At 46.5% G+C, this 56,672-nt stretch carries 42 protein-coding genes, 1 other RNA gene and 1 pseudogene; 31 read left to right on the forward strand and 13 right to left on the reverse strand.

Translation table 11 applies throughout. The features are described from left to right. The first annotated feature begins 280 nt into the window (after positions 1–280). The 5 genes from ACP7H9_RS13575 to tilS all read left to right on the forward strand — a co-directional run bounded on the left by ACP7H9_RS13575 (position 281) and on the right by tilS (position 9,746). Positions 281–2,470 carry a M3 family metallopeptidase gene (locus tag ACP7H9_RS13575; protein ID WP_272990543.1) on the forward strand — a complete coding sequence of 730 codons (2,190 nt, stop codon included), beginning with the start codon at positions 281–283 and terminating at the stop codon, positions 2,468–2,470. Between the two features lie 100 nt (positions 2,471–2,570). Beyond that, the gene (locus tag ACP7H9_RS13580) at positions 2,571–3,866 is read left to right on the forward strand and encodes an NAD(P)/FAD-dependent oxidoreductase (protein WP_110013818.1); all 1,296 of its coding nucleotides are present in this window, start codon (positions 2,571–2,573) and stop codon (positions 3,864–3,866) included. A gap of 78 nt (positions 3,867–3,944) precedes the next feature. Then, positions 3,945–7,421 (forward strand): DNA polymerase III subunit alpha, encoded by a 3,477-nt coding sequence (dnaE, locus tag ACP7H9_RS13585; RefSeq protein WP_110013817.1) that lies wholly within the window; start codon positions 3,945–3,947, stop codon positions 7,419–7,421. Between the two features lie 15 nt (positions 7,422–7,436). Continuing rightward, complete coding sequence (gene accA / locus ACP7H9_RS13590; RefSeq protein WP_110013816.1) at positions 7,437–8,393, forward strand: acetyl-CoA carboxylase carboxyl transferase subunit alpha; 957 nt, start codon at positions 7,437–7,439, stop codon at positions 8,391–8,393. Between the two features lie 6 nt (positions 8,394–8,399). Then, positions 8,400–9,746 (forward strand): tRNA lysidine(34) synthetase TilS, encoded by a 1,347-nt coding sequence (gene tilS, locus ACP7H9_RS13595; protein ID WP_439222899.1) that lies wholly within the window; start codon positions 8,400–8,402, stop codon positions 9,744–9,746. On the opposite strand, the gene ACP7H9_RS13600 is transcribed toward tilS, so the two are convergent. Next, on the reverse strand, positions 9,712–10,617 hold the full coding sequence (locus ACP7H9_RS13600) for a GGDEF domain-containing protein (RefSeq protein ID WP_011234922.1): 906 nt from the start codon (positions 10,615–10,617) through the stop codon (positions 9,712–9,714). The two genes, tilS and ACP7H9_RS13600, sit on opposite strands and share 35 nt — an antisense overlap. A 167-nt stretch (positions 10,618–10,784) precedes the next feature. On the opposite strand from ACP7H9_RS13600, the gene ACP7H9_RS13605 reads away from it, so the two are divergent. From ACP7H9_RS13605 to ACP7H9_RS13645, 9 genes are all read left to right on the forward strand, one after another. Continuing rightward, a complete protein-coding gene (locus tag ACP7H9_RS13605; RefSeq protein WP_439222900.1) occupies positions 10,785–12,752 on the forward strand; it encodes a cation:proton antiporter domain-containing protein in 1,968 nt (655 codons plus the stop codon). Positions 12,753–12,872: 120 nt separating this feature from the next. Next, positions 12,873–14,102, forward strand: a complete 1,230-nt coding sequence (locus tag ACP7H9_RS13610; RefSeq protein WP_011234920.1) for an efflux RND transporter periplasmic adaptor subunit — start codon at positions 12,873–12,875, stop codon at positions 14,100–14,102. A 5-nt stretch (positions 14,103–14,107) separates the two neighbouring features. After that, on the forward strand, positions 14,108–17,284 hold the full coding sequence (locus ACP7H9_RS13615) for an efflux RND transporter permease subunit (RefSeq protein ID WP_439222901.1): 3,177 nt from the start codon (positions 14,108–14,110) through the stop codon (positions 17,282–17,284). A 131-nt stretch (positions 17,285–17,415) separates the two neighbouring features. Beyond that, on the forward strand, positions 17,416–18,126 hold the full coding sequence (locus ACP7H9_RS13620; protein ID WP_110013812.1) for a DUF599 domain-containing protein: 711 nt from the start codon (positions 17,416–17,418) through the stop codon (positions 18,124–18,126). Positions 18,127–18,135: 9 nt separating this feature from the next. Next, a complete protein-coding gene (gene astE / locus ACP7H9_RS13625) occupies positions 18,136–19,167 on the forward strand; it encodes a succinylglutamate desuccinylase (protein ID WP_255801618.1) in 1,032 nt (343 codons plus the stop codon). A 157-nt stretch (positions 19,168–19,324) separates the two neighbouring features. Then, positions 19,325–20,512 (forward strand): thiamine pyrophosphate-dependent dehydrogenase E1 component subunit alpha, encoded by a 1,188-nt coding sequence (locus ACP7H9_RS13630; protein WP_153850020.1) that lies wholly within the window; start codon positions 19,325–19,327, stop codon positions 20,510–20,512. Continuing rightward, on the forward strand, positions 20,512–21,489 hold the full coding sequence (locus tag ACP7H9_RS13635) for an alpha-ketoacid dehydrogenase subunit beta (protein ID WP_153850021.1): 978 nt from the start codon (positions 20,512–20,514) through the stop codon (positions 21,487–21,489). Before ACP7H9_RS13630 ends, ACP7H9_RS13635 begins: the two co-directional genes overlap by 1 nt. A gap of 12 nt (positions 21,490–21,501) precedes the next feature. Next, entirely contained in the window at positions 21,502–23,076 is a 1,575-nt protein-coding gene (locus ACP7H9_RS13640; RefSeq protein ID WP_439222902.1) for a dihydrolipoyllysine-residue acetyltransferase, read from the forward strand. Between the two features lie 258 nt (positions 23,077–23,334). Continuing rightward, positions 23,335–24,390, forward strand: a complete 1,056-nt coding sequence (locus ACP7H9_RS13645) for an endonuclease/exonuclease/phosphatase family protein (protein WP_342488116.1) — start codon at positions 23,335–23,337, stop codon at positions 24,388–24,390. Here ACP7H9_RS13645 and ACP7H9_RS13650 read toward each other — a convergent pair. Both ACP7H9_RS13650 and ACP7H9_RS13655 read right to left on the reverse strand, forming a co-directional pair. Further along, a complete protein-coding gene (locus ACP7H9_RS13650; protein ID WP_309109150.1) occupies positions 24,380–25,354 on the reverse strand; it encodes a DMT family transporter in 975 nt (324 codons plus the stop codon). The genes ACP7H9_RS13645 and ACP7H9_RS13650 overlap by 11 nt on opposite strands. Next, a complete protein-coding gene (locus ACP7H9_RS13655; protein ID WP_110013806.1) occupies positions 25,302–25,715 on the reverse strand; it encodes a DUF3293 domain-containing protein in 414 nt (137 codons plus the stop codon). Before ACP7H9_RS13655 ends, ACP7H9_RS13650 begins: the two co-directional genes overlap by 53 nt. Positions 25,716–25,778: 63 nt before the next feature. Between ACP7H9_RS13655 and ACP7H9_RS13660 the strand changes: the two genes are divergently transcribed. Together ACP7H9_RS13660 and ACP7H9_RS13665 are read left to right on the forward strand one after the other, a co-directional pair. Then, complete coding sequence (locus tag ACP7H9_RS13660) at positions 25,779–26,192, forward strand: VOC family protein (protein WP_110013805.1); 414 nt, start codon at positions 25,779–25,781, stop codon at positions 26,190–26,192. Between the two features lie 139 nt (positions 26,193–26,331). Beyond that, entirely contained in the window at positions 26,332–27,627 is a 1,296-nt protein-coding gene (locus ACP7H9_RS13665; RefSeq protein ID WP_110013804.1) for a methyl-accepting chemotaxis protein, read from the forward strand. 41 nt (positions 27,628–27,668) lie between these two features. Here the strand turns inward: ACP7H9_RS13665 and ACP7H9_RS13670 are convergent, their stop codons facing one another. Next, positions 27,669–29,240, reverse strand: a complete 1,572-nt coding sequence (locus tag ACP7H9_RS13670; protein ID WP_439222903.1) for an AbgT family transporter — start codon at positions 29,238–29,240, stop codon at positions 27,669–27,671. A 39-nt stretch (positions 29,241–29,279) separates the two neighbouring features. Between ACP7H9_RS13670 and rnhB the strand changes: the two genes are divergently transcribed. The 4 genes from rnhB (at position 29,280) to ACP7H9_RS13690 (ending at position 33,928) form a co-directional block, all read left to right on the forward strand. Next, complete coding sequence (gene rnhB, locus ACP7H9_RS13675) at positions 29,280–29,906, forward strand: ribonuclease HII (protein ID WP_110013802.1); 627 nt, start codon at positions 29,280–29,282, stop codon at positions 29,904–29,906. A gap of 66 nt (positions 29,907–29,972) precedes the next feature. Continuing rightward, on the forward strand, positions 29,973–30,908 hold the full coding sequence (locus ACP7H9_RS13680; RefSeq protein WP_011234905.1) for an isopenicillin N synthase family dioxygenase: 936 nt from the start codon (positions 29,973–29,975) through the stop codon (positions 30,906–30,908). Between the two features lie 12 nt (positions 30,909–30,920). Further along, on the forward strand, positions 30,921–32,726 hold the full coding sequence (locus ACP7H9_RS13685) for a bifunctional metallophosphatase/5'-nucleotidase (RefSeq protein ID WP_439222904.1): 1,806 nt from the start codon (positions 30,921–30,923) through the stop codon (positions 32,724–32,726). Continuing rightward, positions 32,726–33,928, forward strand: coding sequence for a multidrug effflux MFS transporter (locus tag ACP7H9_RS13690; protein WP_011234903.1), 1,203 nt, complete (start codon positions 32,726–32,728; stop codon positions 33,926–33,928). Before ACP7H9_RS13685 ends, ACP7H9_RS13690 begins: the two co-directional genes overlap by 1 nt. A gap of 5 nt (positions 33,929–33,933) precedes the next feature. Here the strand turns inward: ACP7H9_RS13690 and ACP7H9_RS13695 are convergent. Both ACP7H9_RS13695 and fadE read right to left on the reverse strand, forming a co-directional pair. Further along, positions 33,934–34,980, reverse strand: a pseudogene (locus tag ACP7H9_RS13695) (AbgT family transporter); the annotation flags it as partial. Between the two features lie 143 nt (positions 34,981–35,123). Continuing rightward, on the reverse strand, positions 35,124–37,577 hold the full coding sequence (fadE, locus tag ACP7H9_RS13700) for an acyl-CoA dehydrogenase FadE (protein ID WP_414018994.1): 2,454 nt from the start codon (positions 37,575–37,577) through the stop codon (positions 35,124–35,126). A 147-nt stretch (positions 37,578–37,724) separates the two neighbouring features. Here fadE and ACP7H9_RS13705 point away from each other — a divergent pair, with 147 nt between their 5' ends. Further along, a complete protein-coding gene (locus tag ACP7H9_RS13705; RefSeq protein WP_414018995.1) occupies positions 37,725–38,474 on the forward strand; it encodes a DUF3108 domain-containing protein in 750 nt (249 codons plus the stop codon). A gap of 1 nt (position 38,475) precedes the next feature. Here the strand turns inward: ACP7H9_RS13705 and purN are convergent, their stop codons facing one another. From purN to ACP7H9_RS13730, 5 genes are all read right to left on the reverse strand, one after another. Next, complete coding sequence (purN, locus tag ACP7H9_RS13710) at positions 38,476–39,114, reverse strand: phosphoribosylglycinamide formyltransferase (protein ID WP_414018996.1); 639 nt, start codon at positions 39,112–39,114, stop codon at positions 38,476–38,478. Beyond that, positions 39,114–40,169 carry a phosphoribosylformylglycinamidine cyclo-ligase gene (gene purM / locus ACP7H9_RS13715; RefSeq protein ID WP_255801622.1) on the reverse strand — a complete coding sequence of 352 codons (1,056 nt, stop codon included), beginning with the start codon at positions 40,167–40,169 and terminating at the stop codon, positions 39,114–39,116. Before purM ends, purN begins: the two co-directional genes overlap by 1 nt. 84 nt (positions 40,170–40,253) lie before the next feature. Further along, positions 40,254–40,967 carry a response regulator gene (locus ACP7H9_RS13720; protein ID WP_011234897.1) on the reverse strand — a complete coding sequence of 238 codons (714 nt, stop codon included), beginning with the start codon at positions 40,965–40,967 and terminating at the stop codon, positions 40,254–40,256. Then, complete coding sequence (locus ACP7H9_RS13725) at positions 40,964–41,995, reverse strand: sensor histidine kinase (protein WP_439222905.1); 1,032 nt, start codon at positions 41,993–41,995, stop codon at positions 40,964–40,966. The genes ACP7H9_RS13720 and ACP7H9_RS13725 overlap by 4 nt, the downstream gene beginning before the upstream one ends. A gap of 16 nt (positions 41,996–42,011) precedes the next feature. Continuing rightward, positions 42,012–43,463: a TrkH family potassium uptake protein gene (locus ACP7H9_RS13730; protein WP_439222906.1), complete on the reverse strand. Its 1,452-nt coding sequence runs from the start codon at positions 43,461–43,463 to the stop codon at positions 42,012–42,014. A gap of 122 nt (positions 43,464–43,585) precedes the next feature. On the opposite strand from ACP7H9_RS13730, the gene ACP7H9_RS13735 reads away from it, so the two are divergent. From ACP7H9_RS13735 to ACP7H9_RS13755, 5 genes are all read left to right on the forward strand, one after another. Next, a complete protein-coding gene (locus ACP7H9_RS13735) occupies positions 43,586–44,728 on the forward strand; it encodes a peptidase C39 family protein (protein WP_342488136.1) in 1,143 nt (380 codons plus the stop codon). A 72-nt stretch (positions 44,729–44,800) separates the two neighbouring features. Continuing rightward, positions 44,801–45,919, forward strand: a complete 1,119-nt coding sequence (locus ACP7H9_RS13740) for an NADH:flavin oxidoreductase (protein WP_439222907.1) — start codon at positions 44,801–44,803, stop codon at positions 45,917–45,919. A gap of 35 nt (positions 45,920–45,954) precedes the next feature. Next, complete coding sequence (gene elbB / locus ACP7H9_RS13745) at positions 45,955–46,608, forward strand: isoprenoid biosynthesis glyoxalase ElbB (protein ID WP_439222908.1); 654 nt, start codon at positions 45,955–45,957, stop codon at positions 46,606–46,608. A gap of 101 nt (positions 46,609–46,709) precedes the next feature. Next, positions 46,710–47,068, forward strand: a transfer-messenger RNA (tmRNA) gene (gene ssrA / locus ACP7H9_RS13750). Positions 47,069–47,260: 192 nt separating this feature from the next. Then, on the forward strand, positions 47,261–48,478 hold the full coding sequence (locus ACP7H9_RS13755; protein WP_011234891.1) for an integrase domain-containing protein: 1,218 nt from the start codon (positions 47,261–47,263) through the stop codon (positions 48,476–48,478). A gap of 539 nt (positions 48,479–49,017) precedes the next feature. Here the strand turns inward: ACP7H9_RS13755 and ACP7H9_RS13760 are convergent. Together ACP7H9_RS13760 and ACP7H9_RS13765 are read right to left on the reverse strand one after the other, a co-directional pair. Further along, positions 49,018–49,290: a type II toxin-antitoxin system RelE/ParE family toxin gene (locus tag ACP7H9_RS13760; protein WP_110013792.1), complete on the reverse strand. Its 273-nt coding sequence runs from the start codon at positions 49,288–49,290 to the stop codon at positions 49,018–49,020. A gap of 15 nt (positions 49,291–49,305) precedes the next feature. Beyond that, a complete protein-coding gene (locus ACP7H9_RS13765) occupies positions 49,306–51,279 on the reverse strand; it encodes an LTA synthase family protein (RefSeq protein ID WP_011234889.1) in 1,974 nt (657 codons plus the stop codon). A 116-nt stretch (positions 51,280–51,395) separates the two neighbouring features. Between ACP7H9_RS13765 and ACP7H9_RS13770 the strand changes: the two genes are divergently transcribed. The 5 genes from ACP7H9_RS13770 to ACP7H9_RS13790 are packed head-to-tail and all read left to right on the forward strand — an operon-like array spanning position 51,396 to position 56,056. After that, positions 51,396–51,758 carry a diacylglycerol kinase gene (locus ACP7H9_RS13770; RefSeq protein ID WP_011234888.1) on the forward strand — a complete coding sequence of 121 codons (363 nt, stop codon included), beginning with the start codon at positions 51,396–51,398 and terminating at the stop codon, positions 51,756–51,758. Then, positions 51,746–52,441: a phosphatase PAP2 family protein gene (locus ACP7H9_RS13775; protein WP_011234887.1), complete on the forward strand. Its 696-nt coding sequence runs from the start codon at positions 51,746–51,748 to the stop codon at positions 52,439–52,441. Before ACP7H9_RS13770 ends, ACP7H9_RS13775 begins: the two co-directional genes overlap by 13 nt. Then, positions 52,422–53,984, forward strand: a complete 1,563-nt coding sequence (locus ACP7H9_RS13780; protein WP_286822841.1) for a phosphoethanolamine transferase — start codon at positions 52,422–52,424, stop codon at positions 53,982–53,984. The genes ACP7H9_RS13775 and ACP7H9_RS13780 overlap by 20 nt, the downstream gene beginning before the upstream one ends. Further along, on the forward strand, positions 53,985–54,650 hold the full coding sequence (locus tag ACP7H9_RS13785; protein ID WP_011234885.1) for a response regulator: 666 nt from the start codon (positions 53,985–53,987) through the stop codon (positions 54,648–54,650). Further along, positions 54,647–56,056 carry an ATP-binding protein gene (locus ACP7H9_RS13790; RefSeq protein ID WP_011234884.1) on the forward strand — a complete coding sequence of 470 codons (1,410 nt, stop codon included), beginning with the start codon at positions 54,647–54,649 and terminating at the stop codon, positions 56,054–56,056. The genes ACP7H9_RS13785 and ACP7H9_RS13790 overlap by 4 nt, the downstream gene beginning before the upstream one ends. Positions 56,057–56,672 lie beyond the last annotated feature (616 nt).

Here is a 56,672-nt window from a genome sequence, read left to right on the forward strand (position 1 = left end):
AGTGGTAGTTCAGTTGGTTAGAATGCCGGCCTGTCACGCCGGAGGTCGCGGGTTCGAGTCCCGTCCACTCCGCCATTATTCTCTCTCTTAGTAATCCCCCCTGTAAAATCTAAATTAATTATCTTTTTTATTTTCTTTCGTTTGTTGTATTTTTTATCCATCTTAAGTTTTACCCCGAAGATCATGCTTTTTGCCGTTTAGCTCTTGAGCCTGAGCCTCCACAGGGCTAGAGTATTGTCACCAAAATCACAATGATAAACATAGACAACGGGAGATACCCATGCGGAAAACTTTACTGGCTGTAGCTGTGAGTGCGGCAGTATCGTTGGGAGCTTGCAGTGATGCAAATGACTCATCGACAACTGAGAACAAAACTGCTTCAACTGAAGCTTCTAAAGACAGCAGTCAACAAGCAAAAGAAACCAACCCATTCTACAAACCCAGCCCTCTGCTGTATCAGGCACCTGACTTCGATGCCATTGAGTTCAAACATTTTGAGCCTGCGTTTGAAAAGGGTATGGAAGAGCACATGGCTGAAATTGAAGCCATTGCAAATAACTCAGCAGAGCCAACATTTGAGAATACCATTGTAGCGATGGAAAAATCGGGTGCGATCCTTGGCCGTGTTTCATCAGTTTTCTACAACCTGTCATCGTCCAATAGTAATGAACAAATTCGCGAGCTGCAGGGTAAGTTAGCTCCGAAGTTAGCGGCTCATAGCGATAATATTCGTCTGAACGCTAAATTGTTTGCCCGAATTAAGTCACTTCATGACAAACGTGACGAATTAGAGCTGGATACTGCGTCAGAACGTTTATTAGAAGACACCTACAAAGGTTTTGTCCGTGCTGGTGCTGAACTAAATGAAGATGAGCAGCAACAGATTCGCGATGTTAATTCGCAACTTTCCAGCCTGACCACAGAATTTCGCAACAGCTTAATGAAGTTGACCAAGGAAAATGTGATTGTCGTTGATTCTAAAGAAGAATTAGCCGGCTTAAGTGATAGTCAAATCAGTAGCTTGGCGAGTGCGGCTGAAAGCCGTGATATGCCGGGTAAATACGCCATTACTTTAACTAACACAACACGTCAGTCTATTTTGACTGATCTTGAAAACCGCGAATTGCGTCAGCGCATTTGGGAAGCGTCCTCAAACCGTGGCACAGGAAATACCGAAACCGATACTCGCCCAATGGTTGCAAAGCTAACTCAGTTGCGTGCAGAAAAGGCGAATCTATTAGGTTATGACACCTGGGGTGATTACGTTCTTGAAGAAAACATGGCCGGTAATCCAGAAGCCGCTCAAAAAATGTTGCGTGATCTGGTTCCTGCAGTTGTAAGCAACGTTGAAAGCGAAGCCGAAGAGATTCGTGCGATGATTGAGGCTGAAGGCGAACAGCATGAACTGAAACCGTGGGACTGGTTCTACTACGCAGAGAAAGTTCGCGAAGAAAAATACGCGATTGACTCTGACGAAGTGAAAAAATACTTCGAATTTAATCGTGTTCTGGAAGACGGCGTGTTCTATGCAATGAACCAACTGTTTGGCATCACTTTTGAAGAGCGTAACGATATCCCTGTTTATCAGGATGATGTTGTTGTTTATGAAGTGAAAGACGTAGACGGCTCAAGTTTAGGTTTGTTCTATGCGGACTATTATGCTCGCGACAGCAAACGCGGTGGAGCCTGGATGAGCTCGTTCCGTACTCAGTCTGAATTGATGAACCAGAAGCCGGTTATTTTGAATAACATGAACATCACTAAAGCGCCTGAGGGTGAACCAACCTTGTTAAGCTTTGATGAAGTTTCAACCATGTTCCATGAAATGGGCCATGCGTTGCACGGCATGTTCTCTGACGTGAAATATCCATCTCAGGCAGGTACGTCTGTGCCGCGTGACTACGTTGAGTTCCCTTCAACTTTCCAGGAAGACTGGACGCTGAACCCGAAAGTTATTGCAAATTATGCAAAGCATTACGAAACGGGTGAACAGATTCCTGACGAGTTACTGCAAAAAGTACTGGATGCACGTAACTTTAACCAGGGCTTTGATACTTTAGAGTATATTTCCGCTGCGTTACTGGATCTTGAGTATCATACAGTGGAGCCGGGTACAGAAATTAGCGACATTGAGAAGTTTGAGCAGGACGCGCTGGAGAAAAACGGTGTAGCGATTGAAGCTGTACCACCACGCTACCGTTCAACTTACTTTGCTCACGTATTTGCGGGCGGCTACTCAGCAGGTTACTACGCTTACATGTGGAGTGAAGTGCTGGCAGCCGATGCGTTTAAACACATGGGCAATAATGGTGGTTTGAGCCTTGAAAATGGCCAGGCTTTCCGTAAAGAAATTCTGTCCAAAGGCAGCAGTAAAGATCCTATGCAACAGTACATCGACTGGCGTGGTCAGGAGCCAACTGTTGAAGCCTTACTTGAGCGTCGCGGACTAACGAATCCTAGTATTGACTAAGTCATACTGAAATAATTTCGACTGAACAGTCGTTATCTAAAGCCACTGGCGTTATCATCGTCAGTGGCTTTTTTATTATCTGCAGATAGGCGAGGCACAAATGCAAGAACGGATTGTAATAGTTGGTGGCGGTGCAGGCGGATTAGAATTGGCTACTATGCTGGGAAGAAAGCTGGGTCGCAAGAAGAAAGCAAAGATAATGCTAATTGACAGAAACAGTACCCACTTGTGGAAGCCGTTGTTGCACGAAGTTGCCTCAGGTGCTCTGGACTCGCGGCTGGCTGAACTGGATTATCGCGGACAAAGTGCCCGCGAGGGTTTTCAGTTTCTGGTTGGCACTTTAGAGGCTGTGAATAAAAACGAAAAGTCGATTCAATTAGCGGCAATAAAAGATGAGCAGGGTAATGAAGTGTTGGCGCCGCGCAGTATTCAATACGATAGATTAATTCTTTCCATTGGCAGTGTTACCGCAGATTTTGGAACCCCCGGAGTTAGCGATCATTGCTATTTCCTGGACTCATTACGCCAGGCGGATGAATTCCATGAACATTTATTAAATGAATTTTTACGAGTAAACCAGTCGATTGAGGACGGCGAAAATACGAAATTGTCACTGGCTATTGTGGGCGGCGGGGCGACCGGAGTTGAGCTGGCTGCTGAACTCATTCACTCAGTGTCATTGTTGTCTATTTATGGTCTTTCTTTCCTTGATCAAAAGCATTTTGAAGTTCGTTTGGTCGAAGCCGGTAAACGATTGCTGCCTGCGTTACCTGAGCGTTTGTCAGCATCAGTAGAGAAGAAACTGAAATCGTTAGGTGTCGAAGTCATATTGGGTAACCCGGTTACTGAAGTAAAAGAAAACACTCTGGTGTTGTCTGAAGGAGAGAATATCAACGCCAATTTAATGGTCTGGGCGGCTGGTGTCCGGGCTCCTGACTTCGTCAGTGAATGGGGTCTGAAAGTGCGCAAAAACAATCAAATTGAGGTAAATGAGTATCTCCAGTCAGTATCTGACGAAAGCATTTATGCTATTGGTGACTGTGCTGGTTGCCGCATAGATGACGAACGTTGGGTACCACCAAGGGCCCAGTCCGCACATCAGATGGCTGAATGTTTGTATCAGAATATTGTACGTGAGTACCGCAACAAACCGGCAAAAGCCTTCAAATATAAAGACCGGGGTTCACTCGTCTCACTGAGTCGTTTTTCGGCGGTGGGTAATTTAATGCAAAGTAAAAGTCTGTCAATGTCGCTTGAAGGCACTTTAGCGCGTTGGGCTTACGCCAGTTTATACCGGATGCACCAAAGAGCCTTACACGGCTGGTGGAAGATGTTTTTGTTGTTAATGGTGGACAAACTTAACCATGTTGTAAAACCGCGACTGAAGTTACACTGACGATATACTTCAGAGGCTGCTTAAGGCACAATAACGACCCTAAAATGATAATGAAAAAAGCCAGACTGTATCCGTAAAATGACTGCACCAAATTTTGTTCACTTAAGAGTTCATAGCGACTTTTCCATGATAGATGGACTGGCGAAAGTTGGTCCAATTTGTGAGGCTGTTGCTGAAGCGGGTATGCCTGCTTTAGCCATTACCGACCAAATGAACTTTTGTGGTTTGGTTCGCTACTATGGAAAAGCGCATCAACTGGGCTTAAAGCCTTTAATAGGGTGCGATTTCTGGGTGCAGGCTGACTATCCTGAATCTGAAATTTTCCGCCTGACTGCATTGGCAATGGATAATGAAGGTTATCAGCAGATAACTCAGCTTATTTCAAAAGCTTATTTGCGCGGTAATATTAAAGGCAAGCCGGTTATCGATAAAGACTGGCTGAAGGAGCATAACGAGGGCATTATTTTGTTGTCCGGAAGCCGTCAGGGTGATGTAGGACATGCTCTAATTAAAGGCCACGACAGCCAGCTGGATGCTGCCCTCGATTTCTACCAGCAATATTTTCCTGACCGCTATTACCTGGAACTGGTGCGCACCGGTCGGCCTCAGGAAGAAACCTATTTACATAAAGCGGTGGCTTTAGCCGGAGAAACTGGCCTACCCGTTGTCGCTACTAATGAAGTGGTTTTCCTGAAAGAAGAAGACTTTGATGCTCACGAAATTCGTGTGGCTATTCACGACGGGTACCAGTTGGAAGACAAACGTCGGCCGAAAAAATATTCACCACAACAATATTTGCGCTCCAGCGAAGAAATGACAGAGTTGTTTTCTGACATTCCTGAAGCAATAGAAAATACTGTTGAAATAGCCAAGCGCTGTAATGTCACTGTGCGTTTGGGCGAATACTTCCTGCCTAAGTTTCCAACTGGCGACCTGACCACGGAAGAGTTCTTAGTTAAGGTTTCGGAAGAAGGGCTGGAAGAACGTTTAGAGTTTTTGTTTCCTGACGCGGAAGAGCGACAGCAAAAGCGTCCAGAGTACGATGAACGACTCAAGCGTGAGCTTGGCGTTATTAACGATATGGGCTTCCCCGGGTATTTCCTTATCGTTATGGAGTTCATTCAGTGGAGTAAAGATAACGGCATACCCGTAGGCCCGGGGCGCGGTTCAGGTGCTGGCTCTCTGGTGGCTTATGCACTTAAAATAACGGATTTGGATCCGCTTGAATTTGACTTACTTTTTGAGCGATTCCTTAACCCTGAACGGGTTTCTATGCCAGATTTCGATGTCGACTTCTGCATGGATCGTCGGGATGAAGTTATCGATCACGTTGCTGACCTGTATGGTCGTGAAGCGGTTTCGCAAATTATTACCTTCGGTACTATGGCGGCTAAGGCTGCTATACGAGATGTCGGACGGGTACTGGCTCATCCCTATGGTTTTGTCGACCGAATTTCCAAATTAATACCGGGCGATCCGGGCATGACGCTGGCCAAAGCCTTTGAAATTGAGCCCCAGCTTGGCGCCGCGTACGACCAGGATGAAGAAGTTAAGGCCATTATTGATATGGCGCGTATTCTTGAAGGTGTGACTCGTAATGCTGGTAAACACGCTGGTGGCGTGGTTATTTCTCCAACCAAAATAACCGACTTCTCGCCACTGTATTGCGATGATGAAGGTAACAACCCGGTCACTCAGTTTGATAAAGATGATGTTGAGTCGGCAGGTCTGGTTAAGTTCGACTTTTTGGGTTTGAGAACGCTGACCATTATTCAGTGGGCGGTTGATATGGTGAACCGCCGGCATGCTAAGAGCGGTAAAGATCCTATTGATATTACGTCGATTGATTTAACTGATCCGGCGTGTTTTAAACTGTTGAAAAAAGCCGAAACAACGGCGGTGTTTCAGTTAGAGTCGCGTGGCATGAAAGAGCTTATTAAAAAGCTTTTGCCAGACTCTTTCGAAGACATTATCGCCCTGGTGGCGCTATTCCGGCCGGGGCCACTGCAGTCCGGCATGGTTGATAACTTTATTGACCGGAAGCACGGCAGGGAAGAAATTTCGTACCCCGATGCTGAGTATCAGCATGAGAGTTTGCAACCCATACTAGAGCCGACTTACGGTGTCATTCTCTACCAGGAACAGGTCATGCAAATTGCCCAGGTTCTGGCTGGCTACACTTTGGGTGGCGCAGATTTGTTACGCCGTGCAATGGGTAAGAAAAAGCCCGAGGAAATGGCTAAGCAACGAGAAATTTTTGCTAAGGGTGCGGCGCAAAATAATATCGACCCTGAACTGGCGACGAAAATCTTCGACTTGGTAGAGAAATTTGCCGGTTATGGCTTTAACAAGTCGCACTCGGCTGCCTACGCTTTAGTTTCATACCAGACTTTATGGATGAAAACCCACTTCCCGGCAGAATTTATGGCCGCGGTGATGTCCGCCGATATGGATAATACCGACAAAATTGTCACTCTGGCGGACGAATGTGAACGCATGGGACTGGACTTGTTGCCTCCGGACGTAAACAAAGGCGAATATAAGTTTACCGTCGATGAACAGCAACGAGTGGTGTACGGTATAGGCGCAATAAAAGGTGTGGGTGAAGCGCCAATTGAGTCTATTATTAAAGCCCGGGAAGAAGGCGGGCCGTTCCGGGATTTATTCGACTTCTGTTGCCGGGTTGATCTGAAGCGAATGAATAAGCGCATTCTGCAGCGCTTAATTCGTGCTGGCGCAATGGACAACTTAGGACCTCACCGTGCTTCATTAATGGCGACGCTGGAAAAAGCCATTCGTCAGGCCGAACAGCATTTGAATGCGGAAAAAATTGGTCAGTCGGATATGTTTGGGGTGCTTACCACCGAACCTGAAGCGGTTGAACAGGAGTTTGTCAGCGTACGTAAATGGTCGGAAGCGGTCTGGTTGGAAGGAGAGCGCGATACCCTCGGTCTTTATTTGACTGGTCACCCCATTAACCGTTTTCGTGCAGAGCTCAAACATTACATTAATAGTACATTGTCCAATGTTACTCCTACCCGTAAAGATGAGAGTATTGCTATTGCCGGGCTGGTGATTGATGTGAGAGTACTGACCAATAAAAGAGGTCAGCGTTTTGCTATAGTGACTTTAGATGACAAAACAGCGCGCATGGATGTACGCTTATTTAGTAACGAATACGAAAGTTATCAGGAATTGCTCGAAAAAGACCGAATTTTGTGGATAAAAGGTGAGGTCAGATTTGATAACTTCAGTAATAGCAATACAATGACTGCCAGAGAAGTGATGGCAATTGAGCAGGCTCGGGAAACTTATCTCCGGCATTTAGCAATTACAGTGACGGATGAGCAGCTTGCTAAAGGTCTTGCCGGAAAACTGGAAAAGCTATTACAGCCCTTTGCTGAAGGGACTTGTCCGATAAAAATGCGGTATCAGTCGGAACGCGTTGAAGCCACGTTAAATGTTGGCGCACAATGGTATGTGAATCCGTCTGATGAATTAATATACGAATTACAGAATTTGCTGGGAACTCAGCAAGTTTCACTTGAATTTTAAAGGAAATGACAGCGAATGAGCCTTAATTTTCTGGATTTTGAACAACCTATTGCGGAACTTGAAGCGCAAATCGAGGAACTGAAGTCTGTTGGCAACCGCGGGCAACTGGATCTTAACTTAGAAGAGGAAGTGCAGCGACTGACCACCAAGAGTCAGGAACTGACAGAGAAAATCTTTTCTGATTTAGGTGCGTGGCAGGTTGCACAGCTGGCGCGTCATCCGTTGCGTCCTTACACGCTTGACTATATTCGCATGATATTCACCGAGTTTGACGAAATGGCGGGTGATCGCTCTTTTGCTAATGACGAGGCGATTGTTGGCGGTATTGCGCGTTTAGACGGCACTCCGGTTATGGTTATCGGCCAGCAAAAAGGCCGTGAAACCAAAGAGAAGATCCGTCGTAACTTTGGTATGCCCAAGCCGGAAGGTTATCGTAAGGCGCTACGCCTGATGCAAACCGCCGAGCGTTTTAAAATGCCAATTGTTACCTTCATTGATACACCTGGAGCTTACCCGGGAATTGGTGCGGAAGAGCGCGGTCAGAGTGAAGCCATTGCACGTAACCTGAAAGTTATGGCTCGTTTAACCGTTCCTATTGTTTGTACTGTTATTGGAGAAGGTGGTTCTGGTGGTGCTCTGGCTATTGGCGTCGGTGACCGCGTTAATATGCTGCAATACAGTACCTACTCGGTTATTTCTCCGGAAGGTTGTGCTTCTATTTTGTGGAAAAGTGCCAGCAAAGCGCCATTAGCGGCAGAAGCTATGGGCGTAACCGCAGCGCGGAGTAAAGAGCTGGGTCTGGTTGATTCTGTGATACCTGAACCTTTAGGTGGCGCACACCGCCATCAGGAAGAAATGGCGGTACGCCTTAAGCGTCAGCTGATTGCTGATTTAGGAAGCTTACAGGGCTTAAGCCATGAGGAATTGCTGGACCAGCGTTATCGTAAACTCATGTCTTTTGGTTACTGCTAATTACCAATGATGAAAGATGGTCTTTACGACCTGTTTTGTGAAAGCTTAGAGTCTCTTGCATTAAAGCCGGGGCAGCAATTAGTTGCTGCCCTTGGTGGCGGGGCTGACTCGCAAACTATCCTCGATTTACTGATGCGCTTTCGTCAGCAGAACCCTCAGTATCAGTATTTAGCCATTCATTTAGATCATAGTTTTCACCCCAGTTCAGCTGACTGGTCGTCGACTATTGAGCATGCTGCTAAGGCCTATGGTGTAAAAACGGTTTTTGAACCGCTTAATGTCCCAATAGAAAACCGCCAAAGCAAAGAGGCCGCAGGGCGTGAAAGCCGTTACCGGAGAATGGCCGAGCTGACTGAGGATGATGCGGTATTGCTGTTAGGGCAACACCGCAATGATCAGATCGAGACCTTTTTTTTGCAATTAAAACGCGGCAGCGGGCCAAAAGGCTTATCCTCAATGGCTGCTATTCAGCCTTGGGTTGGCCGCCGTCGTCTCTGCCGGCCTTTGCTTAGAGTGAGTAAAGAAGACATTTTAAGCTACGCGCAGCAACGGAAATTAACCTGGATTGAAGACGATACGAACTATGATACCCGTATTGAGCGGAATTTTTTGCGGCATAAAGTGGTGCCGTTATTAGAGCAGCGTTGGCCTCAGTTTGGGAATAGCGTGCTGAGGTCAGCAAAACTTTGTGCCGAGCAACAGCAGGTGATGGATGAACTCTTGCAGGAAAAGCTGTATAAGGCGCAGAAGCACAAAAGTCACTTTCCCCTCAGTTTACTGAGTGAGCATTCTGCGGCTATGCAGCGAGCGTTACTGCGAGTCTGGCTACAAGAACAAAAATATTCGTTGCCCAGTTACGAGCAACTGGAGCAAATTCGCTTACAAGCTCAAAGCGCAACAGACGACAGCCAAATGCAGGTTCAGTGTGATGGCTACAGTGTGCGCTACTTTCAATACGCACTATGGTGTGACAACAATACCGGGCAATTACCGGCAGATTGTTGGTTAGCTGAGGCCAATGTTGACCTGGGGGAATGGGGCAAGTTAAACGTGCCTGGCGCACTGCTGATGAATAATAATAAGTTGAGATTAACCTTTTCGTTAACCTCAGAAAAGCTGGCAAAGCCTGGGCGTCAGGGGCGCAAAAAACTGAAAGACTGGCTGAAGCAGGCGGGAATTCCGCCGTGGTTAAGAGCCCGACGGCCGATACTTGAGCTGAACGGTAAGTACGTGTGGGTAGCCGGACTTGGCTGGTTCAGCTACCAGGTTATTGAGAAAACAGAATTCGACAGCCTTAAGTTACCTGAGCCAAACTGGGTTAGCTCAGGTGCTGATTCTTACCGGCAACTTTAGCGGCGTAAAGGCGTCTGTCGGCTTCATCAATAATATCCTGGGGGCTATGAAAACTTTCCATAACCAGGCTACCGGCGCTAACGCCAATATTGAAAGTGGCAAGACTAATATCGTTATCGAGCGCATCCCGAATACGCCGAAAAACGTCCTCCGCTTGTGCTGGTCGCGTGTTTTCCAGTATTAATACGAATTCATCGCCACCATAGCGAAATACCCGATCCGTATCGCGCAATTGCTGTTGCAATAAATTGCCAAACAGCTTCAGTACTTCATCGCCTTGTTGGTGCCCATGACGGTCGTTGACGTTTTTAAATCCATCCATATCCAATAACATGACAATATGAGACTGTTTGTTATCGCGCTTTAAACGGGCACTGATGTGCTCAAGCGTTTCGTCCAGTAAGGCTCTGTTGCCAAGGCCGGTTAAATGGTCTCGTATTGCAACTTTTCTTAAACGTGAGAAATGCATAGCGTTACGCAAAGGGAAAGTCAGCTGTCGGTGCATTTGTTCCAGGCGCACTTTATTCACATAGGACGGTTGGCGTTTGAATTGATAAACCATTTGTCCTAAGTATTCTTTATCGGCATAAAGCATTACAGAGTATTCGCTCTCAAGGCTTTCGTAGTCGCCAATTAAATTAATAATTTGGTCATCAGAGATAAATTGCAGGGCACTTACCGGTAGACGCTGAACCATGTAATCAGCGTATATAGACAATACCTGATGCAAATCGAGAGATGTCTGCAACCGTTCAGTTAACGGGGTTGATTTGCTTTGCAAGTCAGCCGATGAGGTTAATTGACTGATAATTGCCTGAGTTTTGTTCTCAGTTGCCTTACTCTCAGTTTTTGCTACAGCTCTGTTTAGCATGACAAACCTTTTTGCCTGAATTTGATAATTGAAAATTTATTTGCAAATATTAGGCCAAGAATAGAAAAGCTATATTTTACAAAACGTTATAAGAGATAGTTTTTCTGAAACAAAAGAGTGTTACTATTTTGACACTCATAAAAACACAGAAATCCAGGAGTTTATGAATGAACGGTACATTTTCCAGCCTTCTGCTTTTATTAGCGGTTGCCGTTATTCTTGTCTGGCTCTTCAGAAGGGTGAAATTGCCAGCAATTTTAGCCTACCTGGTTGCCGGTATTATTGCCGGGCCGGATGTTATGGGCTGGATAGCTGACCCGGATGATTATCATCTGGTGGCTGAGCTGGGTATTGTTTTGCTCCTGTTTTCGCTGGGGCTTGAGTTCTCTTTACCTAAGATGATCGCCATGCGGCGATGGGTATTCGGGTTAGGCGCGGCTCAGGTTCTTGGCTCCTTGTTAATCTTTTTGCTTATCGGCTTTATCTGGCTGGATGAATGGGCTGCATCTCTGGCTATTGCCGGAGCGCTGGCCTTGTCCTCTACTGCGGTTGTTATCAAGCAATTAAAAGAAAGTGCACAAACGTCAACCCGTCGCGGGCAGATGAGTGTCGCCATTTTGCTGTTTCAGGATATAGCGGTGGTGCCACTGCTTATTATTATTCCTTTGCTGGCCTCCGATAACGGTAATATCGGCTACACCTTATTACTGGCTCTGGCTAAAGGTGCCGCCGTTATTGCTGTACTAATGACAATAGGTAAATGGGTCTTACCTTATTTGTTCAAAGAAATAGCCAAGCAAAGAACCGATGAACTGTTTGTTCTGGCGACGCTTCTGGTCGCACTGGTTGCCGGTGGTATGACTCATGTTTTTGGTCTTTCTATGGCGTTAGGTGCTTTTTTAGCCGGAATGATGCTGGGGGAAAGCCAGTATAAACATCAGCTGGAAGCCGATATTCGCCCGTTTCGCGATATTTTAATGGGCTTGTTCTTTACGACCATAGGCATGCAGCTTCAGCTTTATGGGTTTGTCCAGAATTTTCATTGGATACTCCTCGCTTTAATTGTAATGGCCGTGATTAAAATTGCGTTAATTAGCTCAGTAGCACGTTTTATGGGCGAGCGGGATGAGGATGCCTGGGGCAGTGGTATTTCACTATTTCAAATGGGGGAGTTTGGCTTTGTTATCGTCGCGTTAGCAAGCACTCACGGCTTACTGAGTAAAGAAATAGTCACCAGTATGATAGGTATTGGTGTATTGAGTATGGCGATAACACCTATTGTTATTCACCGTTTGAAACCTTTAGTGAATCTGGTTGTTCGCCACCCTGATCCTCTGGTCGATATTGAACAGCAACGAACAACCGGTAGTGAAGGGCTGGAGAACCAGGTACTGATTTGCGGCTTTGGACGGGTTGGGCAAACCATGAGTCGATTTTTAGACGCAGAGGGAATTACTCATATAGCTGTAGATAATGACCCCATGCGAGTTCAGGAAGCCGTTGCCGGTGGTGCCCGGGTCTACTTCGGTGACAGTGCCAGAAAAGATATTTTACGTGCGGTAGGAGCCGAGAGTGTCGATCTGATTATTATCAGTTTCGCCGATGACCTGCGCGCTCTCGAAGTACTAAAAGAGCTTCGCCAGTTAAACCCCGATGCCTACATTATTGTACGGAGTCGTGACGATACAAGATTGACTCAGTTACAGGAAGCCGGAGCGTCTCAGGTGGTTCCAGACACACTGGAAGCGAGCTTAATGCTGATTTCTCATGTGCTTAGCCGCAGTGGTATTCCAATACGCCGTATTCTTGCGCGGCTGGATAAAGAAAGACGCAACCATTACGGTGAAATGCATGGCTTCTTTCAAGGGGATGAAACTGAGATTACGCCAGAACTTGCTGACAAACTTGAGTTTTTACGTGCTTTAACCTTACCTGAAGGTGCCTGGGCGACGGGCAAACGCATTGATGAATTAGACTGGGAAAAACATCAGGTACAGTTAAAAGCTTTAAGGCGTGACGACGAGGAAATTCAGGAGCCCGATGGTGATACCGAGTTACAACCGCAGGACGTGGTCTTGCTGGTGGGTAAACCGCGTTATGTTGAGGCCGCGGAACGTTGGTTACTGGAAGGCTGAAACAGTCAGTTACAACTTAGTGCCGGAATCACACAACTGGCAACAGTTAACGCCTAACATTTTACATTATTAACAGTAATAATAATGCTGTGAGTTAACCAATTATGAGAACAATAAAAAATGAAATTTAAAAAACGAGCCTTTATTCCGCCGTTAATTATTGTTGGAGCTATCGTTTTATCGATACTTGCAAGCATGTCTGCGGAGCCGCCAAAACAAAAAGAGCGAAGTAAACCTGCTGCGATGGTTGAAGTTCTGGAAGTCAGCCCTCGTGACATGACGTTTATTGTTGATTCTCAGGGCACGGTAAAACCAAAGCATTCCACTACTCTGGTTGCAGAAGTGACCGGGCAAATTGTTGATGTCGCTGCGAATTACCATGCCGGTGGTTTCTTCAAGAAAGGCGATATGCTGGTTCAGGTCGATCCGTCTGACTATGAAGTTGCGGTCCAACAGGCCCGGGCTAACTTGTTGCAGGCCCAGTCTGAGTTAGAACAAGAGAAAGCACGTGCCCGCGTTGCTGAAGAAGAATGGTCGGCCTTCAAAGAAGGGAAAGCACCTGAACTGGGCTTGCGCAAACCGCAGCTTGCCAGTGCCATTGCCGCGGTAGAGTCAGCCGAAGCGAACCTGGCTAAAGCCGAGCGTGATTTAGAGCGAACCACCATAAAAGCGCCTTACGATAGCGTACTTCGTAGTAAAGAAGCCAATTTGGGGCAGTTTGTTTCAACGGGTAGCCAGATAGCCTTGGTATTTGATACCCGTACGGCAGAAGTTCGGTTGCCATTAAGTGACCTTGATATGACTTATATTCTAGATCCGGCTCTTGCTGAAGAAGCGCCCCGAGTGCAGTTAGAATCTATGGTTTCCGGTGAGTCGGCAACCTGGCAGGGACGTCTGGTTCGGACAGAAGGCGTTTTAGATGAAAACAGCCGGGTTATCTATGGTGTTGTAGAAGTTTCTGACCCTTACAATCTGGGTGAAGAGACACATCCTATTCCTTTGCGCTATGGGCGTTTCGTGCAGGCTAAAGTTGAGGGCACTGTGGCTCAGGGAGTTATGGAAATTCCTACCTATGCACTGAATCCTGATGGGTCTGTCTGGATTGTTCCTGAGAGTCGCGAGCTGGAAAAACGTGATGTTGAGGTTGTGCGAACTCAGGGCAATACAAGCCTTATAAGCTCCGGACTGGAAAGTGGAGATAAAGTGGTGCTGACGCAGCTGAAGAATGCGTTACCGGGTATGAAGGTACGTTTGCCCGGCGACCCACTGCCAGAGCAAATGGAAACAACGGCTAAAACAGATGAAAACGGTGAGAAAAAAGCCGAAGACTCTGAAAATGTAGGCGGGTAAACATCATGACGACTGAAAAACAAACCGGTCTGATTGCGTGGTTTGCACGCAACTCGGTAGCCGCAAATTTATTGATGATCATTATTCTGGTTGCAGGCGCACTATCGGTATTTAGTGTGCGCAAGCAAATGTTTCCTGAAATTGAACTGAATATTATCAGTATCCAGGTACCTTTCCCCGGTGCTGCACCACAGGAAGTGGAGCAGGGCGTTATTATGCTGATAGAAGATGCCATTGAGGATGTTGATGGTATCGAAGAGATGACCTCTCAGTCGCGCGAAGGCGGCGGTAGTGTCACTTTGGAAGTTGAACCTGACTATGACGTGCAAGTTGTCATGGACGAGGTGAAAATGCTGGTAGATGCCATTCCTAACTTCCCTCAGCAAATCGAGAAGCCGAATATCTATCGGGTAAGACCACAGCGACAAGTTATCTGGATGTCGGTTTATGGCGACCTGGATGAGCGCTCCCGTAAAGAGCTGGCGAAGGAAGTCAGAGATGAGCTCAAGACTGTCGGCGGCATAACCAAAGTTGAGGTGGTTGGTGACCGTGATTATGAAATTTCGGTTGAGATTTCTCAGCAGGATCTTGAACGCTACGGACTGACCTTCTCACAAATTGTTGACGCGGTTCGCGGAACCTCAATTGATGTTGCTGGTGGTTCAATAAAGACCCCTAACGGTGACATTTTACTGCGTGCCAATAACCAGGCCTATGTTGGCGGTGAGTTTGAGAAAATTGTTTTATTAAGCCGTGCTGACGGTACGCGTTTAACTCTGGGTGATATAGCCAAAGTAGAAGACGGTTTTATTGAAGAAGAGTCGTATACCCGCTTTGACGGTAAACCGGCAACTTTTGTCCGGGTGCAGTCAGTGGGCGATCAGAACGACCTTAAGATAGCAGAGTATGTCCGTGGTTATACGGAAAGAAAAAATGAAGAGCTGCCCGACGGCGTTCAGGTAGCACAATGGGGAGATTCGTCTTATTACCTGCAAGGCCGTTTAGACTTGATGCTGAACAATATGTGGATGGGTGGACTGTTGGTATTCCTCATGTTGTCGCTGTTCTTACAGCTGCGCTTAGCGTTCTGGGTCATGATAGGCATTCCGGTGTGTTTCCTGGGTACTATCGCGTTAATGCCGCTGCCGATGTTTGATATCTCTATTAATATGATATCGCTGTTCGGCTTTATACTCGTGTTAGGGATAGTGGTGGATGATGCAATAGTCATAGGGGAGAGCGCCTATACCGAAATAGAGGAAAACGGTAAAAGTATCGATAACGTTATTGCCGGAGCCAAACGAGTCGCTATGCCGGCTACCTTCGGTGTATTAACAACCATGGTTGCTTTTATACCGATGTTGACGGTTGAAGGCGGCATGGGGGCCATTTGGGAGTCTATTGCCTGGGTCGTTATTCTTTGTCTGGCGTTTTCTTTGGTGGAGTCAAAACTCATATTGCCGGCACACATCGCCAATATGAAGTACTCCAAAGAAAAAGGTGAAAAAGCCAATGCGTTTCAACGCTTCCGTAATAAATTTGCAGGTGCAATTAAGTCATTTGTAGAGAACTACTATCGACCATTTCTTAAGAAGTGTCTGCATTATCGCTATACGACTTTAGCCAGTTTCGTTGCATTACTGATACTAATGGCTGGGTTGATGAGTGGCGGTATTGTGCGCTGGGTATTCTTTCCCGATATTCCCAGTGACTTTGTGCAGGCTAACGTTGAGATGCAGCCCGGAACGTCAGAAACTCGTACCATTGAAGTTCTGAACAGTGTTGAAAAATCACTCAACGCAGTAAACAGTAGAATAAAAGAAGAGGATGGCGAAGCTGTTGTCCGCCATACCAATATCTGGATGGACGGTAATACTGCTGGTACTGTTTTTGTTGAATTGAAAAAAGGTGAAGATCGCCAGATAGACGGGTTTGAAATTGTGAACCAGTGGCGTGAAGCTGTTCCTGAACTGGCCGGAGTGCGAGCTCTTAATTTTCAGGGAAGCATGAGCGGCGGTAGTGGCTTTGATATTGAATTTCAGTTAGTGGGTGAAGACCTGGACGAACTGAAAGCCGCAGCTGATGAGTTGAAATTGGAACTGGCTGACTACGACGGTGTGTTCGATATTGAAGATACCTTTGGTGACGGTAAAGAAGAGATTTTGCTGCAGACTAAGCCTTTAGCGACAGCTATGGGGATTAATCTGGCTGAATTGGCAACGCAGGTACGCTACGCATTTTACGGTGCCGAGGCACAGCGTATACAACGAGGCGACGAGGAAATTAAAGTGATGGTTCGCTATCCTCGTGACCAGCGTGAGTCGGTTGGCAATTTACAGGATATGAAGCTGCGCGCAGCGGATGGTTCTGAAATTCCGTTTACTGAGTTGGCAGATATTGAATTTGCCGAAGGCTACAGCACGATTACTCGTATCGATCGCCAGCGCTCTGTGAATGTACGCGCCAGGGCCGACAAAGACAAAGTAGAACCTTTCCGCGTTGTAAATGAAGTTCGTGAACAAAAAATCCAACCAATTCTGGATAAGTACCCTAGTGTTAACTTCCAACTCCAGGGGGCGACTCAGGATGAAGCTGAAGCAACAGGCTCTCTTGCTCTTGGCGGTTTTTTGGCAATGTTTGCGGTCTACGCACTAATGGCCATTCCGCTGAAGTCCTATAGTCAGCCGCTGATCATTATGTCGGTGATACCCTTTGGTATTATCGGTGCAATTATTGGACACTGGGTTATTGGTATGCCGGTTAGTATTTTGAGCTTGTTTGGTATTATTGCGTTAGCCGGGGTTGTGGTGAACGACAGTCTGGTCATGGTTGATTACGTTAACCGGGCCCGGGAGATGGGAACGGATTTACGTAAGGCGGTGCTGGATGCCGGTTGTCGTCGCTTTCGCGCAATAACCTTAACCTCGTTAACGACTTTCTTCGGTTTGCTTCCGATAGTGCTGGAGAAGAGTCTGCAGGCTAAAATAGTGATACCAATGGCAATATCACTGGCCTTCGGTATTATTTTCGCAACGGTTATTACCTTGTTGTTAATACCTTGTTTGTACTTGATTTTGGCTGATACTAAGCGAGGGATGCGTACCATGCTGTCCTGGTATGGGCTGGCAACGCCGCCTGAACCTAAAGATATGAGTACCAAAGAGGCACTGGAGCACTACTAAGTGTCTGAGGAAATGAAAGAAAGCCGGAGCTAAGTCTCCGGCTTTATCGTATGGCTAGTCATAAACTGGTAAACTAATTACTCTAAACTGTTAAATTATTAATAACCGAACACTCCAGAGGAAACCCTGACATGTTGCTGTCGCTTCTTGATCTTGCCGCATTGCTATTTTTCTTTTTCTGCTGGATAGGCTATTCATTGTTTGCCCGCAAACGAGCCCGAACCACGCATTGTTTGTCGAGTATTCTGTGCTCGTTAAGAATTGACTGGTTTACCACTGTCATGCACAAAGAAAATCAAGTTGCTGACGCGTCACTTATTGGCAATGTCGAGAGAACTGTCACCTTTTTCGCCTCCTCTACCATTTTAGTTTTGGCCGGTGTTATTACGGTCTTAGCACATGCCGATGAAGTTGTGTTGGTGCTAAATGAAATTCCGATGAGTCCCGCTACCAGTTCTATTTTGGTGCAGTTTAAGCTGTCGGTGTTAGCCATTATCTTTATCTACGCCTTTTTTAAGTTTACCTGGTCTATTCGTCAGTTCGGTTTTGTGTCCGTCCTGCTGGGAGCCTCGGTCGAGTATCACCAGGGCAATAAACCGGAAGAAGAGCGTCAGCGTTTTGCTATGCACGCAGCAAAAGTACTGGATCAGTCCGGGCATGAGTACAATAAGGGTCTGCGCACATATTATTTTGCTTTGGCCTATTTATCCTGGTTTCTGCATCCTGTCATCTTAATTGCTTCAAGTGCTGTGGTGGTCGCAGTGCTTTATCGTCGTGAATATCGCTCACGAGTATTACGTGAATTGTTGGCAACGAAAGGCTATGTGCCGGGAAAAAAATAGGAGAAGGTTGTGAATAAGGTATTTTCTGATTTTCTGGCCTGGACTCGTGAACATGAGTGGGGTTGTAGCGAGAGCCATGACTTAACACTGGGTAATGGCACGAAACTGTCGGTCTGGGATAGCGGGGTGCTAGAAGTTTCGCCGGCTAATCCGGGACACAAGGATATTGTGTTATCCTGTGCTGTGCATGGCAATGAAACGGCTCCTATCGAAATATGCCGGGATATCATTAATGACATTATTAATGAAAAACAGACAGTAACACACCGCACGCTGTTTTTAATTGCAAACCCCGCCTCAATAAACAAAGGTGAGCGGTTTGTTGAAGAAAATATGAACCGGCTGTTTAGTGGTGAGCACAGTAAAGGCAGTACGCAAAATAAAGAACGCGAGCGCGCAGCAAAGATAGAAAGCTATGTGGAGCGTTTTTATCAATTGGCTCCGGAAGGAACCCGCGAACGTTTTCATTATGACTTACATACTGCTATTCGCGACTCAAAACGTGAGAAATTTGCGGTTTATCCGTTCACTCACGGCGCACCTTACAGCCGCCAACAGCTTCAGTTTTTGCTATCTTGTGGTGTTGATACGGTATTATTAAATCAGGCACCGACAACGACATTTTCATATTTTAGCGCGCGTCAGTTTAACGCCCATGCGTTTACCGTTGAGCTGGGTAAAGTCCGTCCATTTGGCGAAAATGACAGGACTAAGTTTGCCGCAGCGGAAAGCACATTACGCAACTTAATTTCGCAAACTGAGCTGGATTTCGGCCCTTTTGAACCAGAACAACATTATGTGTTCAGAGAAGCGCAAACCATTAACCGCACACAACCTGACTTTGAGCTAAACTTTGCGGATGATGTGGCTAACTTCACCTCTTTTAATAAAGGGGAGCTACTGGCCTGGGATGGTGACAAGGCATGTTACGCGCAGCATGACGGTGAACATATTATTTTCCCTAATGCCAAAGTGGCGCTGGGGCACCGGGCGTTATTAACTGTGGTTAGAGTACCCACAGAGTCGCTCGATTTAGTCTGAAATTATTGAGCCTAAGTTGCCGAACTTTGTTAAGACTGTTCGTTTCTATTTACACTTAGCGCACTCAGTTTTCATTAGGGTGTGGTTTGCATGTCACTTTACGTAAAGGTAAAGTAGCGGCAATTTCCAACCCAGCTTAAAACCGAAAGAGAAGGTTATGGTCAAGGATAAAAAACACGACACAGAAATTGTGACGAAACCGAAATGGTTTGATAAAGACTCAGTCACAATTCCAATGCTGCAAATCTTAAAAGAAGATGGCAGTTTTCATAAAGATGCGGACATGCCGGAGTACGATAAAGAGCTGATCGTGAAAATTCACGACACCATGCAATTTATCCGTATTCTCGATGAACGCATGATTGCCGCACAGCGCCAGGGCCGTATCAGTTTTTACCTGGCCTCACGAGGTGAGGAAGCCGAGAGTGTGGCGTCTGCCGCCGCGCTGGATGCTGGTGATATGATCATGGGTCAATACCGTGAGCAGGGCGCATTAGCTTACCGTGGCTTTACCGTTGAACAGTTTATGAATCAGCTGTTTTCGAACGAAAAAGACTTAGGTAAAGGCCGCCAGATGCCGGTTCACTACGGTTGCGCTGACTTAAACTTTATGACCATTTCTTCGCCGTTGGGAACACAGATTCCACAGGCAACAGGTTATGCGTTTGGTCAGAAAATGGATAAAACCGAGAAGTGCACTATCTGTTACTTCGGTGAAGGTGCTGCCTCTGAAGGTGACTTCCACGCCGCCTTGAACATGGCATCGGTTTATAAAGTGCCGGTCATCTTCTTCTGCCGTAATAATGGCTACGCTATTTCTACACCGGCGCAAGGCGAACAGTATGCCGGTGACGGTATTGCCCCGCGTGGTATCGGCTATGGTATGAAAACCATACGTATTGACGGTAACGACGTGTTCGCTGTACTAAAAGCGACACAGGAAGCTCGTCGTCTGGCTGTAGAAGAAAACGAACCTGTTTTAATTGAAGCCATGTCTTATCGCATGTCTGGTCACTCGACTTCGGATGACCCTACTGGTTACCGTACGCGTGATGAAGAAGCTGGTTGGCAGGCGAAAGATCCGCTTGAGCGTTTACAAAAGTGGATGACAAACGAAGGCTGGTTGGATAAAGACCACGTTGAAGAGCATCACGCTGAAGTGAAGGCCAAAGTTCTGGCGGCGTTAAAAGAGTCAGAAAAAGTGCCGGTCCCGCACATTGATGAGCTGATCAATGATGTTTACGACGAACCGACTGACATGCTGAAAGAGCAGTTAGACGAGTTGAAAGAGCACATCCGTAAATACCCGGATGCCTATAGTAAAACGTCGGGGAGACTGGACTAATGGCTAAAATGAATTTATTACAGGCCATCAACAGCGCGCTAGACCTGGCGATGGCTAAGCATGACAACGTATACAGCTTTGGTGAAGATACCGGTGGTTTTGGTGGTGTATTCCGCGCCACTTCCGGCTTGACTGAAAAATACGGCAAGCATCGTAACTTTAATACCCCACTGGTTGAGCAGGGTATTATTGGTTTTGCTAATGGCCTGGCGTCACAAGGCAGTTATGCCATTGCCGAAATTCAGTTCGGGGACTACATTTTCCCGGCGTTTGACCAAATAGTGAACGAGACGGCCAAGTTCCGTTATCGTTCAGGTAATGAGTTCAATGTGGGTGGTTTAACCATTCGTACCCCGTACGGTGGTGGTATCGCAGGTGGTCATTATCACTCACAGTCTCCGGAAGCCTACTTTGCGCATACGCCGGGAATCAAAATTGTGACCCCGCGTAACCCGTATGAAGCCAAAGGGTTACTGCTAAGCGCTATTTTTGACAAAAACCCGGTCTTGTTTATGGAGCCTAAGCGGTTGTACCGCGCTTCAACAGGCGATGTTCCAGAAGAAGAATACACCATTCCATTAGGCAAAGCTGACGTGGTCAAAGAAGGTAAAGATATTACCGTTCTTGGCTGGGGCGCGCAGATGGAAATGATTGAAAAAGCGGTGGAAAAATCTGAAGAAGACGGCGTTTCGTGCGAAGTCATTGATTTGCGTACTATTTCTCCATGGGATGTTGAAACCGTTACACAATCGGTTTTAAAAACCGGTCGTTTGGTGATCACTCAGGAAGCACCTATTACCGGTGGCTTCGCCAGCGAAATTGCAGCGACAGTTCAGGACAAATGCTTCCTGTATCTGGAATCGCCAATTGGTCGAGTGTGCGGTATCGACGTACCGTATCCGCTGTGTCACGAAAAAGAGTACATGGCTGATCACTTGAAGATTTATGAAGCGATCAAACGCTCAATGAACTACTAAGGACCCATCGACATGAGTAAAGACTTTATTCTGCCCGATATCGGCGAAGGGATCGTAGAGTGCGAAATCGTTGAGTGGCTGGTTGCCGAAGGTGACGAAGTTAAAGAAGACCAACCCGTAGTTGAGGTTATGACCGACAAAGCTATGGTTGAGATCCCGGCCAAAGACGACGGCATTGTGGAAAAACTGTATTACCAGAAAGGTGATATTGCCAAGGTTCACGAACCGTTATTTGCGATAAAGCCAGCTGACGGCTCTTCTGATGAGGCGCCTGCTAAAGAAAGCGAGCCGACTAAAAAAGAAGAACCGAAAACAGAGGAAAAACAAACCTCAAGCAGCGGTGATACAACTGACTTTATTTTGCCTGATATTGGCGAAGGTATTGTTGAGTGCGAAATCGTTGAATGGCTGGTGTCTGAAGGCGACGAAGTTAAAGAAGATCAGCCGGTTGTTGAAGTCATGACGGACAAAGCTACGGTTGAAATTCCGGCTAAAGACGACGGTACTGTGGTTAAGTTGTATCACAAAAAAGGTGATATTGCGGAAGTACATAAGCCGTTGTTTGCGTTGAAGCCTGCGGGCGGTGTTCAAGAATCGGGTTCAAATGCACCGCAGAGTCATGTTGACCCCGATTCTAAGACTTCGCCATCTGCTTCCAAAGCAGAAGCGGAGCCACCAGCGAAAGCGCGTCAGGGCAAAGCAGTTGCCAGCCCGGCAGTGCGTCGTTTGGCACGTGAGAGCGATATTAACATTGCTGAAGTACCAGGTTCAGGTAAAAAAGGCCGGGTTCTGAAGCAAGATATTGAAGCCTTTAAATCGGGTGAGCAGAAGTCAGCGGTATCAAGCGATAGTCAGCAACCGCAAAAAGCTGCTGCTAGCGGTGGTACTCGTACCGAAGCTATCCGCGGTGTGAAAGCAGCCATGGCTAAGCAAATGATGAGCTCGGTCAGTACGATTCCGCATTTTACTTACGCCGATGAGTTTGATGTTACTGACTTAATCGCATTGCGTGAAAAGCTAAAAGAGCAATACAAAGAGAAGGGCATTCGTTTAACTGTCATGCCATTCTTTATCAAAGCTCTGTCGCTGGCACTGAAAGAATTCCCTGTGATGAATGCGCAGGTAAATGAAGATTGTACTGAGATCACTTATTTTGATGATCACAACATTGGTATGGCCGTTGACACCAAAATTGGCCTGTTAGTACCTAACGTAAAACAGGTACAAAACAAAAGCATCATCGATGTAGCCAATGAAGTGACTCGTCTGACTCAGGCATCGCGCGAAGGTAAGTTGCCGCAGGCCGATATGAAAGGCGGTACCATCAGCATTTCAAATATTGGCGTTATTGGCGGTACGGTGGCAACACCTATCATTAATAAGCCGGAAGCAGCTATTGTTGCCTTAGGTAAAGTGCAGGAATTACCGCGTTTTGACGAAAGCGGCAACGTGGTAGCTCGTAAGATAATGACGGTAAGCTGGTCAGGCGACCATCGTATTATCGACGGCGGCACCATTGCTCGCTTCAACAAGCTCTGGCAGGAATACCTCGAAGACCCAACCAGCATGCTGGTTAACATGGTCTGAGATAACGGCAAGGCTCCGCGGACATAGTGCTCCGCTTGGAGCTAAGGCCCGCTGATACAGGAGACGCAACGAGCTCATCCATGAGGGCTTGACGAAGGCCATCCATGGCCTTCGACACTCCTGTATCAGCGGGCCTTAACTCTTAGCGCTACACACAATGCCCGCGGAGCCTCGTTTACTAAGACTTTAACCTTCCTTTCCCCTTATTTTCTACAGCTGTGCTATGGTTTTCTTATCTGAGAAGCATAGAGAGCCAAGATGTTTGAAATTATTTACCTTTCTTTAGCGATATTACTGGCGGTACTGACGTTAGCGCCGTTGTCGTGGTCGCAGGTTTGGTGGATTCGCGGGTTAGATTTTCCCAGGTTACAGCTTTCGGTGGTGCTAAGTGTGCTGTTGATAGTTGGCTTTGTGGTTATACGTGACTGGACGTCGGTCACTGCGGTGGCTATGGGGCTGATTATTGGTTGTCTTGTTTGTCAGCTGTGGTGGGTGGTGCCTTATACGGCTTTATTCCCGAAAGAAGTGAAAGCGGTTGATGTAGGCGAGGCAGGGGCTCGGCTTAGAATTATGACGGCGAATGTACTGACGCCTAACCGTAACAGTGATGGCCTTATTAAGTTGGTTCGGGACTATACGCCGGATGTTCTGGTAACGCTTGAGTCTGATGGATGGTGGGGGGAGCAGTTAGAGGCTATTGAAGAGAACTACCCTCATACGGTTAAAGTACCTTTGGATAATCTCTATGGTATGCATCTCTATTCTCGGCTGCCGTTATCTGACATTAGCATTGAATACCTAATTGAAGACGATAAGCCATCGATACATTGTTTTATTGAGTTACCGACAGGGCAGAAAGTGAAAGCGCACTTTGTGCATCCGGCGCCGCCGAGTCCAACGGAAAATGAGGAGTCGGAGGAGCGTGATGGTGAACTCCTGTTAGTTGCGAAACACGTAGAGCCCGAGAAGCATCCGACTATAGTCACTGGCGACTTGAACGATGTGGCCTGGTCGAGAACGACACTGCTTTTTCGAAAGCTAAGTGGTTTATTAGACCCGCGCGTGGGACGGGGTATGTTTAACACTTTCCACGCGGACTATTGGTTTGCTCGCTGGCCGCTCGATCATATTTTTCATAGCCACCATTTTGCACTGGTTTCAATGACTCGTTTACCGGGTTTTGGGTCAGATCATTTTCCATTACTGACAGAGCTTGCTTTAGCTCCGGGAGAAAATGGTGCCGGTGATGGTCCGTCGCCGGATAAAGATGACAAAGAAGCTGCTGATGAGATTGTGGATAAGGCTATGGCTTAAGCTTACGTCGAATGTGAATACGTTGAACTAACAGTCCGAAAATAATAAGCATAAGCCCAACTAGCGTACTTGGGTAAATGGTTTCGCCAATCACGACCGAGAGCAGCAACAGCGAGATAAAGGGCGAAATAAAAATTAAGTTGCTGATAAGTGCGGTGTTGGTGGCTGTTTTCATGGCCTTTAGCCAAAACAGAAAGGTAATACCCATTTCAAATAATCCGACATAACTGACAGCTGCCCAGCCTTGCCAGGGTATGTTCGACCAGTCGCTCCAGACAAAGCTGGCAATAATTAGAATTGGCAATGCTAGGCCAAAGGACAAGACCAGGCTAACGACTGAATCTGCATTACGTCGGGTGTTGAGTATCCAGTATCCTGCCCACAGGAAGGTTGATATTAAGGCTAGTAAAACACCCCAGGGGTTGCTAAAGCTTAGCCCTAATAAGTCACCGCGGGTCGCTATAACTAGCACTCCAAAATAACCCAGTGCGCAGGCGACCCAGTCGCGGCGACGAATATGCTGCTTTAGAAACAGGGCGGCCATAATACTGAGTGCTATTGCCCATGTGTAATTCAGGGGCTGAGCTTCGGAGGCAGGTAGCAGTTTATAAGCTTGAAAAAGCACTAAATAGTAAATAAGAGGGTTAATAAGCCCCATTAGTACGTAGTACAAGGGCATTTTCCGCAGCTCAAGCAGCAACAAGTGAGACTTTCTCTGAATCACACAGACTAGGCTTAGAATAGCAAAGGAAACGACACTGGCGGCTGTTACCATTTGTAATGGCGTCATGTACTCTAGTGTGATTTTAAACGCCGTAGCGACCGTCGACCATAATAAAACGGCAATAAGGGCGTAGATAAACGCGAGTTTATCAGCGGCTATGGTGTGATGGCATGGTGCCCCCCTTAACTCATACGTCGATGAGCACTGCAGCTTGTTGGTGTTCAATCCAGAGAAAGGCATTCTGCTGATATCGGCGGGCAAGGTCAATGACTGTTTGTTGACTCAACCCTAAAACCATAAAGCTTTTTTCGGCTGGCCATTGGAAACTGCGGTCTTGACCTACTCCGTAAAAGTATCGAATGCCTTTAAAACCCACTAATTCAGCTTCTAACTGTTGGTTCCTTTCGCAATTCTCGTCAAAGGTTAACTGCCGACTTTGAGGGTTAAAAGCGGTAATAAAGGCCCCTGTTTTGCAGTTTAAGTCATGACAGAGTGTATTAAAGTCGCTATTGGTGCTACCTACCGATAAAGTCATTTTTTGGCCATTCACAACAAACCAGTAGTCGGTATTTTTATAATGTTCCAGCAATGTTGCGTCCATACTTTGACCATCACTTAAGCGTTAATTAAAGTAAGAGTTTAACTTTTGAGGCAGTAAGATTCTATGAACCCAAGTATCAGTGTTATTACGCTGGGAGTCGATGACTTAAAGCGCGCACTTGCTTTTTATCAGGACGGTTTAGGCTGGGAAACGAAGGGCATTGTCGGTGAGGACATTGAAAACGGTGCCGTTGCTTTCTTTAAACTGCCTAGTGGTTTGAGGTTGGCTTTGTGGCCGCGTAAAAGCATTGCTGCTGAAATGGGTGTTGATGTCGCTAAAAATGCTAATGAGGTGCTGCTGAGCCATAATGTCAGTTCCCACTCTGAAGTTGATGCAGTTATGAATGAGGCTAAATTGGCAGGAGCAACCATTCTTCATGAGGCTAAAGACTTATTTTGGGGTGGCTACGGCGGTTTCTTCAAAGATCCGGACGGTCATATTTGGGAAGTTACCTGGAACCCGGCATGGAGTTCTTAATGCCGGCTTTAGCGAATTTGATACAGATCAAGTATTGGTAAGTATTTACTCTAAAATAGATCTTTTTTTGATCTGATTAGACCAGCAAAGCGTAAACTATCGCATTCAAAAGTTCTTTGTTTGTTGTAGGAATACCTTAATGCTTTGCGCTAAAACGAAACACCAGCTCGCTAAAACCACTGAAGAGCTGTCGCAATATAAACAGTTAATGAATGCCATTGACAGTAATGTTGCGCGTATTGACTTTACCCCTCAGGGCTATGTTTTAAATGCCAATAACCAGTTTCTGGAAACCATGGGATATGGTCTCGATGATGTTATCTCTAAACATCACAAAATGTTTTGTGAACCGAGTTATTCATCTTCTCAGGCGTATCGAAATTTTTGGCAGCAGCTGGCAGAGGGTAAGTCGCAGCATGAGCGATTTAAGCGCATTCGCAGTAATGGCGACATTATTTGGTTAGAAGCGACGTACTTTCCTGTTAAAAACGAGAAAAGCGAGGTTGTTTTCATTACGAAAATTGCCAGTGATGTCACTGACGAAGTCACCGCCTTAGAGCAGCAAACCGCCATTAATACGGCAATTAATAAGTCAATGGCGACTATCGAGTTTTCACCTGACGGAGTCATTACCTGGGCAAATGATAACTTTCTGAACACTTTGGGTTACTCGCTCAGCGATATTACCGGCAAGCACCATAAGCTGTTTTGTGAGCAAAGCTTTTACGATGAAAATCCGGGTTTTTGGCGAGAACTTGGTAAAGGTGAGTTTAAAACCGGACGTTTTAAGCGTGTCAGCAAGCACGGGCAACCGATTTGGCTGGAAGCCAGTTACAACCCAATTTTTGATAGTAATGGTCGAGTTGTAAAAATCATTAAGTTTGCCAGCGACGTGACGGAGCAAGTGTTAAAAGCCCAGCAAACCACAGAAGCTGCAGAAATTGCGTATTCGACGTCTCAGCAAACGGCGATGATAGTGAAAGACGGTAAAGCCTCTATTGATGTCTCTGTGGAAACCTCTAATGAAATTCTGACTAAAAGCCAGAAAACCGACGATATTATTGAGCAGTTACAAGAGCAAGCCGTTAGTATTGAAGACATTGTCAAAACCATTAACGCACTAGCTGAACAAACAAATCTTCTGGCATTAAATGCGGCGATTGAAGCGGCTAGAGCGGGTGAGCATGGGCGTGGGTTTGCTGTGGTTGCTGACGAAGTAAGAAATTTGGCAACCAGAACGACGCAGGCAACAAGCGAGATATCGGGCGTTATGCAGCGCAGTTCAGAAGTTTCAGAAGCTATCTCGTTGTCTATTGACGATATTCAGGAAATGGCAAAGCGCGGAAAAGAGCAAATTGAAAAAGTGAAAAGCTTGATAGAAGAGATAGATGAAGGTGCGACGAATGTCGTAAATGCGGTGAGCCACCTTTCTTAAGGTGACTCACTGGTTTTTCATACGAGTTTAAATTCGGATATTTAGCCCGCAGGGTAAACGTAATTTGCCTGGATACCCAGAGGAAAGCCAAGAGTCCAGTAGAGGATAAGGAAGGCTGACCATAGTATTAAGAGCGCTACAGTATAGGGCAGCATCATTGCTACTAAAGTACCTATGCCTGTGCCTTTAACATAGCGTTGGCAATAAAGAACGACCAGCGGGAAGTAAGGCAGTAGTGGCGTAATAATATTACTGGATGAATCACCGACACGATACGCCGCCTGGGTTAAGTCGGGTGAATAGCCTAACTGCATTAGCATAGGCACAAAAATAGGGGATATCAGGGCCCATTTAGCCGATGCTGAACCTACGAATAAGTTAATAAAGGCTACTAAGAAAACGATGCCGACCATAGTAACCCCACCAGACAGCTCTAAGCTGGCCAGGAAGTTAGCGCCTTTAACGGATATTAAAGTGCCGAGCTGTGAATCTCCGAACGCTTTTATGAATAAGGCACAGAAGAACGCCATAACCATATAGTAGGCCATGCCTTCCATTGACTTAGTCATTGCGCCGATAACATCCTGCGAGTTGGTAAAGTTACCGGAAACATAGCCGTGAACAATACCCGGAATAATAAACAGTAAGAAAATGAGCGGTACAATCATACCCATAAGAGGTGCTGAGTAAGATGCCAATTCACCGGTTGCCGGGTCAGCCAAAGGAGTATTTTCAGCCGTTGCTGAGAAATACAACAGAGCCAAACCTACGGCCATGGTGATTACGCCAGCATAAAACGCTTTGCGATCACGTGGGGAGACGTCGTCTAGCGCAGGCATATCTTCGGCGTCACCATCAATTTCGGCACCGCGTAAACGGGGCTCAACCACTTTGTCCGTCAGGAACCAACCAATGGCAACAACGACAATTGACGAAGCGGCTGTAAAGTAATAGTTATTCAGTGGATTTAACTGCATGTCGGCGTCAATAATTTGTGCGGCGCTTTCAGTAAAGCCCTGCAACAACGGATCGATAGCCGAAGGTACGAAGTTGGCACTGAAACCGCCGGAAACACCAGCAAAGGCTGCAGCAATACCCGCCAGCGGATGTCTGCCGGCCGCGTAGAAAATTACACCACCTAAAGGAATAACCAGAACGTAGCCGGCATCAACTGCCGTATGGCTGACTATAGCAACCAGAATCAAAACCGGCGTCAGCAACATTTTCGGCGTAACGTTCAACATGAGTTTTATGGCAACATTAATAAAGCCCGAGCGTTCGGCTACACCCACACCCAGCATAGCTACCAGCACAACACCCAGGGGTGCAAAACCCATAAAGGTATCAACCATATTGGCAAGAAAAGCCGCAAATTCGGTGCCGCTTAATAAGTTGATTACGCCAATAGAGTCACCCGTAAGCGGGTGCTTCTCATCAAAACTCACGCCGGACAACAGCCACGACATTACCCAGACAATGATTAATAAGCCAAAGAACATGACGGCCGGATCGGGCAGTTTATTACCGACCTTTTCAACGCCGTCTAAAAGGCGATTTAACAGACTGTCCGGTTTTTCTTTTTGCGAACGGTCTGGTTGTGGAGATTGAGCCATGGTGAAACCCCTGGTTGTTATTTTATTGGTCTAATTATTATGCGCAGGTATCATAACCATTATTGTAAGGTGGAACAAAGCGAACAAGGTGAAAAAGTGTCAATGATTTGTGGTACAGATGAAGCGGGTCGCGGACCTATTGCCGGGCCGGTTGTGGCAGCGGCTGTCATTTTAGACCCGGATAACCCAATTGAAGGGCTTAACGACTCAAAAAAACTGAGCGAGAAGAAGCGTGAAAAATTGAGTCTGGAAATAAAAGAAAAGGCACTTTACTGGGCTATTGCTCAGTCTGACCCCGACGAAATAGAAGCCATTAATATTCTCTGGGCGTCGATGAAAGCCATGCAGCGAGCTGTGGAAGCACTGCCGGTCAAACCCGATATGGTGCTGGTGGACGGCAACCGGGTTCCGGAGTTGAATGTACCGGCAAAAGCCATTGTTGGCGGCGATGCCAGCGAACAATGCATTGCTGCTGCTTCAATTTTAGCGAAAGTGGAGCGGGACAGACAGATGCTCAAGTGGCATGAATTGTACCCACAATATGAATTCGATAAACATAAGGCTTATGGTACTCCCAAACACCTGGAGTTATTGGAAAAACACGGGCCTTGTCCTATACACCGTAAAGGTTTTAACCCGGTTAAGCGGCTCCTTGCTAACTTGTGATTTAACCCGAAAATTCATACAATAACGGCCTGTTCATTAAGCTCTTTCAGGAAGTTGGAATTCACCATGCAGTCTATCCCGCACGTTGATATGCGCCGTTATCAGAATGATTTTGATGCTTTTACTCAAGATGTCGGTAATGGTTACGAAAAATACGGTTTTATTGCCTTAACTCAGCACGGCGTCGATACTGCGCTTATTGAACGGGCACTGGATACCTGTCGTGAATTGTTTGCATTACCTGAAGATGTAAAAAAACAATATCACCGCCCGGGTCAGGGTGGCGCCAGAGGCTACACGCCCTTTGGTACTGAAGTGGCTAAAGACGCCAAACATGTCGACTTAAAAGAGTTCTGGCATGTGGGTCGTGAAGTTGAAGGGGAGCCCGCATACCCACAACTATTGCCAAACGTCTGGCCACAAGAGTTGCCTAAATTTAAAGACGATATGCTAGCTATTTATGCGGCTTTGGATAACCTTGGTAATCAGGTGCTGGAAGCTCTGTCAGTTTATTTGGGTCAGCCGAAAGACTTTTTCCGCAATAAAGTGAATAACGGCAATTCAATTTTGCGGCCTTTACACTATCCACCTATTATTGATGAAGATACGCCATCGGTTCGTGCCGGTGCGCATGAAGACATCAACGTTCTGACACTATTGGTGGGGTCGCGTGAACCGGGGTTAGAAGTGCTGGCGAAAGACGGCACCTGGGTGCCGGTAACCATTATTGAAGGTGCTATTATTTGTAACGTGGGTGACATGCTGCAGCGCTTAACGAATCATGTGCTGCCATCGACAACGCATCGGGTGGTTAACCCACCTGCACCATTTAATGAAAAGTCGCGTTACTCAATACCCTTCTTTTTACATTTTAATCCGGATGTGATGATCACACCGCTGGAAAGCTGCATTTCGGATGAAAATCCGCAGCGAGATGAACCTATTACAGCGGATGACTATCTAATGCAGCGCTTACGTGAAATTGGTTTGATAAAAGACTAAAAGGAACAGCTGGTGAAAACAGGCGAGTTTAATCTAAAACGCATAGTTCGGGGTGTGGCTGCTGTCACTGTTTCTGCATTATTAATCAGTTGCGCATCAGCTCCGCAGGAGCCTGAAAGCAATGAGTTTCGATTGACGTTGCTGCACATTGATGACCACCATTCTAATTTGGATGCTAAGCGGCAAACCTTAGTGTGGGGTGAACAGGAGTGGCAAGTTGAAGCCGGCGGTTTCCCTCGTGTTGGCGCGCAAATCAAAAAGCTACGCGCGGCTAACGAAAATGTACTGACATTGCATGCTGGTGACGCTCTGACAGGCAGCTTGTATTTCACCTTGTTTGGTAGTGAAGCCGACGCCCGCATGATGAACAACATTTGTTTCGATGCCTTCACTATTGGTAACCATGAGTTTGACACCGGCGATGCCGGACTGGCCGAGTTCCTGCAGGAATTGGGAACTGAAAGTTGCCCTACCGTGAAGCTCGGAGCCAATATTAAGCCGAAAGTCGGGCAGTCTCCACTGACCCCTGACCGCGAGTGGCAAATGTTTCAGCCGTACACAATAGTCGAGCGTGGCGGTGAAAAAATAGCCATTATAGGTCTGGACATTGCCAGTAAAACCAAAAAGTCATCGCAGCCGGATGAAACTACTGAGTTTTTAGATGAGCTGGAAACGGCGCGCAAGTATATCGCGGAAGTTCAACAGCAGGGTATCGAGAAAATAGTGTTGCTGACGCACATTCAATACGAGCGGGACAAAGAGCTGGTGCAGCAGTTGCCAGGCGTGGATATTGTTATTGGTGGTGATTCGCATACGCTGTTAGGCGATTTCAGTGATTTTGGTATGGAGTCTGACGGGCCTTATCCAACCGAACTGAGCAATGCCGACGGCGACAAAGTTTGTATTGGCCATGCTTATCAATATTCATTGGTAGTTGGCGAGATGCAGGCGGTATTTGAAGGTGACAAAATTGCAGAGTGCGGCGGGCGTCCGCATTATCTTCTGAGTAACGACATTCAGGTCAGCGACGGCATTGTGACAACTTACGAGCCGATTAAAACCGCACTGGAAGAAAGTGACGTATTCAGCTTTGTTGAACCTGACGCTGAGCTGCAAAGCATGTTGCAGGAGTATCAAGGCAAAGTTGAAGAGTTTTCTGCCGAAGTGCTGGCGCAGGTGCCACAGCAAATTTGTAGTCAGGAAATTGATTTGCCGAGACGCGATGGTTGTGCTGACATCCTGAGTTCTGGTGCTCACCGTCTGGTTGCTGAAGCCTTTTTGAGCTCAGTGCCGGAAGCTGACTTTGCTATTCAAAATGGTGGTGGTGTCCGCTCTGGCATTAGCCAGGGGGACTTTACCGTGGGCGACGCTTTCAATGTACTGCCTTTTGCGAATACTCTGGTTAAGCTGGAACTGAGCGGCTCTGAGTTCAAACAGGCAATGGAAGAAGCACTGGCCTATTCCATTTCTGATGGCGGCTCAACCCGAGCTTATCCCTATGGTGCCGGTATTCGTTATTCGGTGGACTTAACCAAAGAAAAAGGCAGTCGTGTGTCTAACCTGCAAGTGTGGGATAAAGGCAGCAGCAGTTGGCAGCCAATGACCGCCAGAGCAACCTACGTGATGGTGACAAACAGCTTTATTGCAGGCGGTCAGGACGGTTATGACACCTTTTATCGTGTCAGTGAGCGCGGACGAGCCCGTAATACCGGAATAGACTATGCTCAGTCGCTGGTGGATTATGCCAGAGAGCAGGAGGTTTTGAAGCGTCCGCAAGAATTTGCGACGCAGTCATATGTTCCTGTGGGAGATAAATAATGGCTCGTGCATTCGAGCCAGCCCCGGTTTCCGATAACGCCAGATTCGATTTTATTGTTGTTATTCTGGCGTTATTGACGGCTTTTGCGCCACTTTCCATTGATATGTACCTGCCGGCTTTCAGCGCTATTGCGTCGGACTATGCGACCGATACGCACCACGTTGAACTGTCGCTGACGGCATTTTTCTTCGGCCTTTTTATTGGACAGCTGCTCTACGGTACAGCGACCGATAAATTTGGGCGTAAAAACCCGCTTTATATCGGTTTAGCTATTTACGTGGTGACATCCATTGGTTGTGCTTTTGCGCCGGATATTCAGTGGCTTATTGCTTTACGCTTCCTGCAGGCTATAGGGGCCTGTGCCGGTATTGTTATTGCACGGGCTGTGGTGCGTGACTTATATACACCACAAGCGTCGGCCCGTGTGTTTTCATTCCTCATATTGGTAATGGGAGTTGCGCCTATTCTGGCGCCTCTGTTTGGTGCCTATGTAACCGAATGGATGGGATGGCGTGCTCTGTTCTTAATTGTCGCCGGTTTAGGTGTGGCCTCCGCCGTGACTATCCACTTTGTTCTGCCGGAAACCCGCGGGCGCCGTTATGACGTGCGTATGCGAAATACTGGCAGCACTTACTGGGCGGTTTTGCGAGATCCTTCATTCCTGCGTTATTCGTTAACAGGTGCTATTGCTCAGTCTGGGTTGTTTGCCTACATTACAGGTTCGCCAAAAATGTTTATTGAGGTTTTTGGTCTTGAACCCATGCACTACAGTTGGCTGTTTGGATTAAACGCTATTGGTATTATTGGCTTTTCGCAGCTTAATGGATGGTTGCTGAAATACCACTCCTCACGCAAGATCCTTAATGTTTCTTTACCGATATTGGCCGTAGTATCCATTGTAATGTGCGTTATGGCGTATTTTAATGCCGGCTTCTGGGGAATATTGCTGCCGTTATTTGCCTATATTTCGACTTTAGGCATGGTTTTCCCGAACGCTATGGCCGGGGCTTTGGCTGAACAGAAAGAACGCGCAGGTTCGGCATCTGCAGTAACCGGTAGCTTACAGTTTTTAATTGCTGGTTTAGTTTCTGCCGGAGTGAGTCAGGCGGGCTCATTCACTGATTACGCCATGGCCTGGGTCATAGGTGTGGCCGGCTTACTCGCGGTAATTGCATACCGCGTAATGCGCCGGCCAGAATAAGCTTTTTAGTTATAATAAGTCGGTGCGGCTGGTCCTACAGGGAATCCAAATACAAAGACCCAAAGGAAGAAAAGCACCGACCAGCCAACAAAGAAGAACATAGAATAAGGGAGCATCATGGCAACCAGAGTGCCAATACCTAAATCCTTCTTGTAACGAGCCGCAACGGCCAATATTAAGCCAAAGTAACTCATCATTGGTGTAATAACATTGGTGACTGAGTCACCAATGCGGTACGCCGCCTGAATGACTTCCGGCGAATAGCCAACCAGCATCAGCATCGGCACAAAAATAGGAGCGGTAATAGCCCACTGTGCAGAAGCCGAGCCAAGCATCAGGTTCACAAAGCCGCAGACCATAATGAAGAACAGGAAAATGATAGGGCCGGTCATGCCAATATTGGTCAGGAACTCTGCACCATTAATGGCAAAAATAGTCCCGAAATTAGTCCACTTAAAGAAGTTAACGAATTGAGCCGCAAAAAATACCAGCACAATATACATACCCATGGTACTCATGCTGTGCGACATCGCGTCGATAACATCGCGGTCGTTTCGCATGGTCTCAACCGTGCGACCATAGACAAAGCCCGGAATGGCGAAAAAGAAGAAGATATAAACAACCACGCCTTTCAGGAATGGCGAACCTTTAACATCACCGGTTTCCGGGTGGCGTAAAATACCCCATTCAGGTACAACGGTTAATGCCAGAATACCTGCCAGAACCAGAACGCTTAACCCCGCGTAAATTAACCCGCGTTTTTCCTGTTTGCTCAGAGGGTCCATTGAGGATTGATCGGACAAATCAATAGAGGCTTCGTCTTTGTTGTATTTACCCAGTTTAGGTTCGACAATTTTGTCGGTTATAAATGCGCCCATAATCGCAATCAGGAAGGTACTGACCATCATGAAGTACCAGTTGGCTTCTGCGCCAACGGTATAGGCAGGGTCAATAATTTTGGCCGCTTCTTCGGTAATGCCCGACAGTAAGGGGTCTACTGTACCAATTAGCAGGTTGGCACTGTAGCCTGCGGAAACCCCGGCAAAACCAGCCTCGTCTGGTCGCGTTATAGTCATTATTGGGAGACTGCATAACTCGCGCCTTTATTATAAGTTTTAGACCAGCGCAAGATTCTAGCATAAAAAAACGGCGCCGCTGAAATCAGGGGCGCCGTTTGTAGGTTAACCTTCAGCTGTTATGCAGCTTCATCTTTCTTAAGGTTTTTCAGGGCATAATCGAATGCTGCCTGACCGGCTAATAAATCTTCCGGAGCAAAGTCATCAACGTTTATGGTACGCAGGCGACCAACTTCCGTGCGCTCAAGCAGAGCAACTTCGTCGTCACTCAATACACCCAGCTCTTTACCTTTAGCGGCCAGCTGGTCTAATTGAGTAAAGCTGAAGCGTTTACCGGCTGCTTTACAAACTTTGTCGTACAGTGGCTCTGAGGCAATCACGTTTTTCAGGGTTTCTTCAAGGAAACCGAAGTGACCTTCAGGGCTAAGGAACTGGCCTTCGCCTAAACGCGTACGGACGTCGTTTGGTGACATAAGCATACGGGCAATTTCATGATCGTTTTTATCTGTAGGACGTTTAGCAATACGACCTAACGGATACATAACGGCGCGCATGAAGCTACCAACACCACCAAAGTTCGCCAGCATTTCCAGCTGTGCTTCCTGTAACTTATGCAGAGTGTCCTGCATAGCCCAGTGAACTAATGGTAAGTCTTCTTTAATGCGACCCTGGTCGTGATAACGCTTCAGCACACAAGAACCGATGTACAAGTAGCTGAGCATATCACCTAAGCGCGCAGAAACTCGTTCCTTGCGTTTAAGACTACCACCCAGTTTACCCATAGCAATGTCTGACAATAATGCCATGTTGGCACTGAAGCGGTTCATCTGCTGGTAGTATTTACGGGTTTCGTCGCTAGCCGGAACAGAGCTCAGGCGGTGACCACCAAAACCATAGAACAGTGAACGAACAAAGTTACTGATGGCAAAGCCAATATGACCAAACACGGCTTTATCAAATTTCTTCAAGGCATCCGGGCCTTTTTCAGCCGAGGCTTCCATTTCTTTCAAAACAAATGGGTGGCAACGGATAGCGCCCTGGCCGTATATCATCATACTGCGGGTAAGAATGTTGGCACCTTCTACTGTAATGGCGACCGGAACACCCTGGTAACCACGACCAAGATAGTTATTCGGTCCTAAACAGATACCTTTACCACCGTGAACGTCCATAGCGTCGTCCATGCAAGCACGTAGCTTCTCAGTCATGTGGTATTTCGCAATGGCACCGATAACGCCAGGCTTCTCGCCTAAATCAATACCTTTGGTGGATAACATAGTCACCGCATCCATCAGGTACGCGTTACCACCTATGCGAGCCATTGGCTCTTCAACACCTTCCATTTTACCAATAGGTAGTTTGAACTGACGACGGATGCGTGAGTAAGCACCAGTTGCCAGAGCCATTTGCTTAATACCACCGGCACTGTTTGAAGGCAAGGTAATTGAACGGCCGACTGACAGACATTCAACCAGCATACGCCAGCCCTTACCGGCCATTTTCTGTCCACCAATAATGTAATCTAATGGAACGAAGACGTCGTTACCGCGGATAGGACCGTTCTGGAACGGCACGTTCAGCGGGAAGTGACGGCGACCAATTTCAACACCTTTGGTGTCGCGAGGAATAAGCGCACAGGTAATACCCAGCTCTTCTTCTTCACCAATAAGGTTGTCAGGGTCGTACATTTTAAATGCCAGACCTAAAACAGTAGCTACTGGTGCTAAGGTAATGTAGCGCTTATTGAAATTCAGTTTAATACCGACAATTTCTTCGCCGTTCCACTCACCTTTACACACCACACCTGAGTCAGGAATAGCGCCTGCGTCAGAACCGGCTTCCGGGCTGGTTAGTGCGAAACATGGAATTTCGTCACCGCTGGCTAGGCGTGGCAGGTAATGGTCTTGCTGTTCTTTGGTGCCATAATGCTGCAACAATTCGCCCGGGCCTAATGAGTTAGGTACGCCGACGGTTGAGGCCAGCACCGTGCTAACACCGGCAAGCTTCTGTAAAACACGAGACTGCGCGTAGGCAGAGAATTCAAGACCACAGTACTCTTTCTTGATGATCATGGCGAAGAATTTCTCGTCTTTCAGGTATTGCCAGACGTGCTCAGGCATGTCCGTTAATTCGTGGGTCACTTCCCAGTCGTCCAGCATTTTGCAGACTTCTTCACAAGGCCCGTCCAGAAAGGCTTTTTCTTCAGCCGTTAACTCGGCTTTAGGTACCTTATGAAGTTTTGACCAGTCAGGGTCACCACTGAATAAATCGCCGTCCCACCAGACCGTACCGGCTTCCAGTGCATCACGCTCGGTATCAGACATTTCTGGCATTACTTTGCGATATGCGCTAAGAATAGGCTTAGTCAGCAGGTTTAAACGAATTGGCGCTATGTTAAGCGGAACCAGAACAATTGCCAGAATAGCCCAAAGCACCGGGCCAACAATGTCAATTGCGCTACCAATAGCGAACATAATAACCAGACCGGCGCTGAACATAGCCAGGCTGGCTCGCTTGTAGATTAATGCAGCCGCGACTATAACAGTAGCGACAATCCAAAGTGCAATACTCATAATGTAATACTCCGATTTGGAGGTCTGACCAGTAATACTGTGCAAGTTAGATCAACCAGAGTATATTTTCAAGAGAAAATTGAACGGGCGTTTGAATTTTGTTGTCAATATAAACGTCCAGTAGTGAACAGAAGGGGAGAAGTGAAAGTGAAAAGGACCGTCAGTTGGCTGGTATCCAGCGTATTATTAAGTGGTTTGGCAATGAATACCGCTGTTGCAGATAGTCAGCAGAACGCCGGGCAACCCATCGAACAATCAATGAAGCCGTATCAGGCTGATTATGTGATCACACGTGGTGACAGCGAGTATGGGGAAGGTTACCGTTATCTTGAGGTGTCGCCCGAGGACGAATGGCAACTGCGGACAAAGTCGGATATTTCCTGGTTTATTTTGTCGGACACCCGTGAAGCTCGTTCGGTATTTATTGTGGATGAAGAGAATAGCCGGCTGGAGCCTCGCGAATTTATTTACATGAGAACCGGCACCGGATCGGATAAGTCTTTTCATGGTGAATTCAAACCGAATGAGAAAAAGGTTCGCAATGTGGATACCGGGCGCATGCTGGATGTGAACTGGGAAGACGCGTTATTTGATGAAGCCAATGTGACCGAACAATTACGTGTGGATTTGGCCAGCGGAGCTGAAACTTTTAAGTACCGATTGGTTGATGAAAAAGGTCAAGAAGACGAATATCGTTTTGAGGTGCTGACAACAGAAGAGTTGTCGTTGCCTTACGGTGAGGTTGAAGCAATAAAAGTCGGGCGTATAAGGGATAATAACCGGCGCCAGACCTTTTTCTGGTTCGCGCCGGAGCTAAACTACGTCATGGTTAAAATGCAGCAATTCAAAGAAGGTGATGAGCAGGCCACCATGTCACTGAAAAGCTTGTCTATGTAAATTAATCCGCTGCGTAACCTTGAGCGCCTAAAACTTCGCCATCAAAGGTTACGCGACCGCCTTGCAGCTTAAGACGCTCCTGACAAAACCAGTTAACCACCAGCGGATAAATACGGTGTTCCTGCTCGTGCACGCGAGCCTGAACTTCTTCCACTGTGTCACCCTCAAAAATAGGTACTTTAGCCTGCAATACCACGGGACCACCATCGAGTTCTTCAGTGACAAAATGCACACTCACGCCGTGTTCGGTATCGCCCGCGTCTAATGCGCGCTGGTGCGTATTCACACCTTTATATTTAGGCAGAAGAGACGGGTGAATGTTGAACATGCGGCCTTCATAATGGCGCGTAAAATTACCTGTCAGAATGCGCATAAAGCCCGCCAGAACCACTAAATCGGGCTGGTAACTATCAATCAGCGATTTTAGTTCGGCGTCATAAGCCTCGCGAGAGTCAAACTCTTTATGACTCAATACCTCGGTATCAATGCCTTTAGCAGCTGCTTTCTCTAAGCCTTTAGCCGAGGCTTTATTGGAAATAACCGCAACCACTTCACCGGCTACTTTTCCATCTTCGCAGGCCTGTTGAATGGCCTGCATATTACTACCGGTGCCTGAAATTAGTACAACAATACGCTTCATTAGTGAGTCTCGTCGGCCAGAATGTCGACTTGCTCTTCACCTTCAGCCGCGTTGGCAATACGGCCAATTTTCCATGCGTCTTCACCGGCGTCTGTCAGAATTTGAATGGCTTTATCTGCTTGCTCGTTAGGTACGGCGATGACCATACCCACACCACAGTTAAAGGTGCGGTACATTTCTTTCATGCTGACATTGCCGTTCTCTTTTAACCAGTCAAAAATAACTGGCCAGTCCCAGCTGTTGCCATCAATAACGGCTTTGCTGCCTTTCGGTAAAACGCGTGGAATGTTTTCCCAGAAGCCGCCACCGGTAATGTGTGACAATGCATGTACAGGTACGTGTTTAATCAGCTCCAGAACCGGTTTAACGTAAATGCGGGTAGGTTCTAATAAATGATCAGCCAGTGTTTTGCCTTGCAGATGAGACTCTAAATCGGCACCGCTCACTTCAATAATTTTGCGAATAAGCGAGTAACCATTTGAATGAGGTCCGCTTGAAGCCAGAGCAATTAAGGCATCGCCGTCGGCAACTTTGGTGCCGTCAATAATTTCAGACTTTTCCACCACACCGGTACAGAAACCGGCTAAGTCATAATCGCCGCCTTCGTACATGCCTGGCATTTCTGCGGTTTCCCCACCAATAAGAGCACAACCCGACTGTTCACAGCCGTCGCCGATACCGGCAACCACGTCAGCTGCTACGTCTACGTCCAGTTTGCCTGTTGCGTAGTAGTCAAGGAAGAACAGTGGCTCAGCGCCTTGTACAATAAGGTCGTTGACGCACATAGCAACCAGGTCGATACCCACACCGCGGTGACGCTTAAGGTCTATGGCTAAACGCAGCTTGGTGCCTACACCGTCGGTGCCGGACACCAGAACCGGTTGTTTATAACCCGCCGGAATTTCACACAGAGCACCAAACCCACCAATGTTACCCATGACTTCAGGCCGGTGCGTGCGCTTGGTAACGCCTTTAATACGTTCAACCAATGCATTACCAGCGTCAATGTCGACGCCCGCGTCTTTATAACTTAAAGAAGGTTTTTTATCGCTCACAGAATAATCCCGACTGGCAAAATTTGCGCGCAAGTTTAACACGATTTAAGCCAGAAAAGGTAGCTTAAGCGGCTCCTTATTGTGTCAGGATTTCTCTGCGATAAACCGGTAGCCGACACCGGGTTCTGTTTCTATATACTTTGGCTGTGCCGGGTCATCTTTGAGCTTTTTACGTACCTGGCTGACAAAAATACGCAAATAGTGGGTGTCTTCCTGGTGTGTTTGGCCCCAAATTTTCTCCAGCAACTGTTGCTGAGTAACGAGTTTTTGCGGGTGGCTGACTAAAAAATCCAGTAAGGCGTATTCTTTACGGGACAAGTTAACTATCTCGTTTTGCAGAAACACTTTGTGTTGCTCGCGGTCGATGAGTAACTCACCAAAACGAAGCTGGGCTTCGGCTGTGGGTTGTTCAATGGAGAGGTCGCGTAATAAAACATGAATACGCGCCATAAGCTCCCGAATACCAAAGGGTTTGGTCAGGTAGTCGTTAGCACCACCTTCCAGCAGTTTCACTTTCTGCAGTTCGTCGTCGCGCGCCGTCAGTACCAATACCGGCACCTGACTCCATTCGCGCAGCTGTCGCATTACCTGATAGCCGTCAGCGTCAGGCAGGCCTAAGTCCAGAATAACCAAATGCGGGTTCTGGCTGGTAATCTGCTTTATCCCTTGCTCGGCTGTCGCTGCTTCCAGGTAGGTGTACCCTTCGGCGGTGAGTGAGGCCCGCATAAAGCGTCGTATCTGTGGTTCGTCATCAATGACTAAAATGCGGGGGCCGTCGGTGCGGGCTTGTGCATTCATGAGACTTCCTCTGTGATGTTGGCGCGTGGTAATTTAATTCGGACAAGGCAGCCATCAGAGCTTTCTTCAATACCTATGTGGCCGTTATGAATGTCGATTATTCCTTTAGCAACTGACAGCCCAAGACCGGTTCCGCCAGTGCCCGAATCTTTCTCGCGCGACGAATAAAAAACATTAAATACAAGCGAGCGCTTACTGGTTTCTATGCCGGGGCCTTCATCTTTAATATCAATGACAATGAACTTGTCGGTTTCTGACAGTGACAAAGTAACCGGCGCTGTCTCGCCGGAAAAGCGCATAGCGTTATCAATGACATTAAACAATGCCTGCTCCAGCAGCGAGGACTGAACTTCAACCATAGCGTGCTGTAAATTATCTTTAACCAGTAACCGTTCTTGTGAAGCAAAGCGCGAAAGAGTTTTACTGATAACCGGACGAATATCCTGCACTGCATGAGTTAGACGAATTTCGCCGTGCTGCAGTCGGGTTGCCTGTAACAGGTTTTCAATATAACGATGCAGGCGGTCACTCTCATCGAGCGCACCCTGTAACAGCTCGGCTCGTTCTTGTTCGGGCAAGCGTTTCTGATACGCCTGCAATGTACTTAAATTGCCAATGACGCTGGCCAGCGGGGTTCTCAGATCGTGTGAAACCGATAGCAGAATGTTTGAGCGCAGCTGGGCCTGACGTAAGCTTTCTTTTTGGTTTCTGAACAAGGTGACTAAGTGGCTGGTAATAACGCCCACGGCAATAAATACAATTGCAGTAACCATTTCGTCTATGTCAGTCATGTGCAGCGAATAGCGCGGTTCTGTAAATAAAAAATTAAACAGCAGCAAGGCCAGAACAACGGCAAGTAGTGCCGCGCGAAAATTGGTTAAAAACGCAATAAGCAACACCGCCAGTTGCAGAATGAGCACCGTGCCGGAGGTGGGCAATAACCAGTGATCGAGCAGGTAAGCAAGGCCCGCCGCAGTGCCGGTGATGGCAGCGGACGCCAGGTAACCTAACCACGGCTGTTTACTCATGTTCTAATCTCATGTGCTAGTCCCGCCAGAATTGAGGAAGTAACAATGTTAGCAAAGTAAAGTATTCAAGGCGTCCTAAAATCATTGCTAACGTCAGTACCCAGGTTCCGGTGTCTGATACCGGAATAAAGTTACTGGAAACTTCGCCAAAACCCGGACCAAGTACGTTCAGACACGCCGAAACGGCGGTAAATGCCGAGAAAAAATCCAGCCCGGTCAGCATCAGTATGAGGGTAAGCACCATGGAACTAATTGCGACCATTAGCATAAAGCTCATTACCGCCTGAATCACGTCGTTAGTCACCGCTTTTCCCTGATACACCACTTTCAGAATGGCACGCGGGTGGATGGCCTGCAGCATTTGGTGTTTCAGGATGCGTAAGGTAATGACATTACGGACAAATTTGTTGCCTCCGGCAGTTGACCCCGCGCAGCCGCCCAGGTAACTGGCTGCCACTAAAAAGCCAGCCGTAGCCGCAGGCCAGGCAGAGAGGTCATCGGCACCGTAACCGGTACTGGTCATAAAGGAAACGACATGAAAAACCGCCTGATTCAGAGACTCCCCGAAGGAATGGTGAGTTTGAGCGTTGAATGCCAGAGCGGTAAGAATAACGCTGAAAACGGCCAACGCAATTAAAAACCAGCGAGTTTCCTCGTCTTTCCAGTAGCCACTTATGGCTCTGGCTGTAAACAGTTTATGGTGCAGGGCAAAACTGATAGCCCCCAGAATCATAAACACATCGGCAACTATAAGAATAATTGGTTGCTGAAAGTGGCCCATACTGGCGTCGTAGGGCGAAAACCCGCCGGTTGATACGGTCGTCAGACTATGGGCTATGGCATCGAAAGGAGACATTCCGGCCAACCAGTAACTGCCGGCACAGCCTATTGTCAGGCACAGGTAAACTAACCAGAGGTAACGGCTTGTACTCGCAACACGTGGTGCTAACTTCTCATTTTTAATGGGACCCGGAGTTTCAGCCTTAAGCAGGCGCATGCCACCCACGTTTAGCATGGGAAGAATGGCGACTACAAAAATCACGATACCGAGCCCGCCCATCCATTGCAGAAACTGGCGGTACAGTAAAAAGCTTTTGGGCATTTCATCAAGGCCGGTGAGAATGGTGGCACCGGTGGTGGTCATAGCGCTGACCGACTCAAATACTGCGTCGGTAAAGCTAACCCCGGTAACAGACATAATGGGTAATGCTCCCAGAACGCCTATTAAAATCCAGGTGAATGAAGCGAACGCCAAGGCTTCGCGGAAAAAGATTTTCTTTTGCCCGCCGTTATTAGTGCGTATGAATAGAAAGAGCGCGAGAACAAGGCAGAGCAAAGAGGAATAAATAAAGTCGGTAAAGGTTTTGTCCCTAAAGACAAAAACCGAAAGCAAACCAAAAAAACACTGAATTGAGGCAATCCAGATCATAGGCCAGGTTAATAGGCGCAACGTTGCTTTTAGATTCACTGTAACCTCATACGAAGAACCGACTTTTTCTATTGCTAAGGTTAATTCTGCAGGGCGTAAAATCTCTATACCGAAAGCGTCTTTAGGCGTAAAATCTGCGTAAAATTAAGGGGTTTTATTTTATGGCCAGTATTCAACCGGCACGTAATGAGCATTTAGACGCTGTAGCGGCACTAGAAGCTGTCACTTTCCCCGAAGATGCGATCAGTAAGCGTAGTTTTCGGCGGTTTATTGAGTCGCCTAGTGCGGATTTTCAGGTGTTACTGCTGAACGAAAAGGTCATTGGTTATACCGTTGTCCTGTACCGAAATAATACAAATCTGGCTCGACTCTATGCTTTGGTTGTCGAAAAGGAACATCGCAGTAATGGCTATGGTCGCCGTTTGTTGCAAACTGCAGAAGACTTGGCCGATGAGCGGCACTCCCTGTTTTTACGTACCGAGGTAGCAACCTCTAATACCGTAGGGCAACAGCTGATGAACAGCGAAGGCTTCCGGGCAATAGAGCTGCGTGAAGCCTACTTTCCGCCTTCTGCGTCGCAATCGACAGACGCTCTGGTGCTGCAAAAGCTATTGCCTCGTTATGAAATGGGCGAAGATGCGGGCGTGGGAGCAACTGAAGAATACGTTCCTATGCTGACCCAGTCGACGGAGTTTACCTGCGGCCCCGCAAGCTTGCTAATGGCTATGGACTACTTCGGCCGGCCCAGTAGCGACCCGCAAGCCGAAGAGCTGGAAATTTGGCGTCAGGCGACGACCATTTATATGACCTCCGGGCACGGTGGCTGCGGCCCTCATGGGCTTGCGCGGGCGGCGTTTCAGCGTGGCCTGAAAGTTCGGGTGGAGGTCAATACCGACCAGCCATTATTTGTGGATTCCGTCCGTCAGGAGCAGAAAAAAACGGTTATGCAGCGCATACAGCAGGCCGATATGACCTACCTGGAAAAGCATGGTGTTCCCATTGTTGTACGCGACTATGACGTGACGTTAATAAAAGAGGACTTAAGCCAGGGCTGTCTGGTTATGGTGCTTATCTCTACTTATCAGTTTGACGGTATTAGGGCACCGCATTGGGTCTTAATTTGCGCGGCCGACGATGACTTTATCTACATAAACGACCCCGATTACGACACTTTACCCTGGGAATCTCCTACCGAACGTCAGTATTTACCGGTGCCTATAAGTACCTTCAGCAAAGCCTTTGGCTACGGTGGTCGTAAGCAAAAAGCAGCGGTTGTACTTTCAGCTGATTTAACAACAAAGTGATCAATTCCCCTTGAATTCTGCGTAATTATGCTCAAAGTCATATAACAGTATTAGATGAAAAAGGAATTCCGTATGAGTTCAGCATTTGATGATTTTGAATTAAAAGGCCACAAGTTTGAGAACCGTTTTGTTGTGGCTCCCATGACACGAACCAGTGCCGACAAGAAGGGCAAGCCAACGGAGTTAATGGGCGAGTATTACGAGCGTTTCGCGAAAGGTGGCTGGAGCATGATCATCAGCGAAGGCGTATACACAGACCGGCAGGCAAGTCAGGGCTATGAAAATCAGCCGGGCATTACCGACGCACCACAAACCGACGCCTGGAAAGAAATTGTCGAACGAGTACACAAGCATGACTGCAAGTTTATTATGCAGTTGATGCATGCTGGCGCTCAGTTCCAGCATAATGAATACACAGACACACCCATTGCGCCCAGCGAAGTAAAGCCTAAAGGTGAACCGCTGGACTTGTATGGCAAAACCGACGGCTGGCCCGAAGTGAAAGCCATGGATGAAACGGATTTTGATGCCGTTATGAACGGTTTTGTTGGTGCCGTAAACCGGGCTAAAGAGGCCGGTTTTGACGGGGTTGAGTTGCACGCAGCTAATGGGTATTTACTGAATGAGTTTTTAAGTGACTACTTTAACCAGCGCCCTGATCAGTGGGGCGGAGACATGGCAAAACGCATGCATTTTCTGGAATTACTGGTTAAGGCCGCGAAATCCGCCGCAGGCGACGACTTCATTGTCGGTGTGCGTTTAAGCCAAATTACCGTGACTGACTCTGATTATCAGTGGCCGGAAGGCGAGGACGCCATGATAAAAGTGGTGAAGGCCATGGAGAAAGCCGGTGTGGATTACATTCACACAACAGATACGGACGTAATGCGTAAGCCATTTAAAGGTGGCAGTAATAAGTCATTGGGCGACATTGTGCAGGAGTTTTCGGACATTCCGTTAATTGTAAATGGCGGTATTAGCGAGAAAAACTATGAGCATGTCGCGGGGCATTATCCTAATGCTTTGCTTGCTATGGCTAAAACGTCATTAGCGAATCCGGACTTTCCAATTCGCATTAAGTCTTCCGAGCCAATACGTCAGCTCGATTTTGCCATGCTGCAACCAACCGCTACACTTGAAAATGAGTGGAAGTGGCGCGATGAAAACGACGCGCACATTGAACTGGATTAAAGCGAATTTTAAGTAGCGGACAGGAGGTTTCGACTATGAAAAAAGTAGCAGTTATTTTATCCGGCTCCGGTGTTTTTGACGGAGCCGAAGTGAACGAAGCTGTATTAACCTTATTGCACATAGCAAAGCAGGGAGCCAGCTACGAATGCTTTGCACCAGACATTGAACAAATGCACACCATTAACCACCTTAAGGGTAAGGAAAGCGGTGATAAGCGCAATGTTCTGGAAGAGGCGGCGCGCATTACCCGCGGTGAAGTAAAACCTTTAACCGACTTAGATTCGTCTGAGTTTGATGCGTTGATATTGCCGGGCGGTTTTGGTGTTGCCAAAAACTTCTGCGATTTTGCCGTTAAAGGTGCTGATATGACGGTAAACGACCAGGTGTTGAAAGTTGGTAAAGCCTTTGTTGAGGCGAAGAAGCCAGCAGGCTATATGTGCATTTCCCCTGTCTTATTGCCACACATATACGGAAAGGGTGTGAAAGTCACCATTGGTAACGACGGAGAAGTTGCCAGTGCCATTAACAAAATGGGCGGCGAGCATGTGAACTGCGGTGTTCGCGATATTGTTGTTGATGACAAGCACCAGTTAGTGACCACACCGGCCTACATGCTGGCTGAAAACCTGCCGGATGCCGAAGAGGGCATTAGCAAGCTGGTTGAAAAAGTTTTGTATATGGCGGCCTAGTACTTGACTTAGCGTCCAATAAATAACCGCTTGAGTGCAGAACTTATAGCACTTAAGCGGTGTCTGAGTTATAGTACACAAGTTACGTAAGTAATAGCTTTGGGGCTGATCTGGATTCGACGGGATACACGAAACCCAAGGTGCATGCCGAGGTGAGGCAGGCCTCGTAAAAAGCCTCAACCTAATAGTTGCAAACGACGACAACTACGCTCTAGCGGCTTAATAACCCGCTAAGCCCATCCCCCGGCGCTTTGTCTGCGAGACCGGACCAGGATGGCTCAAACTAATGTAGACTCGCGTGGAGGCTTTGTCCGGAGCTGAAGCGTTAAAACCAATCGGACTCGTCAGTTGTGAAGCCTGTCAGTCGGCGTCACACTGATTAACTAAAAGACTGACTAAGCATGTAGGACCGAGGATGTAGGTATTGCGGACGCGGGTTCAACTCCCGCCAGCTCCACCACATTATTAAATCAGGGCGCTCCAGTAGCGCCCTTTTTTATGCCTAAAGCCCCTTTCATAGAGCCTCTTAAGCTATTTTAGATTCTCAAGTAATCTCACGATATTCCAGGGAAGCCTAACGTTTTTGTATTCCAGGTTGTATTCCTGAGCGATGGGTATACAATCCAGGAATACAACGATTGGAGATTTTGATATGCCACGGCCTGTGACTCCGCTTAACGACAGTCAAATAAAAAAAGCTAAGCCAAAGGAAAAAGACTGTGTTTTTTCTGATGGTGGGGGGCTTCAGTTGCGCATTAGAGCTTCCAGTGGTTCAAAGTTATGGAATTTTAATTACCTGCATCCAGTTACAAAGAAACGTATGAATATGGGGTTGGGGATGTACCCTGAGGTTAGCCTAAAAAAGGCCAGAAGCTTAGCGGAAGAGGCTCGGGCAAAAGTTGCTGAAGGCATAGACCCTAAGCTTTCTAGAGATGAAAGTATTCGGACTCAGCGAACTGAGCAAGAGTCGACTTTACGTAAAGTTGCTGAAGATTGGTTTGAAACTAAGAAAACCAAAGTCACGGATGATTATGCGGATGACATTTGGCGATCACTAGAGCTTCATGTATTCCCAGACTTAGGCAAAAAGCCGATAAATGAAATTACTGCGCCGATGTTTATCCAGGTACTTAAACCGATAGAAAAGTCGGGGCGCTTGGAAACTGTGAAGCGTGTTATTCAACGTGTTAATGAAATCATGGTCTTCGCCACGAATACTGGTGTTATCCAGGCTAATCCCCTAGCTGGAGTGAAAGCAGCTTTTCAGTCGCCCAAAAAGCAGCATTTACCAACAATAGGAAAGGATGAACTACCGGTATTCTTGGATAAACTCCAAAACACTAGCGTCAGTAAGGTTACTAGGCATTTAATTAAATGGCAGTTACTTACGATGGTTCGGCCATCTGAAGCTGCTGGCGCTAGGTGGGAAGAAATTGAAAGGTTAGATAACGGTGAGGTTAATTGGATTATACCGGCTGAACGAATGAAAAAGCGACGTCAGCACATTGTTCCTCTACCGACGCAAGCCATAAAAGTGCTGGATAAAATGAAAGAGATTAGCGGTAACAGAGAGCATATTTTCATTTCAATGAAGAACCCTAACACGCATGTAAACAGTCAAACTGCGAATATGGCGATACGACGCATGGATTATAAAGATAAGCTCGTTAGCCACGGTTTAAGAGCTTTGGCGAGTACTATTCTAAATGAAGAAGGGAAGGATCCTGATCTGATTGAATCTGCGTTGGCGCATACTGACCCTAACCAGATACGCAGTGCTTACAATAGATCTCAGTATTTGGAACGCCGTCGGGAATTGATGCAGTGGTGGGGGGACTATCTTGATAATGCCGTCCGCGCGGGCATATGAGACGGTATGGGATAAACGAGGGGCTCCTGAGAAGGCGTAGTAGCTCCACCGTGCTTTAATTAGCTTTTACAGCCTTTTTTGTCACAATTTATTTTTTCGTGTGAGTTCACCCAGTGACTTGAGTTTTCTTTAGTGTTGAATCCGCAACCAGTTCTCCCGCCTTTACTTCCTTGATGCACAACTCCGGTTGGTGTGTGTTTTACTGCCATAATTAACCTTCCTATTTTAAGCTTAGTGTTTAACTCTAATGTGAATTTTGTATATAGGTGATATTTTTTGAATGTGCAAACTAAACTCTGGATGAGAGAGGTTAGTGACAATGAAAATTAATTTTTTAGGCTCTATACCGCTTCTTCAACTCTTTCATTGCCGATTCTTGGCAGTCATCAATCTTTTTGCGTAACTTTTCACACGTATCGTTAGCAGTTGAATACTGAAAGCCTTCAATAATTTCTATAGTGCAGAAAAACTTAAGAATCGCCTGTACTTCGTACACTGATTCAATTAGAGAAACATGTTTGCTTTTGTCAATCGGTATCTTAGAGTGAACCGGCAAGCACTGCTAGGATGATCGTTTCAAAACCATCGTAACGGTACAGTGCGAGATGGCCACTCTGGCCAAAATCAATGAGCCACTCTCTAAATTCGACGGGCATATCATTCAGAGGGCGGCCATTTTCGGGTTGATGAGCCAAAACAAGGACGTCCTGGTGGATGTTTTTAACGGCCTCGCGGGCAGCTATCAGAGCCTTGTTTCGCAAAGGTACCTTAGAAATCCAGCACTTATGAAAGGAGGTTAGCGCCTCAACCATAGCCGAACGAATATGCTAATTTAGATCCTCCGGCACAAAGTAAGCAAGGTTTTGGTAAAGCCATGAAGGTAAAAGTGCGTGTGCTAAAGCGTCGTTATACAATGTGTCATGTACTTTGCTGCTTCTGACAAAACTGTTTTTATGGAAATCATAGTAACCAGCCATACTTCCGCTTGGCGTTAAAATGATCACAGCGTCGTTAGTCATCCACGCATAGTTATTACCAAATTGCATCATCGCACGATTGGCAAACGGTACATTTTCTGCAGATAGATCCTGCCCTATTGACGGAGTCCAGGAAGAAACACCCGCAAGCGATATAACAGTCGGTAACAAATCAATTTGACTGACTATTGAATCTATTTTCCTGGGTTTAATAGACCCTCCCAAAATAAGCCCGGGTATATGGAATTTATTAATGGGCACTAATTCGTTGCCGTAGACACGCGTATCATGGTCTGCAACAATTAGAAAAATCGTGTCCTCCCAATATTCACTTCTTTTTGCCTTTTTAATGAATTCACCCAGAGCGAAATCTGCGTATTTAACCGCATTTTCAACCGTATTCTTTGACTTCGAATAGAGCTCAATTGCATTGTCCGGAAACTCAAACGGCTCATGATTGGACGATGTAAAAACTAAACTAAAAAAAGGTTGCCCGATTTTTTCCAGTTCCTTAAATCGCTGATGCGCCGTATTAAATAAATCGCCGTCACTAGCCCCCCAACTGCCCACAAATTGTGGGTTAACAATGTCACCTTGCCCCAGTATTGATTGAAATCCGTTGCCGGTAAAAAAGCTCCCCATATTGTCGAAGTGGGTTTCACCACCGTAAATAAACTCGGTAAAATAGCCTTTACGCGACAACAAATCCGCCGCGGTATAAAAGTTTTGCTGCGATAAAGAGAGTTTTACGGTGCTTCTTGCAGGCGTTGGTAAAAAGCTTGAGATGACCGCCTCAATACCGCGAACCGAGCGAGTTCCTGTCGCGTACAACTGCTTAAACCACCAACCTTCCTGTCGTAACTGTTCAAGATTTGGTGTCACACCAACCCCACCTAAATCTTTAACAAAAGTAGCCCCCAGACTCTCCTCCAAAATAACAACAATATTTTTGGGTTTGTTGTAATTACGGGAGGCGGGATTAAAATGCACTGTTGGGTATTTTTCAGACGGAAAAGTTTTCTCAACTAAGTGAGGTTGTTTTTTCACGGTATTAAGTATCTGATCGATGGGAACCTTACCATACACACTGGCAGCGCTTGCCTCATGACGCATATTATAAATTGCATATTCGACAGAGTAAGCTGAACTAATAACTAAACTATTCACAAGCGCATCAGACGTCACTGCAAAAAAGGCTGGGTTAGCCGGCCGGTGCGCCAGAGTTGAGCGGACACCAGCAAAGACAAGGATCACTAACAACGGCCAGACAACCAGAGAACTGACAACCTTCTTGTTATCGATGGGGGGTGATGTATTCAAGCGCTTCGCTAATTTAGTTAACCCATATAAACAGCCAATCACAACCACGCCGCTTACAAATAACCAGGGTTTAAAACCAGCCCAGAGCATACTAAACACTTCTTTGGGATATTCTAAATATTCAATGAACAAGCGGTTAGGTCGCAAATCGTATTGCATAACAAAAGCTGGCGTTGATATCTCCATAAACGCAATATAGGTAATAGCGATAATCAACCAGATGCTCTGAAGTTTTTGCCATAGCCCCAAACCCCATCGGTTTAGAAATAACGGCGCAAATAACAATAATGGCAGTGTCAGATATCCCATTTGAACAACGTCAGCCCTCAATCCCATCACCATCAGATAGCCAATATTCGCCGCCTCCGTTACACGATCAAACTGCCAGATAAACAGCAGCAGACGGCTGACACTCAAAATGATTAAGCCAAGCGCAAATCCTACAATCAGCGTCTGATAGTGCGCTAAAGACCGCGTCGCTTTTTTTAGCAAAACATTCCACATTAAGAATCCAATCCATTTGTAGCTTTAGTGATGCGATGGATAGTAAAGGGGGAACCTTAAGCTGAACTTAATATTGGTCGTTTAGGATGTATTTTTTTATCGTGACAGGACTCATCATGAAACCAGGCAAAACAGGAGTAATCCGAATACTTCATGCAACGCGGTATTCCATAAAGGGGCTAAAAGCTGCATGGCTTTTTGAAGCCGCATTTCGGCAAGAAGTGTTACTGTTCATTTTATTAGCGCCTATTTTAGTGCTGGCACCGTTGGCGTTAGCAGAGCGGTTGTTAATGTTTTTGTCTCTGTCCGGCTTACTCATTACTGAGTTGCTTAATTCCGCTGTAGAAGCTGTAGTCGACCGTATCGGCGCAGACTTTCATGAGCTTAGCGCGCGAGCGAAAGATATCGCGTCGGCCGCTGTATTTCTTGCGATCATTCAGTTCATCATCGTTTGGGCAGCACTCTTATGCCAGCTTTGAAGATGACAACAACCAGCCAACGTTGGCTGATTACTCTGGTCATTTTTATTGCGGTGTTAACAACGGCAGAATTATTTGATCTCAAATTTCTATTTGCCAATGCACTCTATCGGCTAGAAGGGGGGCAGTGGTCACTTAAACACCACTTCATTACTGAAACCATTTTTCATGAAGGTGCTCGGAACCTCAATCTCATCGCTGTCATTTCGCTACTGGCCTTAACCTTATTCCAGTTTTTTCCGGGAAAAAATAACGCTCAGCGGCGTCGCTATATGCTGCTGCTCTTATCTATTTTACTGTCTTTTGGCTTGGTTAATTACCTTAAAGCGACTCTGGGGATGGACTGTCCCTGGGATCTGCGTGTATACGGCGGCACCAAACCTTACTTCAGTTTGTGGTCGTTGAATGACAGCCCCTTTAGCTCAGGACGATGCTTTCCGTCGGGGCATTCGAGTATCGGTTTTGCCTGGATCGGGCTTTATTTTTTCTGGCGTAAAAATCAGCCCGTCCTTGCTAATACATCGGCTGTTTTCTCACTTTTTGTTGGCTTCACTCTCGGCTTTGCACAACAACTGCGTGGCGCCCACTTCTTCGTCGACGATATCACTACAGCGTTTATTTGCTGGAGCATCGCGTTACTCATTTTTCATATAGGTGAGCATCATGAAACGACTGACACTTAATTTTTCAATACTGTTAATGGTTGTTGCAACTTGGTTAACCTTTGCCTACTCAGCGCCTTTATTAAACACTTTGGAGGCTTATGGTGTCCAGTCATTCACACAGTTTAAGTTAATGGCATTCACACTCTGTTTTTATGCTTTTGTGCTGGCCTTAAGCCGGTTTATTAATGCGTTCAAGCCACTGGCGATTATTTTAATTATTGTGGCTGCGCCGGCCTCATTTTATATGCTGCAATACGGCATTGTTATTGACTCCGACATGCTCATCAATACCATGGAGACCGACCCAGCAGAGGCCGGAGACCAATTTTCTACCAGTTTTTTTATCACGTTAATGGCACTGGGTATCATCCCTTCGTTATTGCTGATGTACATAAAAATCCCCAAAGCAAGAACACTTACACAGATCAAACAAAGTCTTGTTACAGCAGTCTGCTTCTGTTTTTTAGCGGTCGGTATTGTTTATACAAGTTATGACGACTTTGCCTCCTTATTTCGTAACCATCGGGATGTAAAATATCGGATCGTCCCATTCAATGTCATCTCGGCGAGTGTTTCAGTCATAAGACAAAAACTAGAAAGGCCGGCTCAGTTTACCTCTTTGGGGCAGGACGCGGTGCAAACTAAAACTTCGGCAAAGCCAAAAGTAATGGTTGTCATATTGGGCGAAACAGCGCGTGCAGATCACTTTTCACTGAATGGTTATGAGCGTCCGACAACACCCATGCTTTCCCAGTTAGCAACTTCAGAACCAATCTTGAGCTACAAAGCTGCCATGTCATGCGGCACAGCTACGGCTGTTTCTGTTCCCTGCATGTTCAGTTTTTTAACGGCAGACACTTATTCCAATGCCGCCAGAAATTCCAGTAACGTATTAGATGTGTTAGAAAATGCCGGTATCAGAGCAAGCTGGATTGAAAACAACTCCGGGTGCAAGGACGTCTGTAACCGTATTCATACCATTGTAATGGATGAAGATCGGTGCGGAGAAACGGGCTGCTACGACTTTGAGATGCTTGATGACTTGAGCTCCTGGTTACGAAACATCACTCAGGATTCGATTATTGTGCTTCACCAAATGGGTAGTCATGGGCCAGCATATTACAAACGCTCGCCAGAGAAACTCAAACATTTTTTACCAGAGTGTAAAAGCGAGGAATTAACAAACTGCGCAAAAGAAGAAATTATTAATGCGTACGACAACAGTTTATTGATAACTGATCGGCTCGTGAGTCAGGCCATTAGGTTATTGAGGAGCCACAAAGAGCTGGAGAGCAGTATGATGTATGTATCCGACCACGGTGAGTCCCTGGGTGATAACGGTATCTACCTGCATGGTTTACCAAATTGGTTAGCGCCCGAGGAGCAACGACATATCCCTTGGATAATTTGGCCTTCAGAGACATTTGAAATGACGGGGAATAATACAGACGCCAATATTAATCACGATAATTTCTCGCATACTGTATTAGGTTACTTTAATGTAGAAACGTCACTTTATAATCCAAGCCTTGATTTAACCCGTTTAACGAGAGATATGTAAATGCGTCTACTACTCCTTGAAGATGACAAAACCTTGGCAGAAGGTATCATTAAGGGCCTGAATCGTATGGGTTATATGGTCGAACTCGCTATGAATCTGTCGCAAGCGGAAAGTGCCCTTAAAACTGACCAATTCGAACTGGCAATTTTTGATCTTGGCCTGCCTGATGGCAATGCCGTATCCTTGATCAAAAAACTGAGAAAGGCAGGACAACCCGTTCCTATTGTCGTACTCACCGCTTGGGATGATGTTGATACGAAGGTGCTGGCACTGAATGAGGGCGCCAATGATTACGTAGTAAAGCCGTTTGAGCTACGTGAGTTAGAAGCCCGTGTTCGGGTTCAGGTGCGAAAAGCAAACCTCCAACTTAATGATGTTATAAATTGCGGCGATCTGAGCGTTGATATTGCATCACAACAATGTCGCTTTCAGCGCAAACTCATTAATTTAACCCGGTTAGAATGGATATTACTCAAACAACTCGCGTTGCATGTCGGAAAGATAGTGAGTAAAGAGCAGTTAGAAACTGCATGTTATGGCTGGGATAGCGATAACGAAAGCAATTCGTTAGAGGTCCATATTCACCATTTACGAAAAAAACTGAACCCTAGCCTGATAACTACCATCCGAGGTTTAGGCTATCTGTTAAAAGATGAGTCATCATGAAATTCTGGTCGCTTCGCCGCTCATTGGTTATTGGCATTAACTTAGCTGTAATTGCTGTATTAGTGTTCACAGCCTGGGCTAGCTATCGGGATATTCTGCACGAGTTAGATGAAGTTTTTGATGCGCAACTCGCACAAACCGCAAAGTCGCTGGCAGCATTTTATACACACTCTTCGGAAACTCAGTCTGTACCTAAAAGGATCCCAATATCAAACTACAATGATACCGGTGAAGATGAGTCCGCTAATGAGAGAGGCCCTAGCGGCCATAAGTACGAATCTAAAATCGGCTATCACATATACAACTCTGAAGGTAAATTGCTGGCCTTAACTAATCAGTTGAAGATACTGCCGCTGAAAAATTTAGACGCTGGCTACCATACGTTAGAAAATGATGCGCAGACATGGTTTATCTTTAGTTATTTTTCGAAATCTAAGGGCATTTGGGTGCGTACCTTTCAACGGGAGGATGTACGCAGTGAGCTCAGTGGTTACTTGGCTACAGAACAGCTGTACCCGCTAGTATTGATGTGGGTACCGATAAGCTTAATAATACTCTTTATTGTTTATCTTGTACTGAAACCGGTTAATCGATTCGCCATTCATTTAAGAGCCAGAGCGTTAAACAACCTGTCACCAATTGAGTCAGAACTGCCCAAAGAGTTGATCCCGATAAAGCAGGCAATTAATAAATTATTACATCAAATTAAGATGTTTTCAGAGAGGGAAAAGCGTTTTATTGCTGATGCGTCACATGAGTTACGAACACCGTTAAGCGCAATTCAAGTACATGCGGAAAATATTATTCACGCTGAATCGCTGGAGGATTCCAAACAGTCCGGTAAAGCCATTTTTAGTACCGTAGAGCGCATGTCGCATTTAGTTAATCAACTCTTGCGCTTAAATCGACTGGATAGTTTGGATAAGTCTACTGATTTCTCCGAGATTGAACTCAAAACGCTTGTTTCTGCAGCCATCAACGCTCTCCCCACAAACACGGTCGAGAATTATCAATGGCAAATCGACGCTCCCACAATCAAGATAGCCTGCAATGAAACTTTGATAATAAGCGCGTTGACCAATCTTCTATCCAACGCCATGAAATTTTCACCCGCAGATTCCAAGATACAAATAAATGCAGTTGAAACATCAGAAAGCATTACTATCAAAATAATGGATCAAGGCACCGGAGTACCCACAGAAATGCTTCAGCGAATGGGAGAGCGGTTTTATCGGTTTCAAGGGCATAGTGGAATCGACGGCTCTGGTCTTGGTTTATCCATTACCTCGAAGATAATACAATTGCACGATGGAAAAATATCATTCAACAATATTCATCCAACCGGATTTGCAGTACAAATAGAGCTTCCAAAAAGCACAGTTTTGGAAGCTAAGTTAAATTCATAAGTTAGGCGATAAGAAATAGTTGCCGTCAGGTTGAGTTGTTCGGATCCTGATGATTTAAACTTTACTTCAAGAATAATGTTTAAGTTACCAAGTCGTTAGCTCTAATTTGGCGATTTCTGTACAAATCTCGGCTTACCATCCCTCTCAAATCCACTAAATTTAGCAGTGTCTCTACCAGGTCATTATCAATTCCGTATTGGCGGTGTGCTTCTTTAATAAATAGATCATCAATGTGCATAATACCGTCGTCAATGGTACAAATTTAGGTGCCCGAGCCTTACTGACGGTACTTGCTCGCGAACAGTCTGAAAATTCTCAATGTTTCACGATGTATTGCATGCAATGAACCCGTATCTTTTGTTTTATAAATGTACTACTGCTCTTGGTAGGAGCCAGCAGCTCGTAGTTGCGAACCCTTCTCAAGCGTACTTTTACTGCTTATTGATCTGCCGTTGGTCTTGTCTTCTCCCTATCAATTGTCTCATCCAGCGCAGCAAGATAATTGCTTAACATCTTTAGTGAATGTTTGAGCACATAACTTTAAGCCTTCTACCATCGTAAGGTATGGGAAGAGCTCATCAGCCAACTCATTGACTGTCATTCCTGCTCTTATCGC

The organism is Idiomarina sp. ST20R2A10, assembly GCF_051842345.1.
GTDB lineage: Bacteria > Pseudomonadota > Gammaproteobacteria > Enterobacterales > Alteromonadaceae > Idiomarina > Idiomarina loihiensis.

What these genes read in the sequence shown, in the direction of transcription:
- ACP7H9_RS13575 (WP_272990543.1), top strand. Translation starts at nt 281, where the DNA reads ATGCGGAAAACTTTACTGGCTGTAGCTGTGAGTGCGGCAGTATCGTTG.
- ACP7H9_RS13580 (WP_110013818.1), top strand. Translation starts at nt 2,571, where the DNA reads ATGCAAGAACGGATTGTAATAGTTGGTGGCGGTGCAGGCGGATTAGAA.
- dnaE (WP_110013817.1), top strand. Translation starts at nt 3,945, where the DNA reads ATGACTGCACCAAATTTTGTTCACTTAAGAGTTCATAGCGACTTTTCC.
- accA (WP_110013816.1), top strand. Translation starts at nt 7,437, where the DNA reads ATGAGCCTTAATTTTCTGGATTTTGAACAACCTATTGCGGAACTTGAA.
- tilS (WP_439222899.1), top strand. Translation starts at nt 8,400, where the DNA reads ATGATGAAAGATGGTCTTTACGACCTGTTTTGTGAAAGCTTAGAGTCT.
- ACP7H9_RS13600 (WP_011234922.1), bottom strand. Translation starts at nt 10,617, where the DNA reads ATGCTAAACAGAGCTGTAGCAAAAACTGAGAGTAAGGCAACTGAGAAC.
- ACP7H9_RS13605 (WP_439222900.1), top strand. Translation starts at nt 10,785, where the DNA reads ATGAACGGTACATTTTCCAGCCTTCTGCTTTTATTAGCGGTTGCCGTT.
- ACP7H9_RS13610 (WP_011234920.1), top strand. Translation starts at nt 12,873, where the DNA reads ATGAAATTTAAAAAACGAGCCTTTATTCCGCCGTTAATTATTGTTGGA.
- ACP7H9_RS13615 (WP_439222901.1), top strand. Translation starts at nt 14,108, where the DNA reads ATGACGACTGAAAAACAAACCGGTCTGATTGCGTGGTTTGCACGCAAC.
- ACP7H9_RS13620 (WP_110013812.1), top strand. Translation starts at nt 17,416, where the DNA reads ATGTTGCTGTCGCTTCTTGATCTTGCCGCATTGCTATTTTTCTTTTTC.
- ACP7H9_RS13630 (WP_153850020.1), top strand. Translation starts at nt 19,325, where the DNA reads ATGGTCAAGGATAAAAAACACGACACAGAAATTGTGACGAAACCGAAA.
- ACP7H9_RS13635 (WP_153850021.1), top strand. Translation starts at nt 20,512, where the DNA reads ATGGCTAAAATGAATTTATTACAGGCCATCAACAGCGCGCTAGACCTG.
- ACP7H9_RS13640 (WP_439222902.1), top strand. Translation starts at nt 21,502, where the DNA reads ATGAGTAAAGACTTTATTCTGCCCGATATCGGCGAAGGGATCGTAGAG.
- ACP7H9_RS13645 (WP_342488116.1), top strand. Translation starts at nt 23,335, where the DNA reads ATGTTTGAAATTATTTACCTTTCTTTAGCGATATTACTGGCGGTACTG.
- ACP7H9_RS13650 (WP_309109150.1), bottom strand. Translation starts at nt 25,354, where the DNA reads ATGCCTTTCTCTGGATTGAACACCAACAAGCTGCAGTGCTCATCGACG.
- ACP7H9_RS13655 (WP_110013806.1), bottom strand. Translation starts at nt 25,715, where the DNA reads ATGGACGCAACATTGCTGGAACATTATAAAAATACCGACTACTGGTTT.
- ACP7H9_RS13660 (WP_110013805.1), top strand. Translation starts at nt 25,779, where the DNA reads ATGAACCCAAGTATCAGTGTTATTACGCTGGGAGTCGATGACTTAAAG.
- ACP7H9_RS13665 (WP_110013804.1), top strand. Translation starts at nt 26,332, where the DNA reads ATGCTTTGCGCTAAAACGAAACACCAGCTCGCTAAAACCACTGAAGAG.
- ACP7H9_RS13670 (WP_439222903.1), bottom strand. Translation starts at nt 29,240, where the DNA reads ATGGCTCAATCTCCACAACCAGACCGTTCGCAAAAAGAAAAACCGGAC.
- rnhB (WP_110013802.1), top strand. Translation starts at nt 29,280, where the DNA reads ATGCGCAGGTATCATAACCATTATTGTAAGGTGGAACAAAGCGAACAA.
- ACP7H9_RS13680 (WP_011234905.1), top strand. Translation starts at nt 29,973, where the DNA reads ATGCAGTCTATCCCGCACGTTGATATGCGCCGTTATCAGAATGATTTT.
- ACP7H9_RS13690 (WP_011234903.1), top strand. Translation starts at nt 32,726, where the DNA reads ATGGCTCGTGCATTCGAGCCAGCCCCGGTTTCCGATAACGCCAGATTC.
- fadE (WP_414018994.1), bottom strand. Translation starts at nt 37,577, where the DNA reads ATGAGTATTGCACTTTGGATTGTCGCTACTGTTATAGTCGCGGCTGCA.
- purN (WP_414018996.1), bottom strand. Translation starts at nt 39,114, where the DNA reads ATGAAGCGTATTGTTGTACTAATTTCAGGCACCGGTAGTAATATGCAG.
- ACP7H9_RS13720 (WP_011234897.1), bottom strand. Translation starts at nt 40,967, where the DNA reads ATGAATGCACAAGCCCGCACCGACGGCCCCCGCATTTTAGTCATTGAT.
- ACP7H9_RS13725 (WP_439222905.1), bottom strand. Translation starts at nt 41,995, where the DNA reads ATGAGTAAACAGCCGTGGTTAGGTTACCTGGCGTCCGCTGCCATCACC.
- ACP7H9_RS13735 (WP_342488136.1), top strand. Translation starts at nt 43,586, where the DNA reads ATGGCCAGTATTCAACCGGCACGTAATGAGCATTTAGACGCTGTAGCG.
- ACP7H9_RS13740 (WP_439222907.1), top strand. Translation starts at nt 44,801, where the DNA reads ATGAGTTCAGCATTTGATGATTTTGAATTAAAAGGCCACAAGTTTGAG.
- elbB (WP_439222908.1), top strand. Translation starts at nt 45,955, where the DNA reads ATGAAAAAAGTAGCAGTTATTTTATCCGGCTCCGGTGTTTTTGACGGA.
- ACP7H9_RS13755 (WP_011234891.1), top strand. Translation starts at nt 47,261, where the DNA reads ATGCCACGGCCTGTGACTCCGCTTAACGACAGTCAAATAAAAAAAGCT.
- ACP7H9_RS13760 (WP_110013792.1), bottom strand. Translation starts at nt 49,290, where the DNA reads ATGGTTGAGGCGCTAACCTCCTTTCATAAGTGCTGGATTTCTAAGGTA.
- ACP7H9_RS13765 (WP_011234889.1), bottom strand. Translation starts at nt 51,279, where the DNA reads ATGTGGAATGTTTTGCTAAAAAAAGCGACGCGGTCTTTAGCGCACTAT.
- ACP7H9_RS13770 (WP_011234888.1), top strand. Translation starts at nt 51,396, where the DNA reads ATGAAACCAGGCAAAACAGGAGTAATCCGAATACTTCATGCAACGCGG.
- ACP7H9_RS13775 (WP_011234887.1), top strand. Translation starts at nt 51,746, where the DNA reads ATGCCAGCTTTGAAGATGACAACAACCAGCCAACGTTGGCTGATTACT.
- ACP7H9_RS13780 (WP_286822841.1), top strand. Translation starts at nt 52,422, where the DNA reads ATGAAACGACTGACACTTAATTTTTCAATACTGTTAATGGTTGTTGCA.
- ACP7H9_RS13785 (WP_011234885.1), top strand. Translation starts at nt 53,985, where the DNA reads ATGCGTCTACTACTCCTTGAAGATGACAAAACCTTGGCAGAAGGTATC.
- ACP7H9_RS13790 (WP_011234884.1), top strand. Translation starts at nt 54,647, where the DNA reads ATGAAATTCTGGTCGCTTCGCCGCTCATTGGTTATTGGCATTAACTTA.